This is a genomic window from Desulforapulum autotrophicum HRM2 (genome assembly GCF_000020365.1).
Taxonomy (GTDB): domain Bacteria; phylum Desulfobacterota; class Desulfobacteria; order Desulfobacterales; family Desulfobacteraceae; genus Desulforapulum; species Desulforapulum autotrophicum.
The window spans coordinates 2594369-2652039 of record NC_012108.1 but is presented as its reverse complement, the minus strand read 5'-3'; the positions used below and the strand labels follow the sequence as shown (position 1 = coordinate 2652039).

Genomic DNA, 57671 nt, shown 5'->3' with positions numbered 1-57671 from the left:
ACAGGGTCGCCATGGCCCTGGCCGTGTTAAAGTCATCATCCATGGCAGCTTCAAAGCTGGCCCACTCTTTGCCTGGCTCTACCCCGTTGACCGTGGCCCCTGCACCCTGGGCCCGCTCAACAAATGCATAAAGCCTGTCAAGGCCCGAGATCACCTCATCCATGGAGGTGTCATTGTAGTCAATGGGACTTCTGTAGTGCTTGGACAGAAGAAACATGCGCATCACTTCTGGGTGGTAATCCTTGAGCACATCCTTGATCATGGTGAAATTGCCAAGGGATTTGGACATCTTTTCGTTGTTGATGTCCACAAAGCCGTTGTGAATCCAGTATCGCACAAAAGTCTTGCCAAAGGCCGCCTCGGACTGGGCAATCTCGTTCTCATGGTGGGGAAAAATCAGATCCTTTCCACCACCGTGGATGTCAAAACTCTCTCCAAGGTATTTGTAGCTCATGGCCGAGCACTCAATGTGCCAGCCGGGCCTGCCGTCCCCCCAGGGGCTGGGCCAGGAGGGTTCACCAGGTTTTACCGGTTTCCACAGGGTGAAATCCTTGGGGTCGCGTTTTTTATCATCCACGGCAATTCTGGATCCGGGCATCATGTCGTCAGGGTTCCTGCCCGACAGTTTACCGTATTCGTCAAAGGACTGGATAGAAAAAAAGACATCGCTTCCCGGCACATGGTATGCCTTGCCCTTGTCAATGAGACGCTGGATAAAATCGATGATATCCTGGATATGCTCGGTGGCCTTGGGCTCAATGGTGGGCCGCAACACGTTAAGGGCGTCCATCTCATTGTGGAACTCTTTGATGTAGCGTTCACTGATCTCCTTTGGATCCTGGCCCAGTTCATTGGCCCGGTTGATGATCTTGTCATCCACATCGGTGAAGTTTCTGACGTAGCACACATCATAGCCTGAATGCCTGAGCCACCGGAACACCACGTCAAAAACCACCACGGAACGGGCATGGCCGATGTGGCTCGTGTCATAGACAGTGGGTCCGCATACGTACATCTTGACCTTGTTTTTTTCCAGGGGAATAAAGGTCTCTTTAGTTCTGGTCTGGGTATTATAAATTCGTAGGCTCATATTTTTTTCCTGATCATTTTGTAATTATATGTGTGAAGAACAACCGTGTGTGGGCCATCATACTCGCGGCTGTGCCGCTATTTCTGTGATTAAGACAACGGTGTGGGCACCAATGCCCTCCCCCCTTCCTGCAAACCCCAACCCTTCGGTTGTGGTTGCCTTTACGTTCACACGGTCGGGCGCAAGGTCAAGGGCTGCTGCCATGGTTCGTTCCATGGCCGACCGATGGGGCGCAAGTCTGGGACGCTCGGCCAATACGGTACAGTCAATATTTGAAACAACAAATCCTTTGGCTGCCAGGAGCTCCCTGCAGCGGGCCAGGAGAACCAGGCTTGATATGTCCTTGAATTTCGGGTCTGAATCAGGAAAGTGCTGGCCAATATCCCCAAGGCCTGCAGCACCCAGCAGGGCGTCACACACCGAGTGAACCAGCACATCTGCATCTGAATGTCCGAGAAGTCCCAACCCATGGTCAATGGCCACGCCTCCCAATACGAGTTTTCTGCCTGCAACCAGCCGGTGCACGTCATATCCTGAACCGATTCTCAATACGCCTCCCATACGTCAGTAAATAATCTTATCTATATGGCCCATTTTCAATAAAAAGTCAAAGAATCGAACGAGGACGCAAAGCAATTCGGATTATGGATTTAAACTGTGTGGATCAGTCGGTGTCCGTTTACTGAACATTAAGAAACAAAGGGGATTAGATTTTCGGACAAGGAGCACACGGATCATAATACGGAAAACCTGACCCCGTTTCGTCGTTCAACCACCGCCTCGGCAGCACTGGCAAGTCGAAACAAAAGGGTCTCCTGCCAGGGGGATGCCATGGCATGAATCCCCAGGGGAAGACCGTTATTATCATAGCCCCCTGGGAAAGTAATGGCAGGAAATCCGGTAAGGTTTGCCGGAAACACGTAGCGCATGGATCCAAGCTCATTGGAGATCGCAGACCAGCCGGCTGTTTCAAATCCCTGGGGAATCCGGGGAACCACGGTGGCCGAACCCGGAGATACAATGGCATCAACGGTTTTAAAAACAGTATTGAAAATTTTTATGGCCCGTGTTCGCATGCGCTGGGCATTGACATAATCTGTAGCCCTGAGCAGTCGTGCCAGGGAGAGGTTGATCCTCACCCCTGCCCCCATTTTTTTGAGATGCTTTTTGTAGGCCGACATGGCAGCTGCCATTTCAGAGAGGATCAGGATGGAATGGGCCACCCGCATGGCGTCAAGCTCGGCAATTTCAATCGCTTTGACCCTGGCACCGGCCCCCTTGAACTGTTCAACCATATGATCGCAGCTATTGCTGCACGGACCGTCACTATGGTGGTTCCAATCGTTGAACACGCCGATGCGAAGACCAGTAAGGTCGGCATTGTCCCACCCCTGAACCGTCACCTGGGGTTGAACAAGGGACCTTTTATCCCTGGGGTCCCGGCCTGCCACCACTGAATATGCAAGCACCAAATCCGCCACCGTGTCTGCAATGGGACCGGCATGGCCCACGCTCCAGCACAGGGGGGCGGCCCCATGCTCGCTTACCCGGCCAAAGGTGGGCTTGAGGCCAAGAACCCCGCAATACCCTGCAGGCACCCGGATACTGCCGCCACCGTCGGCACCGATTGCCACGGGCACAAGGCCTAGGGCCACTGCTGCTGCCGGTCCGCTTGAACTGCCGCCCGCATCATGGTCAAGATGATAGGGGTTGCGAACCGCGCCAAAGTGGACGTTGAGCCCGTTGGGATTAATGCCGATCTCGTGCATATTGGCCTTGCCCACCAGCAGTGCCCCCTGGCTTCGAAGTCGGGCCACCACAGTGGCGTCTTCAATGGCAGGTTTTTTTCCCAAAAACGAGGTGCCAACGGTTGTGGGATAGGGAACCTGATCAAATTCATCCTTTACGGCAACGGGCACACCGTCAAAGAGACCCAGGGAGGTTCCATGGTCGATTCGCTGTTTTGAGGCCTGGGCCTGGACCATGAGATCCTTTCTGTCCATGGCGATGAAAATATTCATGCTTTGGGGCTCAGCGTTGTTTTTATCAACGGCATTGACAATTTTTGACGCCACCTCTACGGGATCGCTCTCCCCCCTTTGATAGGCGTGAACATAGGCCATTACCCCGGAACGAGTACAGGGGAAATCAGCCTTGAGGGAGGATGTAAACTCGGCAATCGGATCAATTATCCCACCCACAAAATCAAGGGGCTGGTCCTCAAACCCATGAATGGGTGTGAAACTTGGATCTTCATCAAAGGCAAGGGTTCTGAACCTTGTGATCCCTGCATCCCTTAACAGCCGGGGTGCAAGTAGGCTTTGGAGCAGTGGATTTCCAAGCATTCCTGCTGAAAGTTTAAGTCCCAGGCCTGTAAGTTCTGGAAAAGAAGGGGTCTTAAGGTCATAAACCGACATGATCACCTGCCTTTGAGTCAAAGGTTGTTTTGATGGAATGGACAAATGTTGTTCAAAGGTATAAGAAACCATCAGGAAAGGTCAAGCAAAGTTTGGACAGACCTGGGGGATGCGAGGCCTATTTGTCAACCAGGACAGGGGTGCCAGATTGCCCTGTTGCCATCGTTCATGGATCATCGTTTTTAAAGCCGGGGAGAAACCATTGAAAAAAAGCAGCAATGTCTTTTCAACGCAGTTCTGGACAGACCAGTGGCGCAGGATCGACAAACACGATTCATTTGACGTTCACAAGGGGTTTTCAACGCCTGAATTCTGGGATCGGGCGTCCATAGCCTATGACAGGGGAGACAATGAAGTCGCATCCAGAAGGATAGACAAAACCCTAACGATGTTTGAAAACAAAGGCCTTCTGATGGACAAGATGGAGATCCTTGACATCGGATGCGGAACAGGCCTTCTGGCAACGGCCCTGGCAGACCGGGGAGCAAGGGTGACCGCCATTGATTTCTCCCGGGGTATGCTTGACCGGTGCCGGGAAAATATTCCTAAAGCCCTTGAAGGCAGGATCAAACTGGTGTGCATGGACTGGGACAGGGCCGATATCAAAGCCCTGGGGTGGCACCGGCATTTTGATCTGACCCTCGCCTTTATGTCGCCTGCCATTGCAACACCCGAGGCCCTCAACCGCATGATGGCCACATCAAAAAACGCCTGCGCCATCAGGGGATGGGCTGCAAGACGCACCCACCCCATCCTGGATGAACTATGGCTGAGAATTATGGGAACGCCCCTGGATGACAAGCCCCAGACCCTGATGATAAAATTCAACCTCCTGGTGGCCATGGGTTTTCTGCCTGAGCTTTCATGGGACGCCATCTCCTGGGAGCAGACCGTCACCATTGACGAAGAACTTGAGACCCGGCTTGCCTTTTTCCAGAAGGTGTCTGATCAGCCCGAAACTGTACTCAGACAGACCATCCGTTCCTATCTGGATTCCCTGGCCCACGGCAACACCATAAAAAAGGATCAGACCGGTACAACCGGCACCCTTGTCTGGAAACTTTTTCCTAAAGGAGCTGTTTGATCCTGTCCCAGGCCTTGTCCGGAACCTGGGCACCCACCACCTGGCAAACCTCATACCCACAGGCGGATCCGATCTTACCGCTTTGTTCAAGGGAATATCCGTGGGCAACCCCGTAGAGAAAACCCGAGGCCCATAGATCCCCTGCGCCCGTTGTATCCACTGCCTCTTTGCCCTTCTGGGGGTCAATCCGGATCTTCCGGCCATTTGCCGCCACATGGGAACCGCGTTTACCGACTTTGAGAACAGAGATATCAACATTCTTTGACAGGGCCTTGAGGGCGGCAGACTCGTCCGTAAAACCGGTATAGGCTTTTGCCTCGTCTTCATTGGCAATGAGGATATCAACGTAGTCAGCTATGATATCGGCAAGAATAGGCCTTGACGCTTCGACCACCTCAAAGCTTGCAAGGTCAAGGGCGATCTTTGCCCCGGCAGCCTTTGCGCTCTTCAGGGATGCCAGCATCAGATCAGGGTTGAACAGCAGATACCCTTCGATCACGGCAATGGCCGTGTCCGTGAACAGCTCGGGCAGCACCTTTAATGGGTCCATCTCAACCGAGGCCCCAAGGTGGGTGAACATGGACCGCTGGGCATCCGGGGTAATGACAGAAAGCACCCGGCCGGTTGTGCTGGTCGAAACATTAAACAACGGTTCAACATTGAACCGCCTCAGGGCCGCCTCATACTGGTCCCCATAGGCATCGGTTCCCCGCATGCCGATGAACCGGGCCTCGCCCCCAAGTTTAGCCGTTCCCACAATGGTGTTGCATGCAGCGCCGCCGGGAACTACCACCGGTTTTTCAGTGCTTCTTCCAAGAATTTCTTCCTGGTCATGGTGCTCAACCAGGGTCATACCCCCCTTTTCCTTGCCAAGGGCCTCAAGGAATCCATCTGTTTCATTGATCAAAAGATCCACCAGGGCACTGCCGATCCCCGTAATTCGTGTGCTGCTGTCCACCATCATCTCTCCTTGATTTTATTGAAAAAAATCCCACCCAGGGGTTATTTTCTTTTTATTATACATATCAAATGTGTTATAGGTGATAGCTTAATTTGAAATGATTATCAATCAAATAAGGAGTTGAACCATGACAGAACCCATATCCACGCTGTTTACATCCGAGTCTGTAACCGAGGGGCACCCCGACAAGGTGGCCGACGCCATATCAGACAGTATCCTTGATGCCATCATGGCTGAAGATAAAAACTGCAGGGTTGCCTGCGAGACCCTGGTAACCACCGGCCTTGCCATGATTGCAGGCGAGATCACCACAGACTGCTATGTGGACATTCCGGAAATCGTTCGCCAGACCATCAAAGAGATTGGCTACCACTCTTCCACCATGGGGTTTGACTGGCAGACCTGCTCGGTGGTCACAAGCATTGACCACCAGTCCCCGGACATTGCCCAGGGAGTGAATGAGGGTGCGGGCAAAGAGCAGGGGGCTGGAGACCAGGGCCTGATGTTCGGCTTTGCAACCGACGAGACCCCTGAACTCATGCCCATGCCTGTAAGTTACGCCCATAAACTGACCCAGCGACTCGCAAGGGTGAGAAAAAATGGGTCCCTGGATTTTCTGAGACCCGACGGAAAATCCCAGGTAACCATCGAGTATGTGAACGGGCATCCCAAACGGGTGGACACCATCGTGGTCTCGGCCCAGCACAAGCCAGATATTACCCATGAGGCCCTCAAGGACGCCATCATCACTGAGGTGATCCGAAAGGTGATCCCGGCCGAGATGATGGACGGAGACACAAAATTTTTCATCAACCCCACCGGTAAGTTTGTCATTGGCGGCCCCATGGGAGATTGCGGCCTCACTGGCAGAAAGATCATTGTTGACACCTACGGCGGACAGGGAAGCCACGGCGGCGGCTGTTTCTCAGGCAAGGATCCCTCCAAGGTGGATAGAAGTGCTTCATACATGGGACGTTACATTGCCAAAAACCTCGTTGCCGCAGGCCTTGCCAATAAATGTGAAATCCAGATGGCCTATGCCATTGGCGTGGCAGAACCAGTCTCCCTTCTTGTGGACTTCATGGGAACCGGCAACATCTCGGAAAAAAGGGCCGTTGAAATTGTTCGGGAGGTTTTTGAACTCAAACCTGCAGGGATTATCCGGACCCTGGATCTGAAGCGCCCCATCTACAGAAAAACAGCTGCCTACGGCCATTTCGGAAGAAATGATCCCGATTTCACCTGGGAAAGAACCGACAAGGTAGAAGAGATCAGAGAACGAGCAGGCTTATAACGCCTGTTTAACTTTAAGGAGTATATACATGACAGCAAACCCAACCAGGGTAATGCCCCTGGACCCAAATCTTAACTATAAGGTCAAAGACATTGCCCTTGCCATGGATGGCCACAAGGACATGCAGCTCTCGGAAAAAGAGATGCCCGGGCTGATGGCCCTCAGGAAAAAATACGGACAGGAAAAACCCCTCAAGGGGTTCAAGATCATGGGAAGTCTCCACATGACCATACAGACGGCCATGCTCATTGACACCCTTTACGAATTGGGTGCAGACCTGAGATGGGCCACCTGTAACATCTTCTCCACCCAGGACCATGCAGCGGCTGCCATTGCCGACAAGGGATCTGCGGCTGTTTTTGCCTGGAAGGGTGAATCCCTTGAAGATTTCTGGTGGTGCACGGAGCAGGCCCTGACCTGGCCAGACGGAACCGGTCCTGATCTGATCGTGGACGACGGCGGTGACGCCACCCTATATGTCCACCAGGGTTTCAGGGTGGAAGCGACCCCTTCCCTTTTGGACAATATTTCAGGCAGTGCAGACGAGATTGCCCTGATGAACCGGCTTAAACAGGGTTATAAAGAGAACCCCACTAAGTGGACCGGGATTGCCAAAAAAATTCGGGGGGTTTCAGAAGAGACCACCACCGGGGTTCACAGACTCTATCACCTTGCGACCAAAAAAGAGCTGCTTTTTCCGGCCATCAACGTGAACGATTCAGTGACCAAATCAAAGTTTGACAACCTCTACGGCTGCAGGGAATCCCTGGCAGACGGCATCAAGCGAGCCACAGATGTGATGCTGGCCGGTAAGGTGGTTGTGGTTGCAGGTTATGGCGATGTGGGCAAGGGTTGCGCCGCCTCAATGAAGGGATACGGTGCCAGGATTATCATCACCGAAATCGACCCCATCTGCGCCCTCCAGGCTGCAATGGAAGGGTTCCAGGTCATGACCATGGAAGAGGCTGCCCCCCAGGGAGACATCTTTGTAACCGCCACGGGTAACTACCAGGTCATCCGGGCCGAGCACATGGAAAAGATGAGAAACGAGGCCATCCTCTGCAACATCGGCCACTTTGACAACGAGATTGAGATGGCTTTTTTTGAGAAAAACCCGGCCAACACCAAGACCGTTATCAAACCCCAGGTGGACAAGTGGACCCTAGCGTCTGGTAAATCCATCATCGTTTTAGCCGAAGGACGGCTTGTGAACCTTGGATGTGCAACCGGCCACCCAAGCTTTGTCATGAGCAACAGCTTCACCAACCAGACCCTGGCCCAGATCAAGCTTGCCAAGGAAGACCTTGAAAACAAGGTGTACATCCTGCCCAAGGAACTCGACGAGGAGGTGGCCCGCCTTCACCTGGACATCCTCGGGGTTAAGGTGACAAAGCTCTCCCAGGAGCAGGCTGACTACATTGGCGTGCCAGTGAACGGGCCGTTCAAACCGGATCACTACCGGTACTAAACGGCATGGCAACAACAAAGCATGAAACTTGAATGTTCGACAGCAGAGGCGACCGGGGGGAGGTTTTGCCCGTAGCGGATTAAACGGCAGCGGTCAGCATGGACGCTGAAGGAGCTGCCGTTTCCCTCGGAGCAGCCCAGGACAGGCTGCGAGACTGAGCGGAGGACAATACCTTCCTTCGGTTGCCGGAATGATACGAGTTTCATTTTATTTCGTTTAGGGGGACAGATTTACATCTGTCCCCCTAAATGTGTTTATGGGGTCGGTTGCCGAGCTTGTGCATGTGCTCATGCTGGTGGACGCTGACCTCGTCATCCGTTAGTATTTTACCGTTTTCCATTGAAAAAACCCGGTCTGTCACGGAAGTAAGAAAGTTGAACTCATGGGAAATAACCACATGGGCAATATCAAGGCTGTTTAAAATTTTGACAAGGGTCGCTTTGACCTGGTTGTCAAGGCCGGCAGTGGGTTCATCAAGAAGCAGCACCCGGGGTTCCATGGCAAGCACCGCAGCAAGTGCCACCAGGCGCTTCTGACCGCCGGAAAGCCTGTGGGTAATAGCTGTTTCAAGGTCGGCAATCCCAAGGTCGGAAAGTATCTTTTGTGCCCTTAGCCGGGCCTTGTCCGGTGAAAGCCCGAGGTTAAGGGGGCCAAAGGCCACATCGTCCACCACCGTGGGACAGAACAGCTGGTCATCAGCATCCTGGAACAGGAGCCCGATCTTTGAACGGACCGCCTGGAATTCGTGTTCAGTTGATACCTGCCTGCCAAAGATTTCAATCGTTCCCGCATCAGGACGGCAGAGTCCCATGATCGTATGAAACAGGGTCGTTTTTCCACTGCCGTTGGGTGCTATCAGGCCGATGCGATCCCTGGCGTAGACCTCAAGATCAAGGGCGTCAAGAATTCTGACTGTTGAACCGGGATAGGAAAATGAAATCTTTTCAAGCTTGATGACGGGTTTCTTTATAATTTCCACAGATTTATTTCCACATGGTTTCCATCACAACGAGGGCCAGGGTCGCCACTGAAACACCCGCCATGAAAAATGGGTTGAGCCTGTTTTCAACCGGGGTGTCAAGGGTAAGAAATTTACCGCTGAAGCCCCGGCAAAGCATGGCCTTATGGACCCGTTCGGCCCGTAAGGACGCCCGGACAAAGAGCATGCCCGCAATATAGGCGTAGGTTTTGTAGGAATGAAGGTTTGTCCCTGGGATAAATCCCCGTAGTCGTGCGGCACGGACAAGCCGCAGATACTCCCCATGGATTACGCTAATGTAGCGGTAGGTCATGAGCAACAGAAACACCATTTTGTCAGGAATTTTGAGCCGGTGAAGTGCCTGTCCCAGGGTTGCAACGGTCATGGTCGCCAGCAATGCAATAAACACCAGCAGAATGGCGACAGACTTGATGGAAATCCTGAGGCAAAGTGCCAGGCCTGGACGGGTGATGGTGAGGGGGCCAAGATGGGCAAAGGCCTCCCCCTCAAACGTGAATGGCAGAATAACCCAGATCATCAGGACAAAGAGAAGCATGGGTTTGAGACGCTTAACGACCGCTTTGGGTTCCAGGGAGGCCAGCCATACCAGGGTCAGGGCGAAGAAGAAATAGAGTCCAAGCACGCCAAATCCGTTGGAAAGGGCCAGGGCAAAGGAAACCACAAAGGCTGATATCACCCTGACACAGGGATCGAGCCTGTGGATAAAAGAATCACCCAGGGCAAGTTCCTCGTCAATCATCCTTTCTCCTTTTTGTTCGCCGCCGGATTAACCGGCCATGGACCTTTGACCCCAAAAAAGCCAGAGCAAAAATAATACCGATCCCTGCAAAAATCCGGACAAAGGACGGGCCCTGTTCAAGTTCCTCCTTCTTGGCCATGGCCCGGGCATGATTTTTTTCTGAATCACCTGGGTCCATGGCTACTTGGATTTCCTTTAAGGCCAACGTCCAGGAGGCCTGGTGGCCCATGGAGGCATCAAGCTTTACAACCAGGTCAGAACTGACGCCAGACGGAATCGTAAAGGAAAAGTTTCCCTGGTCGTCTGTGATTCCGGTTGTTATGACGGTCCCAGCCTTGTCTTCCACCTTGATTTTGCCCTTGTTCACCCTGCGATCACCAAAGCTGCTTTCGGTATAAACCTTCCCCTTTTCGGCCCAGGCAAATACATACACCTTGTGGGCAAGGGCCAGGTTACTCCAGCCCAGTACAAGCAGAAGAACCAACAGGCAGATCGGCCCGATTCCCCGGAAAAAAAAGGTTTCAGACCGGTTTTTTAAAGTTTTACGATTCAAGTAACCCTCCTTTTTTGGGGCAGAATTTCAGGGTAAACCCTTTGCAGAAAGGTCACTATGAATCCTGTAATTACCCCTTCAATGATCATCACCGGAAGATTGGCCGTAATGATAAGCAGGGAAACCTCGAAAAAACTCTTTTCCGTAAAATAAAGGGCCAGGCCCAGCAACAGGCAGGATAAGAGCACGGACCCTGCGCCTGCAAGAAAAGAGGCAACAATCACCGTCCGTTTTCCCCTGTTTAGAAATGGAGAAAACAGGTAATAGCAAACAATGGCAGGGGTTGCCATGATCACGGCGTTACACCCAAGGGCTGTGATGCCGCCATACTGGAAAAAAACAGCCTGGAGAAAAAGGGCCACAACAATGGCGGGAAAGGCGGCCCATCCCAACAGCAGACCTACAACACCGTTAAGGATAAGGTGAACACTCGAAGGTCCCAGATTGACATGGATAAGGGAGGCCACAAAAAAGGCCGATGCAAGAATTGCCACATGGACGATTTTGTCATAGTCGATTTTTTTCAATCCCACTGCAGTCCCGGCAAAAGCAAGAACCCCGCCCGCAATGAGCAATTGACCAGATAAAACGCCCTCTGAAATATGCATTCTACTCCCCTGCCTGCCATTTTTGAAATTCAACCCACAACACGGCCCCCAGTTCTATATCCTTTTTTTCGCCATTATGCACCTTCTTTTTGTCTGAGGTGTTGAGTGCGGCAAACCCCCACCACCCGTCTGCGGGAACGCTATAGGCAAACACCCCGTTTGAATCAGCCTTGATCGTCTGGGTCACCATGTAGTCGGACGGGGCTTTGGCTTTCCCGGTCCGGTTGTAGTACTCGACTTCGACTTCAGCATGGGGAACGATCTTGCCGTCGAGGAGCACCACACCCTGGAATAAATTTCCGCCATAAAGCCCGTAAGGTTTAGACATGGGTACAATTTCAGTTTTAAGACCCACCGGTTCATCCCAGCCGTCCTCGCCGCCAAAGGCTGCAACAACCGTTTTTGTGTAGTGAACGATAAAGCAATCCTCGGACGGCTCCCAATAGGGCTCAGGGATCATGCAAAAAACATAGGCGCCGGGGCGTTTGATATTGTAGCTGGCGGTAAACGCTTCATGGTCCATGACCTTTGCAGGCATGAGGGTCGGCAGAAGGTCCTCTTTTTGACCATCCTTGACAACAAAAAAAGATGCTGGCTTTACAAGGGTCATCCCGTTTAATTCAAACGGATGGGAAAAGGACAAATCAAGGGTGACGGATTTGTCTTCCCCCTGCATCACCATGCTGTCCGATGGAATGACCATGCCAAAATGGGCAAATGCGCTACCTGCCATTGCCAACAGGCAAAAACTTGTTAATAGTTCAATTTTTTTAAACCCAGCGAGTTTTGCAAAAAAAGATCCCATTTTTCCTCCATACATAAAAAATAAAAAAACCACAAAGGATTGCGGGCCAAAGACAGATGACCGTTACATTGCAACCTTCGTGGTTTAAGTTAAAAGCAAATACAAATTGTTGTTTTACGCATCCGTTTCAGGCAGTGGCCTGGCCAAGCTTCTGCCTGGAATTGGGTTTATCCTTATACGCTCGTTAAGCGGGTGTCAATCATTTTTTATACCATACTCCAGCCTCGTTTTTCAGGTATTCTCCTTTCTGGGCCTGGCCTGCAATCTGGAGCGCCCTTCTTTTTCCCACGGTTTGAACATCAACACCCTGCTGGGCTGAAATGGCTGAATATACCGCCTTTCGGTCCTTGTTCTCGTCTGCAACCACATCCTTATTAGCGTGGTTGGCCGTGACAAACTCAAGAAACCCATCGGCATTTTCCCCAATTACCCCCTGGATCTTCATTTCAACAATCACGGGCAGGCGCTGCTTCATCCGATCTTTGATCTCGTTTGCAAAACCTGCCTGGGCAGCGACCAACAGGACCAGCAACATAAGAATTGCAAAAAAAGCTGTTTTTCTTGTCTTCATCTTTTCCCCCTGCTATTTTTTTATCTGACTCTCGGTTTTATCAATATCATCAAAAAAATTGTCCAAGGCCCTGTCCACCTTAACATTGACGTCAATGGTTATATGGATGGGCTTAATCTCCACCGGCGCCAGCTGCACCTCATGGCTTGTGCTGCACCCGGATGCCAGAAGAGATGCCATGACCATGGCCAGTATGGTTATTTGAATCTTCATCTGCGCGTTCTCCTTTGATTGTTGCCTCTTAAAATAGTTGTCACAGCCACACTGAAAAGTAAATACCCAGGATGTTTTTGCAGTCATCCCAATGATGGAAAAAAACGAACAGGAGACAAATGGGATAGCACCCTATTTTTTACCCCTGGGTCTGCCCTGTTTGGACGATTTTCCTGGGCGGAATTTAGATTCGGTTTTTTGGCCAGGTTTTTGGCTTGGTTTTGCCCCGATTTTCGAGCCGGGTTTGGATCGGATTTTTAAACCGGGTTTGCTGCTCTTCTTGGAGGCGTTTCTTTTACTGACAATCTCTTTTAAACCTTTGTCTGCCCGTTGTTCACTTATCGGGCTGTCCGGGCGCAGCAGAACAAAACTTGGAACCGCACTGTCCACGGTATACCCTTTGACTGTTTCCACGGGGATCTTTTGCTCAAGAAGGCTCTCAACAGATTTCAGAAAAACTTTTTCCTCCTTGGAGACCAGTGAGACGGCAACGCCCTGGATCCCGGCACGGCCTGTACGGCCGATACGATGCACATAATCTTCGGCAACAGACGGCATATCGTAATTGACCACATGGGGCAGGCCTGTGATATCAAGTCCCCTTGCCGCCACATCCGTTGCCACAAGGATGCGGATTTCACCGTTCTTGAACTCCTGGAGGGTGCGGGTTCTAAAGGACTGGCTCTTGTTGCCATGGAGGGCCGCGGCGGAAATTTTAACCTGGGCAAGCCGTTCAGCAAGCTTGTTTGCCCCGTGCTTTGTGCGGGTAAAGACCAGGACCTGACGCCAGTCGCTCCGGGTGATTAAATGAATGAGAAGTTCGCGCTTGTTGGATTTTTCCACCAGGTGAACCTTCTGGACGATGGATTCCGCAACCGTGGTGTTGGGCGTCACCTCAATCTGTTCGGGAGTCTTAAGCATTTTGTCGGCAAGATCCCTGATCTGCCGGGTATAGGTGGCGGAAAAAAGCATGGTTCTACGATCCTGGGGAACCAGTTCAAGGATCTGGGAGATTTCATCACTAAACCCGAGATCCAGCATTCTGTCAGCCTCATCAAACACCAGAAACTCTATTTTTGAGAGCTTTACATCCCGATTAAAGGCGGCAAGATCGAGCAGTCTGCCAGGGGTTGCCACAAGGATATCAACCCCCCTTTTAAGCCGGTCAATCTGGGGGTTGACATTAACACCCCCATAAACCACGGTACAACGAAGGGAGACCCGCCGGGCATAGGCCTTGATGCTTTCACCCACCTGGAGGGCAAGTTCCCTTGTGGGGGTGAGCACCAGGGCACGGGGATGGCGCCTGTGGGCCTTGCCCCGTGCCAGTATCTCAACGATGGGAAGGGCAAAGGCATCTGTTTTTCCGGTTCCGGTCTGGGCCCTGGCCAGGATGTCTTGTCCGTTTAAAATCGCCGGAATAACCCGGATCTGAATGGGGGTAGGCTCAATGTAACCCTTTGTTTTAACCGCTTTGATCAGTTCAGCCCTGAGGCCAAGTTCTTCAAATGACATGTGGTATCCTGATTGTGAAAGCAGACCTGCACAACTGGTCTGTATATAACCGGCATGGCCGGAGCAAGATATGGCTCTTGGCCACAACGACCGATGAAATGCCTCTGTTAGCAATGCTTTTGTAACATTTCATAAAAAATAAAAATTAAACAATGAGTATACCACGGTTTTGGGTCTCTAAACCAATTATTTCTTATGGCTGCCAACTTTCCTGTTTTTTTTAACGGCTGTATTCATTTTTAAGTTGCCACAATCACCTCGGCCCGTCTATACATATACATTAAAAATGCCCCTGATTGAGATTACCCCCTCAACTTTCATACCCATGGGTATTGGGTATAAGGATGCTAACCATGTTTTCCATATCTGAAATCATCGCCCTTGCCGTCGAGATTGAGAAAAATGCAGAAGAGACCTATCGAAGGGCCATGGACCAATCCAGGAACCCGGAGGTAAAGGCCTTGCTCCTTTGGATGGCCAACGAGGAAAAAGACCATGCCACCTGGTTTAACACCCTTAAGGACGAGATTGACAAGCATCAAGATTTGCCGTCGGATAAAACCATGGAAATGGATGGTGATTTTATTGGAGACCTCATGGAAAAACAGTCCTTTTTCCTTGGAGACACAGACCTTACCATCATTAAAGACAAGAACAAACTCAATGAAATATTTATTGAATTTGAAAATGACACGATCTTGTTTTATGAGATGATTAAAACCTTTATCACCCATGCCCCGACCATTAAACACCTGGAAAAAATAATCGAAGAGGAAAACACCCACATCAAACAGCTGGACAAGATTTCTCACCTGGATTGACCCTGAAAATTCCCTGTTGTCACCCTCAAATGGTTCTGGTAGAATACCGCCCCATGAAAACACAAATCCCCATAAAAACACAAAAACTGATCCTTGCCTCACAATCCCCCCGGAGAAAGTACCTGCTTGAACAGGCAGGAATTTCCTTTGATATCTTTCCCGCAGACATTAAAGAAGAAATAATAGATGGGGAAAAACCAGAATCCTATGTCAGGCGTCTGTCAAGGGAAAAGGCTGAATTCATCGCAGACAGTCACCCCATGGAGTGGATACTCGGCGCTGACACCGTTGTTGTCATAGACGACAGCCTCCTTGAAAAACCCAGCTCAAAAACCCAGGCCGTTGCCATGCTTAAGCGACTGAGCAACCGAACCCATACCGTATACACGGGGTTCACCCTCTGCTGTCTAAATGAAGATATTACCATTACCAGAACCGTGGCAACACAGGTGACGTTCAAACGGCTCACCGACCTCGAAATCGGATGGTATGCAAACACAAACGAGCCATTTGACAAGGCGGGGGCCTATGCCATCCAGGGGCTTGGTACCTTTCTGGTAAAAAGCATCAACGGCTCCTATACCAATGTTGTCGGTCTTCCCGTATGTGAGGTGATCGAAATTCTTCTGGCCCAGGGGGTCATTACCCTGTCTGAAATGGGAAATAACAATGAATGAAATAACAAATAGACTCAAGGCTATCCGCAACGCAATCAAAGATGCTGCCCAATCGGCCGGCCGTAACCCAGATGAGATTCTCCTTGTGGGTGTCAGCAAACGTCAGAGTGCCGCAAAAGCCATGGCAGCAGTCCATGCAGGCGTCACCATTCTCGGGGAAAACTATATCCAGGAAGCCGTGGAGAAAATAGAAACCCTGAAGGACCTGGAAGCTTCCTGGCACTTCATCGGCCACCTCCAGACCAACAAGGCACGTTTTGCCGTACAGCACTTTGACTTGATCCATACGGTGGACTCAATAAAGCTTGCCCGGGAAATCGACAAACAGGCGCAAAAGATCAAAAAAATCCAGAAGATCCTGATTCAAATCAACATCAGTCAGGAATCTTCCAAATCCGGTGCCCGGGCAGACGATGCCCTGGCCCTTGTTCGAGGGGTATCACTGTTGAAAAACGTTGCCATAACCGGATTAATGGGCATGCCCCCGTTTTTTGACGATCCAGAACAGGCCCGGCCGTTTTTCAGGGAATTAGCCCAGATACGATCAAAAATAGAAGATGCAAAAATCCCCAATGTCCTTATGGATCATCTGTCCATGGGAATGAGCGGTGACTTCAAGGCTGCGATTGAAGAGGGATCCACCATGGTGAGAATCGGAACAGCTATTTTCGGGGCGAGATCGTGAAGGTTCTCCTGCACTGTTGCTGTGGTCCCTGCACCATCTACCCCCTTGAACAGCTGAAACAAGAGGGCATGACAGTGATGGGGTTCTTCTATCGCCACAACATCCATCCGTTTACCGAATGTATGCGACGCCAGGAGACCCTGGAAGCCTATGCCGAATCCCAGGATCTGAAAGTGATTATCCAGCAGGGGTATGCCCTTGAACGTTTCCTGAGGGCCGTTGCCTTCCGTGAGTCAGACCGGTGCCGGTTCTGCTACCATGACCGCCTCAGGGCAACGGCAAAAATCGCCAAAAAGGGAAAATTTGACGGTTTTACCACCACCCTGCTCTACAGCAAGTTCCAGAACCACAGACTTATCTGTGAAACCGCAGAGGCCGTTGCAAAGGAAGAGGGAATTTCCTTTGTCTACCGGGACTTCCGGGAGGGCTGGAAGCAGGGAATAGAACAGTCCAAGCAGCTTGGAATGTACCGCCAGCAGTACTGTGGCTGTATCTACAGTGAGAGGGATCGTTTCTTCAACGACTGAGATTCTCCATATACCATTCAGCTGCAAGGTCAAGGCCCTGGGCCACTGAAAATTGAGGATCATACCCGAGCAGATTTTTTGCCCGTGAAATATCGGCAAGGGAATGGCGCACGTCCCCTGGTCTGAAATCCCTGTACACCGGCTGAACCCCGGCTATGTTCGGATATCGTTCCATCACCCTGTCCCGGATCATGGAAAAGAGCTGGTTCAGGGTGGTACGTTCGCCAAAGGCAACGTTATAGACCCGGTTTACAGCATCTTCGTCCGGGGCAAGGGCGGCAAGGAGGTTTGCCTGGACCGTGTTGTCAATATAACAAAAATCCCGGCTGGTCTCTCCGTCCCCGTTGATGAAGACCTCTTCTTCCTTGATCAAAGATGCAAACCAGAGGGGAATGACCGCTGCATAGGCCCCCCTGGGGTCCTGGCGTCGTCCAAATACATTGAAATACCTGAGCCCAACGGTTTTGAACCCGTAGGTTGAGGCAAACACATCGGCATAAAGCTCGTTCACGTATTTGGTAACGGCATAGGGAGAAAGGGGTTTGCCGATCTCATCTTCCCGTTTGGGAAGTCCAGGATGATCCCCGTAGGTTGAGCTGGAGGCGGCATAGACAAACCGCCTTACCTTGGCGTTTCGTGCCGCCACAAGCATGTTCAGAAAACCGGTGATATTGTTGGCGTTTGTGGTTAGGGGATCTTCCACAGACCTGGGAACAGAGCCCAGGGCTGCCTGGTGGAGGACATAATCCTGGTTAACACAGGCAGATTCACAGGTTGAAGGGTCACAGATATCACCTTTGATAAACGAGAATCGCTGCCACTGCCCGGGGGTGACCGTTGCCTCAACCGCATCAAGGTTATGCTGAAACCCTGTTGAAAAATTATCCAGACCCGTGACCTGCTGGTCAAGTTTCAAAAGGGTCTCCACAAGGTTTGAGCCGATAAAACCTGCGGCTCCGGTGACAAGCCATTGGCCCTTGACGGAGTTCAATTGTTGTTTGATTTGTTCAATTTGCATGGATTTTCCTGTAAATGGGGAAATATTTAAAATATTTCCCCTAATGAATCAAAGCCGCCAGAAATTGACATTGCTTTTTCTTACCTCGTTCATATCCACCATGGATTTAACGTCAATGAGGCAGCCGTCAACCCCAAGGGTTTGGGTGAAATCGGACAATTTTTTAAGCCTGTAGGCCCTGTGGGGAACGGCAATGATCAACGCGCCAAGGTCGGCAAGCTCCTCCCAGGCGCATAGCCGTATATTGTAATAGGCCATGGCTTCGTCCGGGTCTGCCATGGGTTCATGCACCAGCACCTCTGCCCCATAGGATTCAAGTTCCTGGACGATATCAACCACCCTTGTGTTCCTCAAATCAGGGCAATCCTCCTTAAAGGTGAGCCCGAGTACCCCGACCTTACCGCCCTTGATCTTTCTGCCGGCATTGATCATCATCTTTATGGTTTTTTCGACAACAAATCTTCCCATGTTATCGTTGATTCTTCGGCCTGCCAGAATCACCTCTGGATGATACCCCTCGGACTGTGCCTTAAAGGTCAGGTAATAGGGGTCAACACCAATGCAGTGGCCACCCACAAGCCCCGGTGAAAAGGGAAGAAAATTCCATTTGGAACCGGCCGCTTCAAGAACATTTTTTGTATCAATGTTGAGACGATCGAAAATAAGCGCAAGCTCATTCATCAGGGCGATGTTTAAATCCCGCTGGGTGTTTTCAATCACCTTGGCAGCCTCGGCTTCTTTGATGGTCATGGTTCTATGCACCCCGGCATGGATAATGGACTCGTAGAGAGAGGCGACCTGCTCCAGGGTAGCCTGATCATCGCCAGACACCACCTTGGTGATTCGTGTAAGGGTGTGCTCCTTGTCGCCGGGATTGATTCGTTCTGGCGAATAGCCCACATGGAAATCTTTTTTCCAGGTGTACCCGGACTCCCTTTCCAGGATGGGAACACAGATTTCTTCTGTCACCCCCGGATAAACCGTTGATTCATAAATGACAACGGCCCCTTTTTTCATGTATCGTCCCGCTGTCACGGACGAACTCTCCACAGGGCTGAGATCCGGCCGCCTTGCCTTGTCTATGGGGGTGGGAACGGCAACGATAATAAAGTCGGCATCCTTGATCATGGCAGGGTCGGAGGTTGCCGTAAAATAAACGGCTCGTTTAAATTCCTCAACAGAGACTTCACCCGTGGGGTCTTTCATGCGACTGCAGTTTTCCACAATTCGCTGTTTCAAGTCAAGACCGACCGTGGTGTACCTGGTGCCAAAATGGATGGCCAGGGGCAGCCCCACATACCCGAGACCAATCACTGCAATTTTCACATTACTATCTGTCATTGGAGATCCTTTGAATAATATCAGCAATTCTTTCCGAGGCCCTGCCGTCCCAAAACCGGGGACGCTGGCCAATTTTCCAGTCATTGTTCATGATCCGTTCAAATGAGTCAAGAATCTTTTGTCTGGACACCCCCATGAGGGCGTTGGTTCCCTCGGTAACGGTGATAGGCCGCTCGGTGTTTTCCCGAATGGTCAGGCAGGGGATGCCCAGGGCGGTGGTCTCCTCCTGGAGTCCGCCGCTATCGGTAAGGACCATCCTTGCATCCTTCCAGAGATTTAAAAACGCCATATAGGAGAGCGGATCCACAAGCCGTATGTTTTCCGACGGTACAATATTCCACGATTCCATGTTCTTTCTTGTTCGTGGATGGATGGGAAAAATCAATGGAAGGGTTTCAGCCACAGTTGAAAGGGTTTCCATGATCGACACAAGGGTTGCTTGATCATCCACGTTGGACGGGCGATGCAGGGTTACTACTCCGTAGGCCGGATGTTCCTGTTTAAATTCATTTCCAATAAAACCTTCCCTGCCCATGATTTCCAACTTTTCAAGCTGGTAGAAGAGGTTGTCGATCATCACATGACCGACAAAATGAATGGTGTTTTTATCCTTGCCCTCGTTGAGCAAATTTTCCAAGCCCTTGTCTTCAGTCACAAAGAAAATATCTGAAATGGCATCCGTCACCATGCGGTTGATCTCTTCGGGCATCCCAAGATCAAAGCTTCTCAATCCGGCCTCCACATGGGCCACCTGGATGTTCATCTTTTTGGCAACAATGGAACAGGCAAGGGTGGAATTTACATCGCCGACCACGATGACAAGGTCTGGTCTTTCCTGGGTGCAGATTTCTTCAAAACCGATCATAATTTTAGCAGTCTGCTGGGCATGGGACCCCCCACCCGCACCCAGATGATAATCGGGTTTGCGGATGCCAAGTTCCTGAAAAAAAACATCACTCATATTGTGATCATAATGCTGACCTGTATGGACAATCTTGTAATCAAGGTCATGGTGCGGGTCAAAGGCCCTTGCCATGGGAGCAATTTTCATAAAATTGGGTCTGGCACCTGCAATTAAAAATATTTTCATGGACACTCTCTCTAAGGTTTGAATTGGCTGTTCAGGATTGATTATGACTCTTTTTTCTTGATGCCCCGGATCATGTTCACCATGATCTTGTCGGCCCGGTTAAGCCGGCCGGCCAGAACTTCAAACAGATGCTTTGCCACTTCAGGGTATTTTTCGATGATCTCAAGGAGCTTATCCCCTGGAAAACGCTTGATCACTGACCTTCCCTTGGACACAATGGATGCGGACCTGGGTTCGCCTGTGATGGCTGCCATCTCTCCAAAATATTCGTTGGGCTGGGTGATCTCGGCAATTTTCTTGCCGCCTTTGACCACATGGACAGCCCCCTGCACAAGCTTGAAAAAATCAATATCCGTGTTTCCCTCCCGGATGATGACATCCTTGTCCTCGTATCGTTCCACATCGGGATTGACAAGATAGGCCGGCAGAGCTTCTTTGGTAATGGTGGTTTTCTTTAAAACCTCCTCAAGGGAGGTCTCCCCCTGGCGAACTTTGACAAGTCCCGCATCCCGCAGGGTTTTCATTCCCTCCTGAATGGCAAGCTTTCTCAATTGATCCTCAGGAACCGCCGCATTGATGGCTTTTGACACCTCATCGGTCACCTCCATAAGCTCATAAAGGCCAACCCTGCCTTTATACCCTGTTCCATTACAATTGGCGCACCCCTTGGGCCCATAAAATTTCAGATCAGGAATCTCGGCCTTGGAAAAACCGTAAAGTTCAAGGTCGGTTGGGTCATAACCCGTAACAACCTGCTTGCACTGGGGGCAGAGCCGCCGGGCAAGACGCTGGGAAAGGACCATGGAAACTGACGAGGCAAGCATATAGGGCGGTATACCAATATCCACGAGCCGGCCGATGGTCGACGGACAATCGTTGGTATGGAGGGTAGAAAACACAAGATGGCCCGTCATGGCCGCCTTGATGGCAATCTCGGCGGTGTTTATATCCCGAATCTCTCCAACCATTATGATATCAGGATCCTGGCGCAGAAAGGATTTCAAGGCCGCAGCAAAGGTCATTCCCACATCGTCCTTAACCGGCACCTGGTTGATTCCCCTGAAATTAAACTCAACGGGGTCCTCGGCCGTCAGGATTTTGGTGTCCTCCCTGTTGAGTCGGTTAAGGATCGAATAAAGGGTAGTGGTTTTCCCGCTGCCGGTGGGGCCGGTTACAAGCAACAGCCCATAGGGTTGGGAAATGCAGCGTTTGATCCCTTCAAAGGTATCAGCCTCAAACCCAAGCTTTGAAAGATCCACGTTCAGGGCGCTCTGGTCAAGGATACGCATGACCACGCTTTCACCAAAAAGGGTGGGAAGGGTGGAAACCCGGAAATCAACAGACTTGTTTTTGGCAAATCTGAGCTTGATTCTGCCGTCCTGGGGCACCCTTCGTTCGGCAATGTCGAGCTCGGCCAGGATTTTGAGTCTTGAAATAACGGCATTTTTAATGGTCAAAGGAAGATTCATGGCCTTGTAAAGGGAGCCGTCCAGCCGGTATCTTACCTGGAGGGAACGTTCAAAGGGCTCAATGTGAATATCACTCACACCGTCGTTGATGGCCTTGATCAATATACCGTTGACCAACTTTATGATGGGTGCATCCGATGCCCTGAACTCATCGTAATCACTGACATTGTCATCGGGCTCGATCTCAAGCTCACCTGCAGCCTCGGACACAAGGGATCCAAAATCTTCCACCGAGGTGACCGGCTCATCATCCTCTTTTTCATCGTCAAAATGGATGAATTCCCGGTACTGCTCTTCACTGATTTTATAAAAATCCCGGTAGGCCTGGATTACATCGTTTTCCGTTGATACTGAAATCTTCAGGGTTTTACCCACCTCCTGCTGAAGCTCCTCAACAGCTGTGGTGTCTGTGGGTTCGGTCATGGTGACTACAAGCTCTTCCCCTTTCATGCCCAGGGGAAAAACCATGTATCGTTTGGCAATGTCAAAGGGCAAAAGTTTTAAAATCTTCGGATCCGGCTTGATATCCGCGAGCCTCACCACGGGGTAATTATAAATCCGACCAAGCACATTGATGATGGTCTCAGGATCGATAAAACCCATGGTCAGAAGAACGCTCGAAAGTCTTGTCCCGGTTTTTTTATGCTGGGAAAGGGCACTCTGGAACTGGTTGCTGGTGATCTGCCCCTCTTTTGAAAGAAGTTCACCAATGCGGACCTTACCGGCCCCTGACTGATCCTTGATCGTTTTGGTCAAGGCCGTTGACCTGGAAGGTTGGCCTGTGCTTTTCATGGTTTACAAGGCTCCCGGGGCATCAAAGCCCTGTCGATTTCTAACCTCTGTTGTCATAAATCTTTTTCCCACCCCCATAGACCAGAAGAAACCCAAGCACGTAAAAACAGAATTTGACGACGCCCGGTGCCTGGGCAAACAGGGTAATGGTTTCAACCTTTGGCATCACCTGTGGAATCCTGTAAAATACGCCCAACCCGGCCATGACAAGAAGGGCTCCCCATACCAGTTGAATTTTTCGTCGTTCCATCCTATCTTCACCTTTATAATTCATTGAGTTGTTCGTCAAACCGTCTAAGCTGTTCATCAAGCTCATCTGAATACTTTTCCAGGGTGTCAAACAATTCGTCAATCCGGGTCTGATGCTCACCAATGGCACAGGAAATCCGGGCTATGTTTTTGCCGTCCTTGAGATCCACCGCAGACTGGATCTCAGCGTTCAGCCCTTCAAGGATTGTCTCATGTTCCTCAATTTCATCCTCTATTTTCTGAACCTTTTTCTTGAGGGGCCCCACCTGCCTGGAACGCTCTGCAATGATGTCACTCCTGACCTTGCGCAGTTCTTTTTTTGATATTTTTATTTCATTGAGTGTCTTTTCCGGCAGGTCCTGGGCTGCAACCGCTTCCTCGTCCCACCCCTCTTTGTCAAGGAACTCCCCATAGTTGCCCTCAAACAGGGTAATGGTGTCGTTTTTAAACACAATCAACCGATTGGCAAGGGCGTGGAGGAACATCTCATTATGGGTCACCAGAACCACTGCACCTTCAAAGTTATCCAGGGCCACCACAAGGGAATCACAGGACTCCATATCAAGGTGGTTGGTGGGCTCGTCCAGAAGAACAAGATTCAGCGGTTTTGCAAGGAGCTTACCCAGCATCACCCGACTCTTTTCTCCGCCGGACAGAACTGAAATGCGTTTCAGTGCATTATCTCCTTCAAACATGATGGCACCGCAGATATTTCTTGCCTGCTGCCGGTCAAGATCCGGATGGGACAGGAGGATCTCTTCCTCCACGGTGGATGTTGGATTAAGGCTCTGCACGTTGGTCTGCTCAAAATATCCCATTTCAACCCCGGGATTATAGGTAACCCGGCCTGAATCAGGGGTAAGCTTCTGGGCAAGAAGTTTTAAAAGAGTGGTCTTCCCCTTGCCGTTTTTTCCAATAATGGCGACCCGGTCTCCCGGAGCCAGGGTAAAATTAAAATCCCGGATCAACGGCAGGTCAGGATCATGGGCAAAGCACAGATCGTCCACCTGGATGACCTGTTTTCCGGCAAAGGCAAGATTGCGAAAGGAAAAAGCCAGGGATTCCATGCGGCTCAGGCTTTCACGTTTTTCCATCTTGGAAAGGGCCTTGATTCTTGACTGAACCATGCCGGCAAGCCTTGCCTTGGCCCTGAACCTTGTGATGAAAAGCTCCATTTCCCTGCGTCGTTTTTCATCGTTGAGCCTTGTCTTTTCATAGATCTCTTCGTCCTGGACAATCTGCTCATAGTACTTGTCTGTTGTGCCAGCAATCTTTCGGATGACCCTGCGATGGATGCCTGCAATATGGGTGACCACGGAATCCATGAAACTTCGATCATGGGTGACAAGGAGAATCTCCCTTGGCCAGGACCGGAGAAAGCCTGCGATCCAGCGGATGGAGGTGATGTCAAGATAGTTGGTGGGCTCGTCCAGGATCAGAAGATCAGGTTCTGAAACCAGCACCTTGGCAAGGGTGAGCCTCACCTGGAAACCGCCTGAAAAATCTCCAGGATGCTGCTGCATATCTTCGGGCGAAAATCCCAGGCCGGCAAGAATCTTTTCCGCCTTCCAGCTGTGATCCCGCTCATTTTCATTGAGTCCCTGCATGCATTCAGCAAGAACCGTTGGCTGTGAAAAGTCGATGTGCTGGGTCAGGTATCCCAGCCGGTAGTCCCCTGGGATACGAATGGCACCGGTTTCAGGTTCTTCCCGGCCGGTAATCATCCTGAGCAATGTTGTTTTACCATGGCCGTTTCTTCCCACGAGGCCGATCTTTTCTCCCGGGTTTATCTGCAACCCTGTGTCGGAAAAAAGCTCCTGGCCGCCAAAGCCCTTTGATATTGATTCAATGTTTATCATAATCCAGGTATAATACCACTAAGATCTAAAATTTTAAACCATAATTGATTGATTATGGTATATAGCAGTATGAAATTAAATCAACCTATCATCCATAACTATAATTTGGGGAGAATAATGAGCATATATATCTATGGCTTTGGTGACGGTAAGGCAGACGGAGACGCTTCAAAAAAGGACCTTTTAGGGGGCAAGGGGGCAAACCTTGCTGAAATGGCAAAGCTTGGCCTTCCTGTACCTGCCGGGTTTACAATTTCAACCGAGTGCTGTACCGATTATTTCAAATCAGGCAAACAACTGCCCCAGTCCCTTTATGCTGAAATCGATACTGCCATGGCAAAAATCGAACGCTCCATGAAAATGAAATTTGGAGATCCAGATAATCCGTTACTGGTTTCCTGCCGTTCCGGCGCAAGAAGTTCCATGCCTGGCATGATGGAGACTGTTTTAAACGTGGGGCTCTGCTCAACCACCATCCCGGGACTGATCAAAAATACGGGCAATGAGTGGTTTGTCTATGATGCCTACCGCAGGCTAATCATGATGTATTCAGATGTTGTCATGGAAAAGGCCGAAGGTATCGAACCCAGGGACGGTATGGGCATCCGGATTCACCTTGAAATCATCATGAACGAGCTCAAGAATGATCTCAACTATGAAACAGACACGGACATCAGCGCCCTGGAGATGAAGACCCTGTGTGAACGGTTCAAACGAAAAATCAAAGAAACCCTTGGATCGGAATTTCCAGACAACCCCAGGGATCAACTCATGGGATCTATTGGAGCCGTTTTTAAAAGCTGGAACGGTAAAAGAGCCCTTTCCTACCGACGCATCGAGCATATCCCCGACGATTGGGGCACGGCCGTCAATGTCCAGAGCATGGTATTTGGCAACATGGGCGACAAGTCCGCAACCGGGGTTGCATTTAGCCGGGATCCTGCCACCGGGGACAACAACTTCTATGGCGAATGGTTGCCCAACGCCCAGGGTGAAGACGTGGTGGCAGGCATCAGAACCCCCAACCCCCTGAACAATACGACAAAATCCTCCCACAACCGCCATCTTCCCTCCCTTGAGGAAGCCATGCCTGGGATTTACCAGGAACTTGCACAGATCAGAACCACGCTTGAGCACCACTACTCTGATATGCAGGACATAGAGTTCACAATCCAGCAGGGCACCCTTTACATGCTCCAGTGCCGGGTAGGTAAACGAACGGGAACGGCCGCACTCAACATGGCCATGGATATGTTTGACGAAGGTATAATCGATGAGATCACCATGGTCACGCGGCTCAACCCCAAACAGCTCGATGAGATGCTCCACCCTGTTGTGGATCCCGAGGCTGAAAAAAAGACAACCCCCCTTGCAGAAGGACTTCCGGCAGGTCCTGGCGGTGCCATCGGCCAGATTGTATTCACCTCCGAAGATGCAGTCCGGTGGGCAAGGACCGGAAAAAAAGTGCTCCTTGTCCGGGATGAAACCAACCCCGAAGATATCGAGGGTATGCGGGCAGCCGTAGGCATTCTCACTGCAAGGGGCGGCATGACAAGCCATGCGGCCCTTGTGGCAAGGGGCTGGGGCAAATGCTGCATCGTCGGTGCCGCAGCCTTTAAAATCAACCCTGAACAACGCAAACTCGTTATCGGTTCAAAGGTTTTTAACGAGGGAGATGTACTGACCCTGAACGGCACAAGGGGCCTTGTGTATGAGGGAGAACTGATGATGAAAAAGGCAACGGAGAACTCCAGGTTCAAGGCGTTCATGAATGTTGCCGACCGCTACCGGCGCTTAAAGGTAAGAACCAATGCCGACACCCCGGAAGATGCGGCCCGGGCCCTGGAGTTTGGCGCCGAAGGCATCGGGCTGTTCAGGACTGAGCATATGTTCTATGGGGCAGACTCAGCAAGGCCCTTGTTTCTGTTGAGAAAAATGATCCTCAGTAAATCCATTGATGAACGCCGGCGGGCACTTGACGAACTGTTTCCCTTTGTCAAACAAGAGATTCAGGCCACCCTTGCGGTCATGGACGAAAAACCCGTCACCCTGCGTCTGCTCGACCCTCCCCTCCACGAGTTTGTGCCCCAGTCCCTGGAGAATCAGGAAGAGCTGTCCCGGGAACTCTGCATTGACATTGACGAGATCAAGAAACGAAGCCTTGACTTGACCGAGTCAAATCCCATGATGGGTCACAGGGGCGTCAGACTCGGTATCACATATCCTGAAATCAGTGCCATGCAGATCAGGGCGATCTTTGAAGCTTCGGCCGAGCTGATCATTCAGGGGAAAAATCCCCTCCCGGAAATCATGGTCCCGGTAACCTGCAATGAAAAAGAACTCCTGTTCGTGAAAAATATTTCAGAAAAGGTGTACCAGGAGACCTTGGAAAAATACAAGATTACAGCCATACCCCACCAATTTGGCACCATGATCGAAATTCCCAGGGCAGCACTTAAGGCGGACCGCATGGCAGAGCATGCCGAGTTCTTTTCATTCGGCACCAATGATCTCACCCAGATGACCTTCGGGTTCAGCCGGGACGATATTGGATCGTTTATGAACGACTACATTGACAACGCCATACTAGACGCCGATCCCTTTGAAACCCTGGACCAGGATGCCGTTGGACGACTCATTGAAATTTCCGTTGCCCTTGGCCAAAAGACCCGGCCGGACATCAAGCTTGGCATCTGCGGGGAGCACGGGGGAGATCCCGCCTCTGTTGAATTCTGCCACAGGGCCGGACTCACCTATGTCAGCTGTTCGCCCTACCGGGTTCCCATTGCAAGGCTTGCTGCAGCCCAGGCCGCCATCAAAGAGGCTTAGAACTACTTTTAGGTTGAACAGAAACAGGATTAAATTTTGGTTCATCTACAAGGCGCATTAAAAGCTCAATAGCAGGTTTATTGGGCCTTTGAAGTTTTACTGTAGATGGGCCAAAAGGCAAACAATTTCGTTCAAGTTATAAAATTTGCGGTCCTTAACAGGACAGCTTGCCGCATCAAAAATCCTACCTGTAATGATCCCACTTAACCGTTATAATGGGTCTTTATCCATTCAAGGTATTCACCCGATTGAATCCTTCTGACCCAGTCCAGGTGATCCAGATACCAGGCAACACTTTTTTCCATACCCGTTTCAAAGGACTCTTCAGGTCTCCAGCCAAGTTCGTTTTTGAGCTTTGTACAGTCAATGGCATACCTGAAGTCATGGCCAGGTCTGTCCTTGATAAAACAAACCAGATCCCTTGACGATCCGCGGGCATGTTCAGCCAGCCCTGTTCTGTCAACCAAGTCACAGATACGATAAACAATCTGCCGGTTCTCAACCTCGCATTCCCCGCCCACATTGTAGGTTTCTCCTGATCTCCCCCGTTCCATGATCATCCAAATGGCACGGCAGTGGTCCCGAACATAGAGCCAGTCCCTGATATTACTGCCGTCTCCGTATATGGGCAGCGGTTTTCCCCCAAGGGCGTTGAGGATCATCAATGGAATGAGCTTTTCCGGAAACTGGAACGGGCCATAGTTGTTCGAACAGTTTGAAATGGTCACGTCAAGGCCATAGGTATGGCAATAGGCCCTGACCAGGTGGTCGGATGCCGCCTTAGAGGCAGAATAGGGGCTTGAAGGGGCATAAGATGTGGTTTCAACAAAGTAACCTGACTTGCCCAGGCTGCCATACACCTCATCCGTGCTGACGTGGTGAAACCTGGAAAATCCTTGTTGAACCCTGGAGGCTTCAAGCAGGGTAAAGGTTCCCTTGATATTGGTATCCACAAACACCTCGGGAGAGGCAATGGAACGGTCCACGTGGGATTCGGCGGCAAAATGACATACCGTGTCAACGGCATACCGTTCAAAAACCTGCTGAATGCCCTGGGCATCACAGATATCCAGTTTTTCAAAGATATAACGATCCGGATATTTGACAGCAACGTCTTCAAGGCTTGCAGGATTGCCAGCATAGGTCAGTTTGTCAACATTGATGACCCTGCCGGAAAAATCGGTATCCCCAAGAAGATAGCGGATAAAATTTGAACCGATGAAGCCACAGCCCCCGGTTACAAGAACGTTTTTCATTTGGAAATCACCTCTATTTCAACCCTTCTGTTCATCATTCTCCCCTGTGCAGTGTCATTGGTTGCAATGGGATTCTCACTTCCCATTCCCTGGGTTTTAATCTGGTCTAACCTGGCCCCCCTGCCAAGGAGGAAACTTTTCACAATGTTTGCCCTGAATTCTGATAATTTTATATTGTAGGTCTGATTCCCATTGGCATCGGTGTAGCCCTTGACAGAAACTTTTGCCCCGGGATGGGCCACAAGCGATCCGGCAAATTTTGTCAAGTCTTTCAGTGCCTGATCCGTGAAATCATTGTTGTTATAGCCAAAACGCACCACCACTTTTCTTTCCAGGGGCTGTAACTGTGTCGAAGGTGTGAATCCCGGTTCGGACAAATTTGACAAAGGGGGAATGAGAAATTGTTCGACCGTGGGTTCTGGAGAAGTTCTGGCGAAAAGATCAGTTGCTTGTTCAAGAGAGGGATCCGTCTGAGCATGGGCAACGGGTTCATCTTCTCCTTGAGAAGCTAAGTCAAAATTTAGGATATCGTTATCCTGGACAATTGGCTGGGGAACAGGCCGGGTGATGGAAGTGGCATCAAGTTCTGTGGCGGGTTGAGCTATGGAGTGGTCTATAGCCCCAGCCTTGGTACCAGTCAGATAATGATTTCCACGGACAAAAAAGATTTGAATTTGATCAGAAAAGAGCATGGCCCCGGCTAGAACAAGAAGCCCGATAAAAATAAAAACAAGGTAGGCCCAGGACCTGCCTTTTTGTCTTTCTTTCAGGAAATTTGCACCTGTCTGGTGATTCTCTGATGCGTTTGCCTGGGATTGAACAATGCCCCCCGGTGCAACCGGGGAGGGGTGTTTCTTTGGCACAGGGATATCGAGTTCGCGGGCACACTCAATGATGATGCGCTCATCGATAAGACGATGATCCTGGACATACCCCGTTAAGAGAGCATGGTCGCACAATACGTTAATCCGCCGGGGAAACCCCTGGGATTGTGCATAAATCTCCCGGATAGCCCCGGGTGTAAACAGGGCCTCTTCTGTACCTGCAACCTTAAGCCTGAATTCAATATATCCTGCAGTTTCCTCAAGCCCCAGGGCCTCAATATTGTAATTAAGGGTCAGGCGCTGCCTGACGGCCCTGTTAATGGGTTTTGCAAGGATTTCATTAAATTCATTCTGACCCACAAAAAAAATATTCAACAGCTTTGTTTCCGCAAGCTCCACATTGGACAACAGGCGAACCTCCTCAAGGAGGTCCTGGGTCAAAAGCTGGGCTTCGTCAATGATGAGGAGCACCTTCTTGTCCGCGTCGTGGGCTGTGTGGAGGAACCGGGTCAGCCAGAAAAGAAACTCACCTTTGGATTTAACCATACTTTGAGCGCCAAATCCGCTTGCAACAAAGTTGTAAAAATCAATCTTTTCAAGGTTGGGATCAGGGACAGCAGTACAGATTACATCATCGCCAAGGGAGCCGATGAGGGTGTTAATCAGAGTGGTTTTGCCCGTACCCACATCTCCTGTTAACAAGAGAAACCCTTTATTGTCCAGAATTCCGTAGCGTAATGTTGCAAGGGCCTCTTTATGCTTTTCCCCAAGCCACAAAAAAGCCGGATCCGAACTGATCTGAAACGGTTTTAATTTTAAATTATAAAAAGACCGATACATTTTATCCTTTTAAAGATTATGGAGGAATTCCATGTCCCTGTCCTGGCTGTTTTTTGTTCCAACCACGAGTATTTCACACCTGTTATGTTCATTTGTTCGAAAATAAAGCCTGCCGTTATAACCGAAAAGAACCTCAAAAGAAGGGGTTTTGTTTTTTTTACCGGCAAAAACCTTTCGCTTTACAATGACCTTTGTCATATCCTCATTGAGTTGGTGGATGAGTTCTTCCGCCTTTAACTGCATGTCATCACTGAGTTCAAAAATGCTGGTTAATGCCCTTCGGGTGAAGTCCAGGTTTTTATACAGCACGGCAAATCGTTTTTTAGATAACTCAAAGGAATGACGCTTTGACGAGGTTCCTTTTCTACGCTCCTGTTTATCAACTTTTTCCCTTAATTCAGAAATTTCCAGCTCTTTTTCACGTTGAAGCTTGGTATTTTCCTGAAGTTTTTTTTCCAGGGAAACAATCTCATCAAACATATCGTCTTCGGTAATGCTGGCTTTTTTTTGCTCCTCCTGGCGCGAAGCTGTCAAGAATTTCAGACTTTCAACCAGTTCACGCCTCTCTTTTTCAAGGTCCTTAAGAATCTGTTTAAACGCTTTTTCATCAGCCTTGAGCTTTTCCATCTGAAGACCCTTTTCCCAATCGTCAGACAGGGCTTTTGCCGTTCCCCTTTTATAGAAAAGATAAAAAAACAACAAAGAAAAGACAATCAGGGTTCCCAGAATAAGATTCGCCCCCAACGTGCCGTGGTCTATCCGGACGGTGATCTTTACGTTTAATCCCTTGTCCAGGAGTTCATAGTTTTGCCTGGCAACCACAGCAGCATCCCAGGTATACCGTCCCCCATTGTCCCCGATTTCAGGAGGCTCAAACAGTGGAAAAAGGACCACACCCCCTTTGCCCGTCACTAGGATATCCACATCAAAATCAAAAAAATTGATTAAAAAATCTTTAGCCAGCAGGGTGTGAATATTTTGCCCCACAGCATCTTGAATTCGAATCGTTCCATCCAGCAAAACGCTGGAGTCGCCAACCAGACGATTTTCAACCTTTTGCTGGTATACCGGCCCCAGAAACGACTCAAGCCCTCCCAGAACAGCCGTATATAAAAGCGGCGTAAACAGGATACAAAACAATGCTGTTTTCAGGGGGAAATATTTCATGCTAATGCTCAGCCACCTTGCCCAGAAAATCCCTGAGTCGTGGATTCTTGGGGCTTGAAAAAAATTCCCTGGGCGAGTTTTCTTCCTGGATCACACCCTGGTCGATGAAGATCACCCGATCGGCCACATCCCTTGCAAACCCCATCTCATGGGTTACCACAACCATGGTCATGCCTTCTGCGGCAAGTTTTTTCATTACTTCCAGAACCTCACCCACAAGCTCAGGATCAAGGGCTGAAGTGGGCTCGTCAAAGAGGATCACCTTGGGTTTCAGGGAAAGGGCCCTTGCGATGGCCACCCGCTGTTTCTGACCCCCAGAGAGCTGCTCTGGATAATTTTTTGCCTTGTCCGCCAGGCCCACCTTTTCGAGCAGGGAAAGACCCAGGGATTCGGCATTGTTACGAGCAATTTTTCTAACCTTGAGGGGGCCCAGGATCACGTTGTCCAGAACAGTCATGTGGGGAAAAAGGTTAAACTGCTGGAAGACCATTCCCGCTTCGGTCCGGACATGGTTAATGTCCGTTGAAGGATCCATGATATCCTTTCCATCAACAATGATGCGGCCGGAAGTGGGGGTTTCAAGTCGGTTGATGCAGCGAAGTACCGTTGACTTTCCAGACCCTGAAGGTCCAATGATACACACCACTTCACCTGATTTAATCGTCAGATCAATCCCCTTGATAACCTCAAGCTTAGCATAGCTTTTATGAAGATTTTCAATTTTAATCATTTCCATCTGCTTGTCTTTTCCGGCTGATTACCGTTTTGTTTTCATTTCAAGGTGGTGTTCGAGTATGCGAAGCCCCCGGGCAATGGAAAGGGTCATGGCAAGATAAACCACGGCCACGGAAAGATAGACTTCAAAGGCTTTGAAGCTGACCGCAACGATCTCCTGACCGGTCCTTAAAAGCTCACCAACGCCAATGACCATCAAAAGGGAGGTATCTTTGAGGCTGATAATGAACTGGTTGCCAAGGGGGGGAATCATGCGTTTGAATGCCTGGGGCCAGATGATGTAGGCCATGGTCTGGGAACGGGTGAGTCCGATGGATCGCCCGGCTTCCGTCTGTCCAGGATCTATGGACTGCACCGATCCCCGGACAATCTCGGCGATATAGGCCCCGGAATTAACGGCAATGATAATGATGCCTGCCGTTATGGGAGGGATTCTCAGTCCCATGGCCATGGGCACGCCATAGTATAGAAACATGGCCTGGACCAGCATGGGAGTTCCCCGGATGGATTCAATGTAGACAATGGCCAGTATTCTTGGAACGGCGTGGCGGGCAAGCTTGAGCAATCCGAACAAGGCTCCGAGGAAAAAACCCGCTCCAAGCCCCCCAAGGGCGATGATGATGGTAAACTTCAATCCCCGCATGAGCATGGGAATGGTCTCAAAAAAAACAGGCCAGTCAAAGTGAAAGCCCATGTTGACTCCTTGTTAAACAGATCTGGGCAGAAGAGGCATCATCCATCTGAAAGGTCCCTCCACTGCCCATGATTGTTATAAATCTATTTGGGCTCGGTGTTAAACCACTTGAGATAGAGCGTACGATAGTCACCATTATCTTTGAGTTTTTTAAGGGATTTGTTAACCTTGTCCACAAGGGGACTGCCTTTAGGAAAACCAATGCCATAGGATTGTCCCATGTAAAGGGGACCCACCACCTTTACCCTGTCCTTGCCCACCTCTCGCACATAATTGGCAATGACGGGAGAATCAAACATCACAGCATCTGCACCGCCCATCATAAGCTCCATGAACATGGCGTCATTGTTGGGATAGAGTTTGATCTCCTTTGCCTTTGCGTTTTTCTTTAAAAAATCGTCGCTGGTGGTGCCGAGTTTAGTGGCAACAACTTTGCCCTCAAGGTCCTCAACTTTTGTAATGTCTGTCCGGTCAGCCTTGACCAGGAGCAAAAGTCCTGCGTTGTAATAGGGATCGGAGAAATCCACCACCTTGGCCCGTTCCGGTTTGATGGTGATTCCTGCAATACCGGCATCAAGCTGTCCAGACTGCAACCCGGGAATAATACCGTTGAAATCCATGGGCTGAAGGTCATACTCAATCCCCATGTCCTGGGCAATAGCGTTCCACAGTTCCACGTCAAAACCCGTGTGGTGACCCGTTTTAGGGTCTTTGAATTCAAAGGGAGGAAAATTAGTGTCCGTTGCCACGGTAATATTCTTGGCAAAGCCGGTGGCTGCAAAGCAGCAGATCATCATCAGGGTGAGAACAAAAGCCGTCTGTTTTTTCATGGAAACCTCCTGGGTGTAAAATATAAAGTAATGCTCCCTCCCACCGATCAGGGCAAGGGGTTTAAGGGAGAGTAAATCTCTATTTTTAGTATGATCCCCTACCCCTGTCAAGATTTTAAACAGGCCGCCATGAAACAGGTTATATCAGCCGGCAACGGCAGAGCTTACCCGTTCCACTTGCAGTCTCCCTGATCAAACACTCTCAATGGTGTCCACGATAAAGGGGGTACACCGAATTGACACACTCTTTTTTTTTACCCAGATCCGGGTCATGGCTACGGAATCCCCGTCAATATTGGTTATATTGGCCAACTCTTCGGCAAAGCCGATATCCTTTATTTTGAATTCATAATAAAAGGTGTTGGCAGTAAACGGATCAGCAACCAGTATGATTTTATCCTTCTCAAAGGGGTGCTTTCGGGGAGAACCGGAAAAGGGAATGTGGTTGTGCCGGTCTATCTCTTTGGGTCTTGAATAATAGGTTTGAATTTCAAATTTTCCCTTTACATCCAGAAGCGTATTGATGGGCATATTCTTTCTCCTTTAGTAAAATCAAAACAAGAAAAGGGGGTTACTCAAAAATTTTTTCATCAACGGCATGGGCCTCGGCTGCATCTTCATCCATATTGCGAATTTTTCCACTCTTTTTCTTTAGCCAGTACTCCTTGTACCATTCATTGGCAATGATCATGGACATGACCTCGTTGGTCCCAGTCCAGATGGAGGCCAGACGAAGATCCCTAAAAATCCGCTCCACAGGGTAGATATTGGTGTATCCGATACCGCCCATGACCTGCATGGCATTGTGAACTGCCTTTTGACAGGATTCGGTGACGAATTTCTTAGACTGGGAGACCAGCCTGCGAATCTTTTTTTCATAGATTTTTCCATCAACGGCCCGGGCCGTGGTATAGATCATGGCCCGGGCGGCATCCAGCAGGGTGACTGCCTCAGCCACCTGGAAAGAGACACCCTGGAACGCTGCCACAGGCTTGCCAAAGGCCTTTCTCTTTGAGGTGTAACCGGTTGCCACATCCACGGCCGGTGCTGCAGCACCAATGGTCATGGCAGCCGTACCCAGGCGCTCCGGGATCATCATGGTGTTGAAGATTTTAACGCCCTGGTTGAGTTCTCCAACAAGGTTATACCTGGGTACCTTTACATCCTTGAAAACCATGCGGGCAGCCCCGCCCCCCCGGCAACCCATGAGTCCGTACAGGTATTGGGTTTCAACGCCCTCTTGTCTGTCCACGATAAAGCAGGAAATACCGTTACGGGGCTCAACATCAGTATCAGTCCTGGCATAAACCAAAAAATAGTCTGCACCCTCCCCTCCCACAATGAATCGTTTCTGACCGTTGAGAAGAAAGTGGTCTCCCATGTCCCGGGCCGTGGTGGTGGTACCGAAAAAATCCGACCCTCCCCTGGGTTCGGTCAGGCATTCGGCGGCAAAGATTTCACCCTTGAGCAACGGTTTGACATATCGTTCCTTCTGGTCGTCCGTACCGTGGAGAATGATGGCGTCACACACAAGTTCGGCCCCCACCCCAAAGGTGCAGGCAAAAATGTACCCCAACACGCCAATCTCTTCCATGACCATGCAGGTGGAGACCCAGTCCATGCCCCTGCCTCCCCATTTTTCAGGATAACGGCACCCCATGAGATTCAGCCTTCCCGCCTCCTGCAAAAATTCCCTGGGGAATTGGATCTTGTCAGCATCCATGTCCAGGATCATTTTTCTGGGGATGGATTTCACAAAGTCACGGGCCTGATCCCGCAGTGTTATCTGTTCATTGTTTAAAAGGTAGTCAAACATGGCTATCGTCCTTTTCCTTTTCAGTAAAGTACCAGTTATCAGAGGAGAACACACAACTAATAGCACTTCAACTTTCACACAATCAACTAAAAATTGCAAACTCCATCCAGGGGGACGCCACCAGATCATGACAATTTGGATTCTTCGTGAAACTGAAAATAATTTCTTGGACAAGGGGAATTATTTTAAAAAAATGGTGATAGGGGTAGAAATTTGAAACCATAAGATGATATATGGAACCCAGGTCAGGGGAAGACAATGAATTTTTAAAACCTTGCGGCGGCAGACACTTCTGCTGTCACTGTTTGATATGCATACGGGGTAATGAAATGGGCAACTCGTTAAGGGAGCAGCTTCTCAAGGCAGGACTTGTGGACAAAAAGCAGGTCAATAAGGCCAAGCATGATAAGCGCATCACCAGCCAGAAGACTAAGGGGCAAAAAACTAAAGGTCAAAAAACAAGGCAAGCAGCCCCTGTGGAAGACAGCGTCACCCGGGAAGAACGATTGGCCTATGAAGAGCGAAACCGTGAGCTAAACCGCCTGCGTAATGAAGAAAAAAAGAGGCGCGAAACCATGGCTCAGATAAAACAGCTGATCAAGACCAACCGGATAACCCTGAAAGAGCGTGATGACGACGCACCCTTTTACTTTGTCGTGGGAAAGAAAGTAAAAAAAATGTTTCTTTCCGAAAAAATTTCCAACGATCTCACCCATGGCCGAATGGCCATTGCCAACCTTGACGGCAGATTCGAGATCATACCCGAGAGTGCCGCCCGTCAGATAGCCGACCGGGATCGAAAGCCCCTGGTGTTTTTTAATGACGCCCCACCCCAGGACCCCGACCCCCAATCGGAACCATTGGATCTTTGAAAAAATAACCCCGTAACTGATTTATCAGACGCTTCCCGGACTTATTCCTAATTTTTTTTCAAGTTTTGCAATTGCCAGGGTCGTCTTGATAAGGGTGTCCGGCGTAAGGCTCATGGTCTGAATGCCACACTCAACCACAAACTCGGCAAATTCCGGGTAATCGCTGGGCGCCTGGCCACAGATACCAATGTACTTGCCTCGTTTGTTGGCAATTTCAATCACGCTCTTGACCATTTTCTTGACCGCAGGGTTGCGCTCATCATAGATGTTGGAGACAAGTTCACTGTCCCGGTCAACGCCCAGAATCAACTGGGTCAGATCGTTGGTGCCGATGGAAAACCCGTCAAACACATCCAGGAACTCATCGGCCAGGATCACATTTGCCGGAATTTCACACATGCCGATCACCTCAAGCCCGTCCTTGCCCTGTTTGAGACCATAGTCAGCCATGACATTGATTACTTTCTTTGCCTCGTCAACGGTCCTGGGAAATGGAATCATCACCTGGAGGTTGTCGAACCCCATTTCTTCACGGACTTTTTTTATGCCAAGACATTCAAGGCCAAAGGCCTCCCTGTAGTTGGGATCATAATATCGTGACGCACCGCGCCAGCCGATCATGGGGTTTTTTTCAACCGGTTCAAACTGTCGTCCACCAATGAGGTTCGCATATTCATTGGATTTAAAATCAGACAGGCGAAGGATCACTTTCTTGGGATAAAAAGCTGCCGCGATCATGCCGGCACCTTCGGCAAGTTTATCAATGAAAAACTGTCGTTTGTCCGTATACCCGTGGGTGATGGTTTCAATTTTTTCCCTGATTGCACTGTCCTCAACCTGATCAAAGTAGAGCAATGCCTTGGGATGAATTTTGATATAGCTGCTGATGATAAATTCTTCCCTTGCCAGGCCAACGCCGTCATTGGGAATAAAGCTTTGATTGAACGCCTGCTCCGGGGATGCAATGTTCATCATTATTTTTGTCTTTGTTTTCGGGATAGATGCAAGGTCTGTCTTCAGGATCTCGAACCTGAGTTCGCCGTCATAGACATAGCCCACATCCCCCTTGCTGCATACCACAGTGACCGCCTGACCGGGAACGAGTTGCTGGGTGGCATCGTGGCACCCGACCACGCAGGGAATATTGAGTTCCCGGGAGATGATGGCTGCATGGCAGGTTCTGCCCCCCCGGTTGGTCACAATGGCGGATGCGATTTTCATAATGGGCTCCCAGTCCGGGTCCGTCATGTCAGTAACCAGCACCTCGCCTGGATTGAACCTGCTGATGTCATGGACATCCTTGATTACATGTACCTTTCCCGCACCGATGAGTTCGCCTACGCTCTGGCCCGTGGCCAGCACCCTGCCCTCTTGTTTTAATACATATTGTTGAAGGGTATTCTGATCTTTCTGGGAGTGGACTGTTTCAGGTCTTGCCTGAACAATGAACAGTTCACCAGTCTTGCCGTCCTTGGCCCATTCCATGTCCATGGGTTTCAGAAAACCCGCTTTTTCAGAGTAGTGGTCTTCAATAATGCAGGCCCAGCGGGCAAGGGATAAAACCTCGTCATCGGTGATGCTCAATTTCATTCGCTCGTTGAGATCCACCATGACGTTCTTGACCAGATTTTTACTGCCGTCAGTTGAATAGATCATCTTGATTTTTTTTTCTCCGACCTTTCGATAGATGATCGGTTTTTTTCCCAGTTTCAAGGTCGGTTTAAACACGTAAAATTCATCAGGATTAACGGCACCCTGGACCACGTTTTCCCCCAGGCCATAGGCGCTGGTGATGAAAACGGCATCCTTGAATCCAGATTCAGTATCAATTGAGAACATCACGCCCGAAGAGGCCATGTCCGATCGAACCATTTTCTGAATGCCAATGGAGAGGCCAATGGAATAATGGTCATAATGTTTATCCTGTCGATAGGAAATGGCCCGGTTCGTAAAAAGAGAGGCAAAACACCGCCTGCAGGCATCCAGAAGTTGATCGTGGCCGCAGATATTGAGGTAGGTTTCCTGCTGACCGGCAAAGGATGCGTCCGGAAGGTCTTCGGCCGTTGCAGACGATCGAACCGCAACATCGGTATCTTCACCATACTGATTGCACAGGATGTCGTAGGCATCGGTGATGGCGGTTTCAAGTTCCAGGGGAAGGACGGCCTTGAGGATCATCTCCCTTACTTTTTTTCCGCGAAAGGCCAGATCGTCCATATCATAGGTGTTCAACCCATCCAGGGTCTGCCGGATCTGATCCTTGATTCCTGCCTTGCCGAGGAAATAGTGATAGGCATGGGCTGTGACGGCAAATCCATTGGGTAATTTCACACCCTTGGGTGTCAGATACTGGTACATCTCGCCAAGACTTGCATTTTTCCCGCCGACAAGGGGAACATCCGCGATTTCTAATTGGTCAAACCACAGGACAAATGGTTCTTTTTTATCCATGATTCATCTCCTCTTCCACCTTCATAGGTTGGGATTTTTCAGTCATCCCTTTCCTTAAATTCTATAGATATGAATTAACTTTTTGTAAAGGATATTAAAAAAAATTCTCGAACAACGATTTTACGATTTTGGTGATTTTTTCCATGCACGATTAAAAAGGTGGAAAGATGAAGCCATATAATAGTATATAATTTAACGAACTAACAACGCCCAAGTTCAAGGAGGCCCCATGGAAAAACTGGAGACTCGAAGAACCTTTTTAAAGAAAAGTGCCGCCCTGTCAACCGCTGCCGCAGGTACCATGATGTTTTCCGGCATTGACGCCCTTTGGGGGGCAATGAATCCCCAACTGCCCCCAGACCTTGTGGCCGTAAAAAACGGCGAACCCGCAGCCATGTTCGATGCGGCCATTGGCCTTGCCGGCGGCATCAGGCGCTTTGTAAAGCCCAACCAGACCGTTGTGATTAAACCCAATATCGGGTGGAACCGACCACCTGAATCCGGTGCCAACACCAATCCAGAACTGATTCAACGCATTGTGGCCCATTGTGTGGACGCTGGGGCCAAAAAGGTCCATGTATTTGATCATAGCGTCGAGAACGGTCGACGCTGCTATGTGGCCAGCGGGATTGAATCAGCCGCGAAATCAGCCGGAGCCGTCATTGTCCCGGGGGATCATGAACGATATTTCCAGGCCATCGACATTCCCAACGGTACCACCCTCACATCCACCCGGGTCCATGAGCTTGTCCTGGCATCAGACGTATATATCAATGTGCCTGTGCTCAAACACCACAGTTCATCGGGCCTGAGTCTTGCCATGAAAAACCAGATGGGTGTGGTTTGGAACCGGGGGACCTACCATTGGAAGGGACTGCACCAATGTATTGCAGACTTCTGCCATGCAAGAAAACCTGATCTCAACGTCATGGACGGCTACAGAATCACCCTGCGCAACGGTCCGAGCCGGGCCGGCAGGGATGATGTGGTGATCCGTAAAACCCTTTTACTGTCAACGGATATCGTTGCCATTGATGCTGCCGGTGCCCGGATTTTTGGTCTGGAACCCGAAAAAATAAATCACATCCTGTATGCCCACAGGGCAGGTATCGGAACCATGGATCTTTCGACCCTTAATATCCAGAAGATCGACCTCAAGGGATGAGGATCAAACGCGGAACTGTCCGGGCCTTTACCGCTGCCCTTACCCTGGTCTTGTTTTTGTTGTTCTTCATGAATCATGATCCGGGTATAACAAAATGGGTGGGAAAAACCCTGGGTCGGATTCAATTTTTCCCTGCCCTCACACGGGCCTTGTCCGGCGGCATTTCCGGGATTATCGTGCTTTCGTTCCTTGTCCTTGTCAGTCTTGCCTTTGGCAGGATCTACTGCGCCGTGATCTGCCCCCTTGGCATTTTCCAGGACCTGGTACGCTTTCTTGCCCGCAGGAGCGGCAGAAAACGATCAGCCATGCAGGGCAGAACCAGTAACGGTTATCCCTTTTTATGGTATGGGGTTCTGATCCTGACCCTCCTTGTGCTGATCCCAGGATCGCTTATCATGGTTAACCTGTTTGATCCGTTGTCGATCTTTGGCAGGTTCTGCACCCTTTTACTTGTGCCCGCAGGCGCTTCCATCAACAATCTCATGGTGGCCGTAACCGAAACCTTTCGCCCCTACCTCCTCTCACCGTCCCCGTCCCATACCCTTTCCTGGCCCCTCTTCATGCTGGCCTATGTCTGGCTGATCCTGGTGACTACCATGGCCTTTTTCCACGGCAGACTTTACTGCAATACCCTTTGCCCTGTGGGCGCTTTTTTCAGCCTCTTCTCCAGGAAAGCTTTGTTTCGGTTCTCCATTGACAAAACGCGGTGTAATGGTTGTGCAAAGTGCCAACGGGTCTGCCGGGCGGCCTGCATCCATCCGTCCCTGGGCGAGATTGACGGATCAAGGTGCGTGGCCTGCTTTGACTGCATGGACGTCTGTCCTGAACAGGCAATCCAATACCTGCCCCATGCACCGACCTCTGGAACCGCAACCCGGGCAGCCCTGCCCCACAGACGACATTTCCTGACCCTGGTTGCAGCAGGTGGCCTGGCCCTGTTGTTGCGAAAGCCAGCCACTGCAATCGTCAGACAGACCGTTGCCACCCCATTGCCCGTAATTCCACCTGGCGCCCTGGGCATTGACCATTTTTCGGCCACCTGCACGGCCTGTCTTGCCTGCGTTGCAGTCTGCCCTGAACGGGTGATTCTGCCGGGAATCAACAACTTTGGCCTGGCTGGAATTATTCAGCCAGGCCTTGATTTCAACCGCAGCCGCTGCGCATACACCTGCAACGCCTGCACCCAGGTCTGTCCATCGGGTGCCATTGTCCCCCTCGCCCTTGGTGTAAAACAGCGGACCCGCATCGGTCATGTGGTGTTTGAAAAGAACCAATGCCTGGTCTACACCCACAAACGTGACTGCGGGGCGTGTGCAGAGGTGTGCCCCACCCATGCGGTTTATACGATCAAGGAGAACAACGTCCACCATCCAAGACTTGCCCCGGACGCCTGCATTGGATGCGGCGCCTGCCAGCAGGTATGCCCGGTCTTGCCCAAGGCCATCCATGTGGTGGCCCTGGCGGCCCACGAACAATCGGGTCCCCCGTTTTTTCAAAAACAGACAGGGGATTTGCCAGAAAAGGTCATGGGTGAAAACGACGCGTTTCCGTTTTAACCCAAAAGTTTTAGGTTAAACACGGGCAGTTCTCATGAGCAGTTCTGGTTGAGTTTAAAGGATTCATTGAAGATTTCCAGCAGTTTTATATTCTGTTTGGCCATCATGACACAATTTCCGCTGATGGCATAAAAAAGGATGCTCAGCCGTGTTTTTGAAGAATCATCCCGGATTCGTCCAATCTGGTTTTCGTTATAGTCATCCACCAGTTCCTTGAGATAATAATACTGCTCCACCACCCCCTGGCAGTCTGCAATGCGTTTGTCCCGAAACGCGATCTCCACCAGCAGAAAAATGTTGAGAAATACTTTTTTGATCTCTTTGAGTTCCAGGATCTGCTCGTCCAGCAAACCGGTGTGGCGATTGCTGACGTGCATGCTGGACCGGATAATCGTATCCCTGAGACCGTCCGTGAGTTTTTGAAGCCTTCGGATGATCTGATAGTAATTGTAGGACACTCCCTTGTCTTCTTTGGTCAGAAGTCGCAGCACTTTGAAGATATTTGCGACAATGATATTCGCACTGTCCTGGAAATACTTGATCCGCATCCGTTCATGCCTGAGCGCATACAGATCTTCGGCAAAGAGTGCGTCAAAGGCCACATCAAAGGATTCCCTGATTCCTTTGAGCAGAAATGCCAGGTGATCAAAAGTCTGGGAAACCGAATCCTGGAAATCCTTCACATTGTGCAGGGTATAGATGGTCATCTCCTGCTTGTCCTTTTCCTGTCCTTTATGCTTCTGGTGATTTTTCCAGATCAGGAAACCAGAAGAGGCAAAAAGAAGGAAAAATCCCGGAATTTTCAGATAGTAGAGAATATTGGCAAAGATAAAGGCAACGATAAAGGCGATGAAGGCTGTCATGAACCATCCGCTGATCACGGTCAGGACACCGGTCACCCGGTACACGGCACTTTCCCGGCCCCATGCCCGGTCTGAAAAGCTGCTTCCCATGGCGACCATGAAGGTCACATAGGTGGTGGACAGGGGTAGTTTCAAGGATGTGGCAAACGAAACCACGGCGCTTGCCACCATGAGGTTGACTGAAGCGCGAACCAGATCAAACGAGGGTTGTTCTGCCCTTGAGGTTCTCTGGTTTACCTGCATTGGAACAAAGCGACGATCGATCATTTGCCTGATCGGTGCAGGCGTGAAGTTGCTTAATGTGCCAAACACGGAATCAAACATATTTACGATTCTCCTGGAGAGCCAGACAGATTCGAATTTTTCCGTGCCTTCATCCTGCTTGCCCAGGCCGATCTCTGTTTCAGTGACCGTTCGGGCCTTTTTGGACAGCCACAGGGTGGACACCATGATCGTACCGGCCGCAAGCATGATATGGGTCTGGGAATGGACCTTGTGAGCCAGGGCACCCATGGTGACGGTCAGGGGATTGCCAGCTGCCAGGGCCGTCTGAAAGGCGTTGAGCCCGGCAAGGGGAACGCCTATGAAATTGACCAGGTCATTGGCGGCAAATGCCATGGCAAGGGCAAAGGTTCCCACGAGAACAATGGGTTTTAAAATGTTGACCTTGAAAAAAACGATCAGGACCTGGAACGCCACGGCAGACACGGTAAAGATGGCTGCCATGATAACCGCAGAATGCCCCTTTATCCAGGCCACGGCCTGGGCATCCATGAAAGTAGCTCCTTTGGCTCCTTTGACCAGAATGAAAAAGGTGATGGCGGTCATGGCCATGCCCCCCCAGAGCGCTCCATATTTCTTTAATCTCTCCTGGTAATCAAAGGTGAAAAGCAGGCGGGACAGAAACTGCATTACAGCACCAGAGAAAAAAGCGATCACAATGGATAAAAGGATGCCACCCACAATGGCCATGGCCTTGGCCGTGTTGATATAATCCCATAACACCATGGTGGTGTCGGTTGAAGAGATGATTTTTATGGTGGACAGGGCAACTGCAGCACCGAGGAGTTCAAACACGATGGAGACCGTGGTCGATGTGGGCAGGCCATGGGTGTTGAAAAGGTCGAGCAACAGGATATCCGTGATCATGACAGCCAGAAAGATCGTTAACAGTTCGGGCATGGTAAAAAACTGAGGATGGAAAATTCCCTTTCTTGCCACCTCCATCATACCCCCTGAAAAGGTAACCCCGGCAAGTATGCCAAGGCTTGCAATGATCATGATCACAAAAAACGGTGCCGCCTTGGAACCGATGGATGAATTCAAAAAATTAACAGCATCATTTGTGACGCCAACCACCAGGTCAAGCATGGCAAACAATATCAGCAGGGCCACAATCAAATAATAAAATTCAAGTCCCATAATATTTCCCCTTTAACATTGAACCAACAATATGAACAAGCCGCCCCAGGGCGGATATGGTTCTATTCCTTATCTTTTTTTCCCCTTGAATCAAGCATCAAGGTCACGGGTCCCGAGTTTGTGAGGCTCACCTCCATCACGGTACGAAACCGGCCGGTTGCCGTGGGGATGCCAAGGCAGCGGCAGGTTTCGACAAAGTGATCGTAAAGGATTTCAGCCCGGTCCGGCGGGGCTGCCTTGACAAACGAGGGGCGTCTTCCCCTGGAGCAGTCTGCCATGAGGGTGAACTGGGAGACCACAAGGATTTCGCCGTTGATCTCCATGAGCGACAGGTTCATCCTTCCCCGGGCATCCTCAAAGATCCTGAGACCGGCAATCTTGGCGCACAGTTTTTCCGCATCCGTTGCGGTATCGTCTTGTCCTACTCCCAGAAGCACGACAATTCCTGCGCCTATGGTACCAGTTATTTTATCATCAACCCGGACTTCGGCCCGGCTCACCCGCTGAATCACTGCCTTCATGCGTCCTCTTTCCCCCGCTTTCGATTTGCGTACATGATTACCTTTCTTAAGCCACTCGTGGTTTTTGCCCGCATCCATTTTCTTTCAAACCTGGGATCCATGACAATCTGGGCGATTGCCGACAAAGCCCGAAGATGAAAATTTCGTTGATCCTTTGATCCCACAAGTACAAAGGCCGCATGGACCAGGGGCTGGGATTTTACGAATTCAATCCCCCGTCTGGACCGGGCAAGCAGGATGGAAAATTTTTCCCGGCCCTCAATGATAATATGGGGAACGGCAAGGCCTGGCGCCAGAACTGTTGTAACCTGTTCTTCCCTTTTGATCAACATCTGCTTTAAACTTTGAGCAGAAACGTTTAACGAAGGGGCCATGGCCCTGGCAACCGCCTGGAAAAACGCCTCCTGGTCCATGGGTTCCTTGATATCCAGAACCGTGCTTTGTTCAACAACACGGTCAAACCGGTCTTTCTGGGCGGAAGGTTTACGGGCAATGATTTCCTTTACTTCCGCCTTGACAGGGTTTTGGGTCAACTCAGTTGCAGCAGCCTTTTCAACCATTTGAACCAGGGCCTCCTTGCGATTGACATCAAATCGCAGGACAACCTCCGCCAGGGAGGTTACAGACCCGACCAGGGTTACAAGATCTCCTGCCTCAAGGCGTGTGTAATCGTGGGGGATGAACAATACCCCACGTCTTCGAACCGACATGATAACGGTGTCAAATGGCAGGCGCAAATCCCGGAGCGCCAGGCCAAAAAGGTCCGGGTTGCGAAGGACAACGTCCATAATTTTCCGATCCGTGTCCATGCCCATGAAAAGGGATGCCGCGGCAGGAGATCGCACAAAATGGTCCAGAAGATTTACAATGGCCGTTGACGGATCCACAATCAAAACATCCAGGCGCTGAAAACGATGAAAATTGTTCCGGTCGCCCAATCTGGCAATGATCGTCTGGGTGCCGAAATGTTCGTAGGCGATTTCACAGATGGTATAATTTTCTTCATCTGTCAGCATGGCCACAATGGCTCCCACCCGATGACAATTATTTCGTTCAAGCTCGGCAAGGGTCAACCCCCCAAGCCTTACCACCTGAATATCCGGGTTTTTATCAATGGTGTTGTTCTTATCTTCAACTGCTGTTACAGGGGCCATAATTTTCACCTGCCACCCCTTGGCTGACAGGGACATGGCCAGGGCAACGGCCTGGCCGTCGGTGCCGAAAATTATTGCATCCCTTGCGTCCTCAAACACCTCTGCCATGGCCTTTGGACGATCTTCGTTCATCAGTTTAATGGCGGCTTTAAAGGCAATGGGGCCAATGATCTGATTTAATATGATGACAGAAATCATGATGGTGGCAAAGGCGTCGCCCCAGCCGGGAAATTCAACAACCACCGCCTTTGCAAGCCCAAGACCCACCCCTGCCTGGGTAATGAAGGCCATGCCGCTGACCAGGTTGTTCTTCAACGGATTCTTTGCAAAAGATCCGCCCATGAACGAACCGGCAAAAATGGCAATTCCCCGTGCAAAAAAAAGCGCCACGGCAATGGGCCAGGTTGAAACCAGGACATCCAGTGACAGGGATGCACCGGTCAGGGTGAAGAAGGCAATATAAATAGGCGGACCAACGTCCAAAAGAATTTTTGAAAATTCGTTTTTGAACCGTGAATGGTTTGACACAAGAAATCCCGCCACCATGCAGGTGAGCAAAGGTTCAAGGAGCACGTCAAGACCCAGGGCGTCATGGACAAACCTGCGAAACGCAAAGGTCAACCAGAAGACCAGATACCCCGTGGTCAAGATAAAAACAGCCTTTACGGCCTTTTGAACCGGAAGTTTCATCACAGCCACAAGCGACTGAAAGACAAGGTATCCCATAACAATGGAGGCCCCTATTTCCGCAACCAGAAGAAGGACAAAGCCGAATCTGAGATCCACCCCGGAGAACAGCGCGTCTGCAACAGAAGTATTGGCGGCAAACAGAACGATGACCACCACATCCATGATAATGGTCACCCCAAGAACGGTCTGGGTAAACGCCCCCCTGGCCCTTAATTCGTTGACAACGGCAATGGCCGACGAGGGAGAGCGCGCAACCATGATGGCACCGGCAAGAACCGAGACTCCGATCCTTGCCGCCATGGGCATGGATGCCATGAATGGGATCCAGTCGGCAAGGAAAAAAGTGGTCAGGCTAGTCAGGAGAAAGGTAGTTCCAACAAGGCAAATGGTCATCCATGCAATGGTTTTAACCCTGTTTTTCAGCTCTTTCAGGTAGAGCTCGCCGCCTGCAGCAAAGGCAATGTATCCCAGGGAGAACTCATCCACAAACCGCAGGTTCACACACGCTTGACTGGAAATAATGTCAAGCACATGGGGACCTGCCACAATACCGGTGAACAAAAATCCACTGATCAGGGGCAGCCCGGTTTTAACCAGTTGCTGTCCGATCTGTTTTGATGCTGCGGCAACGATGGCAAAGCATGCCCCGAAGATAAGAATATCCAACTACACCTTTTCCCGTACGCTGGCCACCTTGTCGGCCATGGTCTGATCCCGGTCAATCCGGGTACCAGCCTTGATGGTGGTGGTTATCCTGGGCGCGCCCATTTCATGAATTCGTTCATGGCAGGTTTTTACCACACCGAATACCTGGTCCCACTCCCCCTCAATGTTGGTACCATAGGCATGGAGCTCTGATTTTAGCCCGGCCTGATTGATGATTTCATGGCAGGCGGCAACATATTTGGAAACTGAGACCCCCACTCCCAGGGGCACCACACAAAGATCGATGATTACCTTCATTTTTAGCTCCTTTGTTTTTTATGAAACTATCCGACAACGACCTTGTTTCTCCCGGTCTCCTTAGCCTGGTACAATGCCTTGTCTGCCTTTGCAATGAGGACCTCCCGGTTTTTAACATTTTTTTCATACCCGCTGACACCAGCACTCACAGTAAGGGCAAGACCTGGAAACCGATTGACCAGGAGTACTCCCAGGTGCTCTATTTCCCTGCGGATTCTTTCAGCATAGACAATGGCCTGTGATAATCCGGTATTGGTGAGGACGACGATAAATTCCTCACCGCCGTACCGACCCACATGGTCAAAGGGTCTGGAAAGTTTTTTTAATGTGTTGGCGATCAGTTTAAGGATGGAATCACCTGACTGGTGCCCGAAATTATCGTTGAATTTTTTAAAAAAATCCACATCGATCATCACCAGGGAAAGGTCGTTTTTCCCTTCCACAGCCCCCCGGAAGGCTTTTTCCAAAAGCCCATCAATGGCAATTCGGTTCAAAAGACCGGTAAGACCATCCCTGAGTGATGCCTTTTTTGCGTCTTTATAGGCCCCTGCATTTTCCATGGCCATGCCAAGCTCATTGGCAACAATGGCAATTGCGGAAAACACATCCGGGAGGATGGGTTTTTTTGAAACAATATTGTCCATGCCAAGGATCCCGAGCACCCTGTTGTGACTGTAAAAAGGAACGATAACCATTTCATCTATTTTAAATTGTTCAAGGGTCCTTCTTTCATCCATTGTCCTGCCCCGGATAATCACAGGTTCCTGACTTCTCAGGCAGTGAATAAATCCGCCTGCGCCCCTGTGAAGGGGGATTTCAATTGATCTAAGGTTCATTTTCGTACCGGATGTGTCCAGAGACTCAACCACCTTGAGGCATCTGGTGCGTTTAACAACACACATCACATAAAGCCGGTTGAACTTGAAATCCTTGTAAATGGCCTCTAGTGTTCCCTTGATGATTTCCCGGGGGTCAAGGCTCTTGTGGGGGGCAGTGAGGCTCTGTCTAATTTGTGACATATCAACTGTGTTTTCAGCTGTGTTGGAATGCCCATGATCCTGATAATAGTACCGTGTATTGATGCTGCAAAGCTTGAGATTTGCAAGGAGCAGATTTGCCCGTAACTGGCTTGGAGAAGGAAAAACAAAATTGTAGAATTTTGATATATTTCTCATTTCCCTGTCCATGCGACCTATGACTTTTATCACATCAATCCCATCAAGATCGATGTTTTCTTCAACTTCAGGCTGAAGCAGGGGCGGTCGGACAATATCCACAGACCCCATACCCTGGGTCCAGGACAGAAAATTGGCAAGGGAAACAATGGCGATCAGCTGGGATTCTTCCCGGGAAAGGTCCAGGTGTGCATACCGTTGATGGTGATATTTTATTGTCAGTAACAGGGTTCGAGGCAGATTCCATTGGGACGCGCAATAGGCACCCAGATCGTCATGTCCCATACCCATGAGTTCCCTCTCATCCGTGATCATGGGGTTGGTGGATTTTGCCAGCGTAGCGATGAAGTCTCCATAATTGACGCACCCCTGGAGATCGAAAAAAATCTTTCCGAAATCGTGCAAAAGCCCACAGGCATAGGCCTCTCCCGGATTAACCGACTGGGTTTGCTCGGCAATAGCCATGGCCAGGGTGGCCACGCTAAGACAGTGCCGCCAGAAAAAGAGCCGGTCAAACTGTTTTTGTCGTCCGGATTTAACTATTTTTTCAAAAACAGTGATGCCCAGGGCAAGCCGTTTCACCCCATCAACCCCAAGGTAAACAACGGCTTCAGAAAGATTGGTTACCGGGTGTGTCAAACCATACATGGCAGAATTGACAAGGCCAAGAACCCGGGCTGAGAGACCCGGATCCGTATGGACAACCTGGGAGAGCGCTTCCATGGAGGCATTCTCGTTGCTGAAAATTTCCAACAGCCTGGCCAGCACAGGTGAAAGAGTAGGAATTTCTTTAAAATCAAGGGTTAACACCCGTTTAACATCTGATTCAAGGGGCAGTCTGGGTCCGCTATCCATCATAATGACCTTATTATCAAAGAGTCCAGTGCTGGAAATGCTATTTCCCTTTCACCTAAACTTTAGGTTTCAGGCGATCGGAAAGTCCGGCAAAGGGATTATCAACAAAATCATTCTCTGAATCCGATGTATCGCCGGCCGTTACGGTATCATAGGCATCTGCCACCTCCCCCCGGGAGTGTTCATTGTCATGGCAGTAAATGCACAACAACTCCCAGTTACTGCCGTCAGGAGGGTTGTTGTCATGATTATGGTCCTTGTGGTGAACGGTCAGTTCCCGCAGTCGCTTGCCCTCAAATTCCCGGCCGCAATGGGCGCAGATCCAGGGAAAAAGTTTGAGTGCCCGCTCTCGATATGTATTCTCCCGCTCCTGCTGGAGTTTGTTTGCCTGTGTAACGTTCGCATAGGTCCTCGTATTTTTATTTAAGGCCATGGGGGCCTGTCTCCTTTTGTTATGGGGTGAAACAAATTGTTTAAATTGATAGCACAAGATCATTCAGTTTTAAAGGGTTGATTTTTTAACCCCAGGCCTGATAGAGTTGTTTTACATTCATGATCCTTTCACTGCCCTTTAATTTAAATCGAGGAGATAAACAATGGAAGCAATCCTGCAAAAGGTATGGGAACTTACAACCATTTATGGAATCAAGGCCATCGTTGCACTGCTGATTCTATTTTTTGGACGGATTATTGCGAAACTACTCACAAACGTTGTTAAACGTATCATGGGCCGAAGTAAAATTGATCCCACCATCATCAACTTCACAGGAAGCCTCACCTATATTGCCCTGCTGGTCTTTGTCATTATTGCAGCTCTGGGGCAACTCGGCATCCAGACAACTTCATTCATAGCCGTAGTTGGTGCCGCAGGTCTTGCCATCGGCCTTGCCCTCCAGGGATCGCTGTCTAATTTTGCAGCAGGTTTTTTGATGATCATCTTTCGTCCGTTCACCATTGGCGATTTCATCGAAGGCGGCGGTGTTGCCGGAACGGTTGAGGAAATATCCATTTTCACCACCATCCTGAAAACCCCGGACAATAAAACCGTTATCATTCCAAACGCCAAGCTCACCGAGGGCAATATCGTAAACTGGACGGTCAAGGGAACCCGCAGGGTGGACCTGGTCATGGGAATCGGCTATGACGATGACATTGACAAGGCCAAACAGATCATGGCGGATGTTCTGGCCCAGGAAGATCGTATATTAAAAGATCCAGCTCCCCAGATCGCCCTGACCGAACTTGCCGACAGCAGTGTCAATTTTGTGGTCAGGCCCTGGGTAAACGCTGCAGACTACTGGAATGTCTACTGTGCCCTGACGGAAAACATCAAAAAGGCCTTTGATGCCAATGGCATCAGCATCCCATATCCCCAAAGGGATGTTCATTTGTACGAGCATAAATAAGAATCAAGGCGGCTGCTGATATGGAAATCATTCTGGTTTCGCTCATCCTTGTGGTCACCCTGGCCCTGTTGATATCTGAAAAGCTGTCCGTTGACAAAACCGCCATCGGCATCATGGTGGTTCTTGCCCTGACAAGGATACTGACACCCAGGGAGGCCGTGGCAGGCCTTGCAAACCCTGCCGTGGTAACTGTGGGTGCCATGTTTCTTCTAAGCCGGGGGCTGATTCGAACCGGGGCCATCGGGTTTGTAACCACCCTGGTTCTCAAGCTTTCAAAGGGAAACAGAACCCACGCCCATATCCTTATACTTTTAACCGTTGCCATAGCCTCTGCCTTTATCAACAATACCCCGGTTGTTGTGCTGTTTATCCCCATTGTCATGGGGTTGAGTTGCGAGTATGATTTTTCCCCATCAAAGCTGCTCATCCCCCTCTCCTATGTGTCAATCCTTGCAGGAACCTGCACCCTGATCGGAACCTCCACAAATATTATTGTGAGCGATCTTTCAGCGGCCCAGGGATTTGAACCCCTTACCATGTTTGAGCTGGGAACCATTGGGCTGCCCATTGCCATTCTGGGCATGATTTTCCTGTTTTTTGTCTCTCCAAAACTATTGCCCGGCCGAACCGCGCCCGTGTGTGAACTCAACCAGGGCGAAGAAAAAAGATACCTGGCAGAGCTCATGGTTCCTGCCGAAAGTGACCTCATCGGCAATCGAACCATTGTTGAATACGCCGACGAGAATCTGGGATTGAACGTGATTGAGCTTTTTCGCAACAATCGAATCGTTGATCCGTCAAGGACATCCATAACTCTCAGGCAAGGGGATATTCTTCTGGTCAAAGCCTCGGCTGAAGCCCTGGTGTCGTGTCTGAAAAATCAAATTCTCGCCCTTGCCCATGGCGAAGAAGATATCACCTTTGGCGGTGAACTCAAGGAGGATCTGATTGTTGAACTGGTTGTGCCGCCCTTGTCAGCCATTCTGGGAGATCGCCTGGTCTCATCTGAACTTCAAAACGATCCAGACATTCGAGTGCTTGCCCTTAGAAGCCGCCGCAGCCACTATTCTGAACAGAAAATGCAAAAGGTGAAACTTAAAATCGGCGACATTCTCCTGGTGCGTTGTCCAAGACACAAGGTGGCAAATCTTCGAACCAGCCCGGATTTCATCATGATCGAAGATATTCACCATGCCATGATTGACAGGGAAAAGGCGGGCATTGCCATCAGCATATTCGCAGGTGTTGTGCTCTGCGCAACCTTTGGGCTGGCAGACATCATGGTCTGTGCCCTGACTGGTGTGTTTCTAATGACCCTCACCCGTTGCTTTACACTCAAAGACGCCTACCGATCCCTTGAAGCCGAGGTGCTGCTTTTAATCGTGGGCACCCTTGCCCTTGGCCTTGCCATGCAGAAAACAGGGGCAACCCAGTTGTATGCGGATTCCTTCCTGGGACTGTTCACGGGAATGAGCCCCCACTCGGTGCTCGTCGGTATTATCATCCTCTCCAGCGTCTGTACCCATATTTTAAGCAACAATGCCACGGCTGTTCTGTTGCTGCCCATTGCCGTGTCCACGGCTGTCTCCCTTGGCGTAAATCCCAAACCATTCATCATTGGCATCTGTTTTGGCGCAAGCGCCTGCTTTGCCACGCCCATCGGGTATCAGACCAATCTTCTGGTGTATGGCCCAGGCGGATACCGGTTTTCCGACTATCTGAAACTGGGCTTGCCGTTAAATCTTCTGGTCATGGTCTGTGCCTCTATCCTGATTCCCATGGTCTGGCCCCTGTGACAGACACCTGATCATCAGCAGTTCTAATTTTGGTTTTAATGTTTATAATGTTTATGCGGCAGTCGGTATTCCCTTGCTGAACCGAAAAAGTCGGGGGATTTTCGAACAAGGCAAACCCAAACTGCAAAAACTCGGTCGTACCTCCCTCAGACAATTTGCAGTTTGTTGGGTTTGCCCTGCCCGAAAATCTGATCCCCTTTGTTTCTCAATGTTCAGCAAAGGAATACCGACCGCCGTCACACAGACTGATACCTAAAATTAGAATTGCTGCCTGATCATGGGCCATATTGACAACCCGCTTCAAGCCCTGTAGAATTTATTATAGATTATATGAACACATTCATTCAGGGGGTTGAAATGGACACAAACCATCAACAGAACCTGTTTAAAGCCATGGAAAATCCCAGGTTTTATCCCCACCCGACAGGCCCGGTAACGATCGAGGAAACTCACATCTCCCGGGTATTTTTAACCGGCGATTTTGTATACAAAGTCAAAAAGAGCTTGGACCTGGGATTTCTTGATTTCTCGACCCTGGAAAAACGCCATTTTTTCTGTGAAAAAGAGGTGAGCTTAAACCGCAGGCTGACCCGTGATATCTATCTGGGGGTGGTTCCCATCACCCTTGACCATGGGCGTTACAGCCTTGGAAAAACAGGGAGCATCGTTGAATATGCCGTTAAAATGCGTCAACTGGATGAGTCCTGGTCATTGCAACAGAGAATAAAAACCCAGACACAGAAAAATTCAGCCGATATCAGATCAGATGTGATCGCCCTTGGCGAAAAACTTGGGCAATTTTATCTTACAGCCCCCACGGGAAAAGGCGATGACATGGGGGATGACGGGTGGAAAAACATTTTCCATGCCTGCAACGAAAACTTCAACCAGACCCAGGGCTTTACAAAAAACCTGCTGGATGAAAAAACCTGGAAAATGGTCAGGGATGAAACACTTGCCTTCCTGAAGGCTCGCAAACCCTGTTTCATGGCCCGGCTCAAATCAGGCAAGGTCAAAGATTGCCACGGGGATCTGCGCTGCGGACACATTTACTTCACCGACAGGAACATTCAAATTATTGACTGCATTGAATTCAACGACAGCCTGCGCCACATCGACATTATCAACGACCTTGCCTTTTTACTGATGGACCTTGACTTTTGTGACCAACAAGTCCTTGGAGATCTTCTCTTAGACCGTTATCTTGAGCAAACAGGGGATCTTCAGGCATTTATGCTCCTTGATTTTTACAAGTGTTACCGGGCCTTTGTGCGGTGCAAGGTAAACGCCATTTTCCTTGCATCCACACAGCCGACCCCCGGGGAAAAGGAAAAAAAGAAATCAGAGGCCCTCAAATATCTTGATCTTGCCCGGGACTATGCCCTGAGGTTTTCACATCCTGGGATATTTGTTATCCACGGTCTGCCGGCCACGGGCAAAAGTACCATGGCAAAAGCCCTGGGGTGCGCCCTTGAAGTTGAACCCATACGGTCGGATATTGTGCGCAAACAGATGTTTGGCATTTCACCCCATGACGTTGGCGCCAGACAATTTAAGGAAAAAATTTACACCCCGTCGGCAAGCGACCTGACCTATGAACGACTCATTGATCTTGCGCAGCAAAAGTTAGAAGCGGGCACTTCGGTAATTCTCGATGCAACCTTCAGCATGGAGCAATACCGGAAAAACCTTGTCCATCTTGCAAAGAGAAAGGGAATATCCCCGGTATTCATTGAGTGCCGCACCCATGACGACATCATAAAAAAACGGCTGTTGGAACGGGAGCATTCTTCGTCTGTCTCAGATGCCAGGATCGACCATTTTAAACCGTTGAAAAATGCGTATCAACCCCTTACCAGCAATAATGATGTCAGACAGATCACCATTGACACCACCGCTGGCCCTGATCAATGTATCCGAGAATTATTGATCAAAGCCTTTGGCAAAGAACAGAGAAAATAAGACTCACTCTTTGTGTTTTTGTGGTGCATTCAACCGCGCCGATTTATCCTGGGCAAAGGTTTCCAGGTCTTGCTTTTTACCAGCAGAGGGTCCATGTTTGCTTTTATTGTACTGGAGCTTCAGGGCCGTCATGGCTCCCTTGTCCTTGATCACATGGAAAAATAATTTACGCTGGTTCATATGAAAAAAACGATGTCCAAACCGCTCAAGGGCAGTGGGATCAATATCAAACCCAAGCCCGGGAAGCACAGATGGCCGTATGAATCCATGGTCGTGGACAAAGGGTTTTTTTAACAATCCGTCCCGTTTTTCCTCGGTCCATGATGGTGGATTCAAGGGGTATTCAAGGGGCTTTTTTCTACTGAAACCGCTTGCCAGAAGTACCTGGAGATTCACGGCAAAACCGATACCATTTGTCCAGGTATGGGGGGAAAAGCCAAGGCCATGTTCCCTGCAGCAGGCGGCAACATCCAAGGTCTGTCGGATTCCACCAGTCATGATGCTGTCGGGCTGGAAAATATCGTAGCATTTTCGTTCGATCATCATCCGCAACTCAGGGTATCCATTGGTCTGGATCTCTCCGCCGCTGATGGGCACCCGGCTGTATTGTGTCAAGCGGCTTAACTCCCCATAATCGTCCATGGGAAGGGGTTCTTCAATCCATGCAACCCCTAAGTCATAGCAGGCGTCTGCGAAATACTTTGCCCTGTCAAGATCCCACAACGGAGCGTCTTTAATGATCGTAACCCGCCAGCCCTGGTTGGCATCCACACCGATTTTTATTTTATTGCCAAGGGTTTTTGCAACGGCTTCAACCTGCCTGACATCCTCTTTTGGATCAAAATCATGGACCCGTAGTTTTATGGTCCTGAATCCCTCTTCATACCGTTGTTCCGCCTCTTCAATGCATTTTTCAGGCGTTTTGACCTCCCCTGTTGAGGCATAGAGCTCAACGGTTTCGGTCTTACAGCCAAAAAGCTCATAAACGGTCTTGTCCTTTATTTTTCCCTGGATGTCCCAGAATGCAGGTTCGATCCAGTTTGCCCGAACCCCCAGGTAGGCGACTTCCCTGAGTCGCTGGACGAGTAGATCCATGTCAAAAACATCCACACCCATGAGGTAGGGGGCAATCAGGTCCCCAAGTCCCCTTCTTTCGTTTGAGATGGCCGGGCCTGCAGAATACCCTTTAACGCCACTCCTGGTGGTAATGCAGATCAGGTCAAAACGATTGTCCGTTGAAGGGTAGCCCGGTATCCAGCTTGGATAGAAAGTTTTTTTCAACGGGATGCGCACATGGTACAGTTCTATCTGGCTTATCGTGGTCATAATCTGATCCAACTCCTATTAGAAACTTTATGTTACTACCCTTTTTGACTTCATAATACCCCAGGCACTTGAACCGTGATGAACCGGTCAGGCTTGTCAATTTAATCGAACTACATTCTCCACCATTTTTTAAAAAATTTCAAATCCAATCAACATATCTCAACAATTCATTACTATAATTGCGTTGAAAATCACTTTGAAAATTTAGAGCATGGGGTGAATAGTTTCTGACGGCTGTTTTATAGATGACGACAGTTTCCGAATGGCACCAGCATTCATGTTTGAAGACCTGGAAGAGGCCTTTCAGGGTGAATTATGCCCAAAATAATCAGAAATATTGATAATTTTCGATCTTTTTAAAGATAGTCCAGACTATTTCCATCTCCCACTTAATGCCTATATTTTATTCCAGGAATGTTTTGACTCAACCCGGCACTGGCACAACATGTTGTGCCAGTGCCGGGTTGAGTGCATATTTCAACTCTTAAATAATTTTTCATACTTTTCTTGACTAAAAGCATCTTCCTATCTGTCGGCCGCTTTCCGGAAAGTACTCAATCAAAACAAGAACCAGTAGCAGAATAAAGGCCGTTGACAACTTGGTTCTTTAAGTTTCATAAAGACCTGTTATCACAAATATCCCCTGGGATTCAAAAGCAATTTATAATTAGCACGATATTATAAGTGTCGCAAAAGAAATCTCTTTAAATTTATTGTTGTCTATTATACCAATTAGAAAAACATTCAACTGACTGCCGGAAAACATCTGCTCAGAGCAAGCAGAAGTATCAGCACCCTGGCAAATGTATTTTAACCCGGATTCAGCCTTAGGAGCTGAATCACTATCTCGTCAGGGGACGATCCATGTGCGGTATTGTTGGTATTTTGAACAGAAATAATCAACCGGTTGATTTTCATATTTTGCAACGAATGTCCGATAAACAGCGGCACAGAGGTCCGGATGACCAGAGCCTTGTTGGATTTTCTTTTGCAAAAAAAGACACCATCCGGTTGAATCATAAAGAGAAATCGCATAAAAGATCAGGCTTCCATGGCGGACTTGGGTTTAACAGGCTTTCGATTCTGGATCTGTCAATGAATGGCCGTCAACCTATGATTTCGAATAACCGCCAAGTGATCATTGCCTATAATGGAGAGGCGTATAATGCATTTACATTTAAGAAATTTCTTGTCGAAAAAGGAATCTGCTTTAAGAGTTCAACAGACACAGAGATTCTTCTGTATCTCTATCAAGAGTACGGTATAAAAAAATTACTGGAATTGATCAACGGGATGTTTGCACTTTGTATTGTCGATTTGATGATTGGAAAAATTTTTCTTGCCCGTGATCATGCCGGGATCAAACCCTTATATTGGTACACTAACGGCAATACAATTCTTTTTGCATCTGAGATTAAAGCCTTTTACAAACATCCTGACTTTATTGCTGAGCTCAACAATGAACATGTTGATGAATATGCGATATTGGGCTACACTGCCCATGATCGAACACTTTTAAAGAACGTGTACCAAATTCCGCCAGCCCATTTCATGACATTCAGCATGACGGACCAAAAGATTACCCGGTACTGGGAACCAGATCTTTCCGTGAAAGAAACAGGTAATCTGTATGCTGACCCCGACGAGCTTGAGTCTA

49 protein-coding genes (2 of these 49 running past the window's edge) are annotated in these 57671 nt (G+C 49.6%); 15 read left to right on the top strand and 34 right to left on the bottom strand.

Features of this window, described 5'->3' with window-relative positions; translation table 11 throughout:
- The 3 genes from cysS to HRM2_RS11560 form a co-directional block, all read right to left on the bottom strand.
- Nucleotides 1-1090 carry the 5' portion of a cysteine--tRNA ligase gene (gene cysS / locus HRM2_RS11570; RefSeq protein WP_015904193.1) on the bottom strand. It extends 344 nt beyond the left edge of the window, so the window shows 1090 of its 1434 coding nt (coding positions 1-1090); it begins with the start codon at nt 1088-1090; its stop codon lies off the left edge, out of view.
- 57 nt (nt 1091-1147) lie between these two features.
- Nucleotides 1148-1639 carry a 2-C-methyl-D-erythritol 2,4-cyclodiphosphate synthase gene (gene ispF / locus HRM2_RS11565; RefSeq protein ID WP_041273224.1) on the bottom strand — a complete coding sequence of 164 codons (492 nt, stop codon included), beginning with the start codon at nt 1637-1639 and terminating at the stop codon, nt 1148-1150.
- Between the two features lie 185 nt (nt 1640-1824).
- Nucleotides 1825-3507: an amidase gene (locus HRM2_RS11560; RefSeq protein ID WP_041273223.1), complete on the bottom strand. Its 1683-nt coding sequence runs from the start codon at nt 3505-3507 to the stop codon at nt 1825-1827.
- Nucleotides 3508-3616: 109 nt separating this feature from the next.
- On the opposite strand from HRM2_RS11560, the gene HRM2_RS11555 reads away from it, so the two are divergent.
- The gene (locus HRM2_RS11555) at nt 3617-4591 is read left to right on the top strand and encodes a class I SAM-dependent methyltransferase (RefSeq protein ID WP_015904190.1); all 975 of its coding nucleotides are present in this window, start codon (nt 3617-3619) and stop codon (nt 4589-4591) included.
- Here HRM2_RS11555 and HRM2_RS11550 read toward each other — a convergent pair.
- The gene (locus HRM2_RS11550) at nt 4575-5555 is read right to left on the bottom strand and encodes an adenosine kinase (protein WP_049770439.1); all 981 of its coding nucleotides are present in this window, start codon (nt 5553-5555) and stop codon (nt 4575-4577) included. The genes HRM2_RS11555 and HRM2_RS11550 overlap by 17 nt on opposite strands.
- Nucleotides 5556-5679: 124 nt before the next feature.
- Between HRM2_RS11550 and metK the strand changes: the two genes are divergently transcribed.
- Both metK and ahcY read left to right on the top strand, forming a co-directional pair.
- Complete coding sequence (gene metK / locus HRM2_RS11545) at nt 5680-6846, top strand: methionine adenosyltransferase (protein WP_015904188.1); 1167 nt, start codon at nt 5680-5682, stop codon at nt 6844-6846.
- 28 nt (nt 6847-6874) lie between these two features.
- Complete coding sequence (gene ahcY, locus HRM2_RS11540) at nt 6875-8314, top strand: adenosylhomocysteinase (RefSeq protein WP_015904187.1); 1440 nt, start codon at nt 6875-6877, stop codon at nt 8312-8314.
- 244 nt (nt 8315-8558) lie between these two features.
- Here the strand turns inward: ahcY and HRM2_RS11535 are convergent, their stop codons facing one another.
- The 8 genes from HRM2_RS11535 to HRM2_RS11500 form a co-directional block, all read right to left on the bottom strand.
- Nucleotides 8559-9293: an energy-coupling factor ABC transporter ATP-binding protein gene (locus tag HRM2_RS11535; RefSeq protein WP_015904186.1), complete on the bottom strand. Its 735-nt coding sequence runs from the start codon at nt 9291-9293 to the stop codon at nt 8559-8561.
- A 4-nt stretch (nt 9294-9297) separates the two neighbouring features.
- Complete coding sequence (gene cbiQ, locus HRM2_RS11530; protein WP_015904185.1) at nt 9298-10053, bottom strand: cobalt ECF transporter T component CbiQ; 756 nt, start codon at nt 10051-10053, stop codon at nt 9298-9300.
- Nucleotides 10046-10606 (bottom strand): hypothetical protein, encoded by a 561-nt coding sequence (locus tag HRM2_RS25200; RefSeq protein ID WP_015904184.1) that lies wholly within the window; start codon nt 10604-10606, stop codon nt 10046-10048. Before HRM2_RS25200 ends, cbiQ begins: the two co-directional genes overlap by 8 nt.
- Nucleotides 10603-11214 (bottom strand): cobalt transporter CbiM, encoded by a 612-nt coding sequence (cbiM, locus tag HRM2_RS11520; protein ID WP_015904183.1) that lies wholly within the window; start codon nt 11212-11214, stop codon nt 10603-10605. Before cbiM ends, HRM2_RS25200 begins: the two co-directional genes overlap by 4 nt.
- Before the next feature lies 1 nt (nt 11215).
- Nucleotides 11216-12019: a DUF4198 domain-containing protein gene (locus tag HRM2_RS11515; RefSeq protein ID WP_015904182.1), complete on the bottom strand. Its 804-nt coding sequence runs from the start codon at nt 12017-12019 to the stop codon at nt 11216-11218.
- 199 nt (nt 12020-12218) lie between these two features.
- Nucleotides 12219-12590 carry a YdbL family protein gene (locus tag HRM2_RS11510; RefSeq protein WP_015904181.1) on the bottom strand — a complete coding sequence of 124 codons (372 nt, stop codon included), beginning with the start codon at nt 12588-12590 and terminating at the stop codon, nt 12219-12221.
- A gap of 12 nt (nt 12591-12602) precedes the next feature.
- Nucleotides 12603-12803, bottom strand: a complete 201-nt coding sequence (locus HRM2_RS11505; protein ID WP_041273222.1) for a YnbE family lipoprotein — start codon at nt 12801-12803, stop codon at nt 12603-12605.
- Between the two features lie 132 nt (nt 12804-12935).
- Nucleotides 12936-14318, bottom strand: a complete 1383-nt coding sequence (locus HRM2_RS11500; RefSeq protein ID WP_015904179.1) for a DEAD/DEAH box helicase — start codon at nt 14316-14318, stop codon at nt 12936-12938.
- Between the two features lie 353 nt (nt 14319-14671).
- On the opposite strand from HRM2_RS11500, the gene HRM2_RS11495 reads away from it, so the two are divergent.
- From HRM2_RS11495 to HRM2_RS11480, 4 genes are read left to right on the top strand one after another with little or no spacing between them, the layout of a single operon-like run.
- Entirely contained in the window at nt 14672-15139 is a 468-nt protein-coding gene (locus HRM2_RS11495) for a ferritin-like domain-containing protein (RefSeq protein ID WP_041273221.1), read from the top strand.
- Between the two features lie 53 nt (nt 15140-15192).
- Nucleotides 15193-15816, top strand: coding sequence for a Maf family protein (locus tag HRM2_RS11490; RefSeq protein WP_041273899.1), 624 nt, complete (start codon nt 15193-15195; stop codon nt 15814-15816).
- Nucleotides 15809-16501, top strand: coding sequence for a YggS family pyridoxal phosphate-dependent enzyme (locus HRM2_RS11485; protein WP_015904176.1), 693 nt, complete (start codon nt 15809-15811; stop codon nt 16499-16501). Before HRM2_RS11490 ends, HRM2_RS11485 begins: the two co-directional genes overlap by 8 nt.
- Complete coding sequence (locus tag HRM2_RS11480; protein WP_015904175.1) at nt 16498-17028, top strand: epoxyqueuosine reductase QueH; 531 nt, start codon at nt 16498-16500, stop codon at nt 17026-17028. Before HRM2_RS11485 ends, HRM2_RS11480 begins: the two co-directional genes overlap by 4 nt.
- On the opposite strand, the gene HRM2_RS11475 is transcribed toward HRM2_RS11480, so the two are convergent.
- The 6 genes from HRM2_RS11475 to HRM2_RS11450 are packed head-to-tail and all read right to left on the bottom strand — an operon-like array spanning nt 17018 to nt 24846.
- Nucleotides 17018-18046 (bottom strand): SDR family oxidoreductase, encoded by a 1029-nt coding sequence (locus HRM2_RS11475; RefSeq protein ID WP_015904174.1) that lies wholly within the window; start codon nt 18044-18046, stop codon nt 17018-17020. The two genes, HRM2_RS11480 and HRM2_RS11475, sit on opposite strands and share 11 nt — an antisense overlap.
- Nucleotides 18047-18094: 48 nt before the next feature.
- Nucleotides 18095-19387 (bottom strand): nucleotide sugar dehydrogenase, encoded by a 1293-nt coding sequence (locus tag HRM2_RS11470; RefSeq protein WP_015904173.1) that lies wholly within the window; start codon nt 19385-19387, stop codon nt 18095-18097.
- On the bottom strand, nt 19377-20477 hold the full coding sequence (wecB, locus tag HRM2_RS11465) for a non-hydrolyzing UDP-N-acetylglucosamine 2-epimerase (protein WP_015904172.1): 1101 nt from the start codon (nt 20475-20477) through the stop codon (nt 19377-19379). The genes HRM2_RS11470 and wecB overlap by 11 nt, the downstream gene beginning before the upstream one ends.
- A 41-nt stretch (nt 20478-20518) precedes the next feature.
- Entirely contained in the window at nt 20519-22738 is a 2220-nt protein-coding gene (gene pilB / locus HRM2_RS11460; RefSeq protein ID WP_015904171.1) for a type IV-A pilus assembly ATPase PilB, read from the bottom strand.
- Between the two features lie 40 nt (nt 22739-22778).
- On the bottom strand, nt 22779-22988 hold the full coding sequence (locus HRM2_RS11455) for a hypothetical protein (RefSeq protein WP_041273220.1): 210 nt from the start codon (nt 22986-22988) through the stop codon (nt 22779-22781).
- Between the two features lie 13 nt (nt 22989-23001).
- On the bottom strand, nt 23002-24846 hold the full coding sequence (locus tag HRM2_RS11450; protein WP_015904169.1) for an ABC-F family ATP-binding cassette domain-containing protein: 1845 nt from the start codon (nt 24844-24846) through the stop codon (nt 23002-23004).
- Nucleotides 24847-24963: 117 nt separating this feature from the next.
- On the opposite strand from HRM2_RS11450, the gene ppdK reads away from it, so the two are divergent.
- Nucleotides 24964-27675 (top strand): pyruvate, phosphate dikinase, encoded by a 2712-nt coding sequence (ppdK, locus tag HRM2_RS11445; RefSeq protein WP_015904168.1) that lies wholly within the window; start codon nt 24964-24966, stop codon nt 27673-27675.
- A 203-nt stretch (nt 27676-27878) separates the two neighbouring features.
- Here ppdK and rfbB read toward each other — a convergent pair whose 3' ends face one another.
- The 8 genes from rfbB to HRM2_RS11405 all read right to left on the bottom strand — a co-directional run bounded on the left by rfbB (nt 27879) and on the right by HRM2_RS11405 (nt 35837).
- Entirely contained in the window at nt 27879-28931 is a 1053-nt protein-coding gene (gene rfbB, locus HRM2_RS11440; protein ID WP_015904167.1) for a dTDP-glucose 4,6-dehydratase, read from the bottom strand.
- Entirely contained in the window at nt 28928-30595 is a 1668-nt protein-coding gene (locus HRM2_RS11435; RefSeq protein WP_015904166.1) for an AAA family ATPase, read from the bottom strand. Before HRM2_RS11435 ends, rfbB begins: the two co-directional genes overlap by 4 nt.
- Before the next feature lie 9 nt (nt 30596-30604).
- Nucleotides 30605-31762 (bottom strand): hypothetical protein, encoded by a 1158-nt coding sequence (locus HRM2_RS11430; protein WP_015904165.1) that lies wholly within the window; start codon nt 31760-31762, stop codon nt 30605-30607.
- A gap of 1 nt (nt 31763) precedes the next feature.
- Nucleotides 31764-32492, bottom strand: a complete 729-nt coding sequence (locus tag HRM2_RS11425; RefSeq protein WP_041273898.1) for an amino acid ABC transporter ATP-binding protein — start codon at nt 32490-32492, stop codon at nt 31764-31766.
- A 27-nt stretch (nt 32493-32519) separates the two neighbouring features.
- On the bottom strand, nt 32520-33191 hold the full coding sequence (locus HRM2_RS11420; protein ID WP_015904163.1) for an amino acid ABC transporter permease: 672 nt from the start codon (nt 33189-33191) through the stop codon (nt 32520-32522).
- An 83-nt stretch (nt 33192-33274) separates the two neighbouring features.
- Nucleotides 33275-34021, bottom strand: coding sequence for a glutamine ABC transporter substrate-binding protein (locus HRM2_RS11415; RefSeq protein WP_015904162.1), 747 nt, complete (start codon nt 34019-34021; stop codon nt 33275-33277).
- Nucleotides 34022-34213: 192 nt separating this feature from the next.
- Nucleotides 34214-34552, bottom strand: coding sequence for a hypothetical protein (locus tag HRM2_RS11410; RefSeq protein ID WP_015904161.1), 339 nt, complete (start codon nt 34550-34552; stop codon nt 34214-34216).
- 40 nt (nt 34553-34592) lie between these two features.
- A complete protein-coding gene (locus HRM2_RS11405; RefSeq protein ID WP_015904160.1) occupies nt 34593-35837 on the bottom strand; it encodes an acyl-CoA dehydrogenase family protein in 1245 nt (414 codons plus the stop codon).
- Between the two features lie 329 nt (nt 35838-36166).
- On the opposite strand from HRM2_RS11405, the gene HRM2_RS11395 reads away from it, so the two are divergent.
- Nucleotides 36167-36709 (top strand): DUF2058 domain-containing protein, encoded by a 543-nt coding sequence (locus tag HRM2_RS11395; protein WP_015904159.1) that lies wholly within the window; start codon nt 36167-36169, stop codon nt 36707-36709.
- A gap of 24 nt (nt 36710-36733) precedes the next feature.
- Here HRM2_RS11395 and ppsA read toward each other — a convergent pair whose 3' ends face one another.
- The gene (gene ppsA / locus HRM2_RS11390) at nt 36734-39160 is read right to left on the bottom strand and encodes a phosphoenolpyruvate synthase (RefSeq protein ID WP_015904158.1); all 2427 of its coding nucleotides are present in this window, start codon (nt 39158-39160) and stop codon (nt 36734-36736) included.
- A 229-nt stretch (nt 39161-39389) separates the two neighbouring features.
- On the opposite strand from ppsA, the gene HRM2_RS11385 reads away from it, so the two are divergent.
- On the top strand, nt 39390-40325 hold the full coding sequence (locus HRM2_RS11385; protein WP_015904157.1) for a DUF362 domain-containing protein: 936 nt from the start codon (nt 39390-39392) through the stop codon (nt 40323-40325).
- A complete protein-coding gene (locus HRM2_RS11380; RefSeq protein WP_015904156.1) occupies nt 40322-41881 on the top strand; it encodes a 4Fe-4S binding protein in 1560 nt (519 codons plus the stop codon). Before HRM2_RS11385 ends, HRM2_RS11380 begins: the two co-directional genes overlap by 4 nt.
- A 32-nt stretch (nt 41882-41913) precedes the next feature.
- Here HRM2_RS11380 and HRM2_RS11375 read toward each other — a convergent pair whose 3' ends face one another.
- The 6 genes from HRM2_RS11375 to HRM2_RS11350 form a co-directional block, all read right to left on the bottom strand.
- Nucleotides 41914-44166, bottom strand: coding sequence for an inorganic phosphate transporter (locus HRM2_RS11375; protein WP_015904155.1), 2253 nt, complete (start codon nt 44164-44166; stop codon nt 41914-41916).
- A gap of 62 nt (nt 44167-44228) precedes the next feature.
- Nucleotides 44229-44687 (bottom strand): D-aminoacyl-tRNA deacylase, encoded by a 459-nt coding sequence (dtd, locus tag HRM2_RS11370; protein WP_041273218.1) that lies wholly within the window; start codon nt 44685-44687, stop codon nt 44229-44231.
- A complete protein-coding gene (locus tag HRM2_RS11365; RefSeq protein ID WP_015904153.1) occupies nt 44684-47197 on the bottom strand; it encodes a cation:proton antiporter domain-containing protein in 2514 nt (837 codons plus the stop codon). The genes dtd and HRM2_RS11365 overlap by 4 nt, the downstream gene beginning before the upstream one ends.
- Nucleotides 47198-47494, bottom strand: a complete 297-nt coding sequence (locus tag HRM2_RS11360; protein ID WP_015904152.1) for an MTH1187 family thiamine-binding protein — start codon at nt 47492-47494, stop codon at nt 47198-47200. It lies immediately after the preceding gene.
- A 26-nt stretch (nt 47495-47520) separates the two neighbouring features.
- Nucleotides 47521-49527 (bottom strand): HDOD domain-containing protein, encoded by a 2007-nt coding sequence (locus HRM2_RS11355; protein WP_015904151.1) that lies wholly within the window; start codon nt 49525-49527, stop codon nt 47521-47523.
- A 52-nt stretch (nt 49528-49579) separates the two neighbouring features.
- A complete protein-coding gene (locus HRM2_RS11350; protein ID WP_015904150.1) occupies nt 49580-49957 on the bottom strand; it encodes a YajD family HNH nuclease in 378 nt (125 codons plus the stop codon).
- Between the two features lie 163 nt (nt 49958-50120).
- Between HRM2_RS11350 and HRM2_RS11345 the strand changes: the two genes are divergently transcribed.
- From HRM2_RS11345 to HRM2_RS11335, 3 genes are all read left to right on the top strand, one after another.
- The gene (locus HRM2_RS11345) at nt 50121-50930 is read left to right on the top strand and encodes a mechanosensitive ion channel family protein (RefSeq protein ID WP_015904149.1); all 810 of its coding nucleotides are present in this window, start codon (nt 50121-50123) and stop codon (nt 50928-50930) included.
- Nucleotides 50931-50950: 20 nt separating this feature from the next.
- Complete coding sequence (locus HRM2_RS11340) at nt 50951-52726, top strand: SLC13 family permease (RefSeq protein ID WP_015904148.1); 1776 nt, start codon at nt 50951-50953, stop codon at nt 52724-52726.
- Between the two features lie 357 nt (nt 52727-53083).
- Nucleotides 53084-54688, top strand: a complete 1605-nt coding sequence (locus tag HRM2_RS11335) for a bifunctional aminoglycoside phosphotransferase/ATP-binding protein (protein WP_015904147.1) — start codon at nt 53084-53086, stop codon at nt 54686-54688.
- A gap of 3 nt (nt 54689-54691) precedes the next feature.
- On the opposite strand, the gene HRM2_RS11330 is transcribed toward HRM2_RS11335, so the two are convergent.
- Nucleotides 54692-56014 (bottom strand): mandelate racemase/muconate lactonizing enzyme family protein, encoded by a 1323-nt coding sequence (locus HRM2_RS11330; RefSeq protein WP_015904146.1) that lies wholly within the window; start codon nt 56012-56014, stop codon nt 54692-54694.
- A gap of 864 nt (nt 56015-56878) precedes the next feature.
- Between HRM2_RS11330 and asnB the strand changes: the two genes are divergently transcribed.
- A protein-coding gene (gene asnB / locus HRM2_RS11325; protein ID WP_015904145.1) for an asparagine synthase (glutamine-hydrolyzing) crosses the window boundary here: on the top strand, nt 56879-57671 show its beginning. Its footprint extends 1136 nt past the window's final position; 793 of the gene's 1929 nt are visible here — the first part of the coding sequence; it begins with the start codon at nt 56879-56881; the stop codon falls past the right edge of the window.

Excerpts from the sequence above, each read along its gene's own strand:
- HRM2_RS11485 (WP_015904176.1), top strand. The coding sequence starts at position 15,809 with ATGAATGAAATAACAAATAGACTCAAGGCTATCCGCAACGCAATCAAA.
- HRM2_RS11470 (WP_015904173.1), bottom strand. The coding sequence starts at position 19,387 with ATGACAGATAGTAATGTGAAAATTGCAGTGATTGGTCTCGGGTATGTG.
- wecB (WP_015904172.1), bottom strand. The coding sequence starts at position 20,477 with ATGAAAATATTTTTAATTGCAGGTGCCAGACCCAATTTTATGAAAATT.
- HRM2_RS11375 (WP_015904155.1), bottom strand. The coding sequence starts at position 44,166 with ATGGGACTTGAATTTTATTATTTGATTGTGGCCCTGCTGATATTGTTT.
- HRM2_RS11345 (WP_015904149.1), top strand. The coding sequence starts at position 50,121 with ATGGAAGCAATCCTGCAAAAGGTATGGGAACTTACAACCATTTATGGA.
- HRM2_RS11560 (WP_041273223.1), bottom strand. The coding sequence starts at position 3,507 with ATGTCGGTTTATGACCTTAAGACCCCTTCTTTTCCAGAACTTACAGGC.
- HRM2_RS11410 (WP_015904161.1), bottom strand. The coding sequence starts at position 34,552 with ATGCCCATCAATACGCTTCTGGATGTAAAGGGAAAATTTGAAATTCAA.
- metK (WP_015904188.1), top strand. The coding sequence starts at position 5,680 with ATGACAGAACCCATATCCACGCTGTTTACATCCGAGTCTGTAACCGAG.
- HRM2_RS11355 (WP_015904151.1), bottom strand. The coding sequence starts at position 49,527 with ATGATGGATAGCGGACCCAGACTGCCCCTTGAATCAGATGTTAAACGG.
- HRM2_RS11500 (WP_015904179.1), bottom strand. The coding sequence starts at position 14,318 with ATGTCATTTGAAGAACTTGGCCTCAGGGCTGAACTGATCAAAGCGGTT.
- HRM2_RS11340 (WP_015904148.1), top strand. The coding sequence starts at position 50,951 with ATGGAAATCATTCTGGTTTCGCTCATCCTTGTGGTCACCCTGGCCCTG.
- dtd (WP_041273218.1), bottom strand. The coding sequence starts at position 44,687 with ATGAAGGCAGTGATTCAGCGGGTGAGCCGGGCCGAAGTCCGGGTTGAT.
- HRM2_RS11490 (WP_041273899.1), top strand. The coding sequence starts at position 15,193 with ATGAAAACACAAATCCCCATAAAAACACAAAAACTGATCCTTGCCTCA.
- rfbB (WP_015904167.1), bottom strand. The coding sequence starts at position 28,931 with ATGAAAAACGTTCTTGTAACCGGGGGCTGTGGCTTCATCGGTTCAAAT.
- cbiQ (WP_015904185.1), bottom strand. The coding sequence starts at position 10,053 with ATGATTGACGAGGAACTTGCCCTGGGTGATTCTTTTATCCACAGGCTC.
- ppdK (WP_015904168.1), top strand. The coding sequence starts at position 24,964 with ATGAGCATATATATCTATGGCTTTGGTGACGGTAAGGCAGACGGAGAC.
- HRM2_RS11360 (WP_015904152.1), bottom strand. The coding sequence starts at position 47,494 with ATGAAGGTAATCATCGATCTTTGTGTGGTGCCCCTGGGAGTGGGGGTC.
- ppsA (WP_015904158.1), bottom strand. The coding sequence starts at position 39,160 with ATGGATAAAAAAGAACCATTTGTCCTGTGGTTTGACCAATTAGAAATC.
- HRM2_RS11515 (WP_015904182.1), bottom strand. The coding sequence starts at position 12,019 with ATGGGATCTTTTTTTGCAAAACTCGCTGGGTTTAAAAAAATTGAACTA.
- HRM2_RS11435 (WP_015904166.1), bottom strand. The coding sequence starts at position 30,595 with ATGTATCGGTCTTTTTATAATTTAAAATTAAAACCGTTTCAGATCAGT.
- HRM2_RS11395 (WP_015904159.1), top strand. The coding sequence starts at position 36,167 with ATGGGCAACTCGTTAAGGGAGCAGCTTCTCAAGGCAGGACTTGTGGAC.
- HRM2_RS11495 (WP_041273221.1), top strand. The coding sequence starts at position 14,672 with ATGTTTTCCATATCTGAAATCATCGCCCTTGCCGTCGAGATTGAGAAA.
- HRM2_RS11475 (WP_015904174.1), bottom strand. The coding sequence starts at position 18,046 with ATGCAAATTGAACAAATCAAACAACAATTGAACTCCGTCAAGGGCCAA.
- HRM2_RS11415 (WP_015904162.1), bottom strand. The coding sequence starts at position 34,021 with ATGAAAAAACAGACGGCTTTTGTTCTCACCCTGATGATGATCTGCTGC.
- HRM2_RS11510 (WP_015904181.1), bottom strand. The coding sequence starts at position 12,590 with ATGAAGACAAGAAAAACAGCTTTTTTTGCAATTCTTATGTTGCTGGTC.
- HRM2_RS11350 (WP_015904150.1), bottom strand. The coding sequence starts at position 49,957 with ATGGCCTTAAATAAAAATACGAGGACCTATGCGAACGTTACACAGGCA.
- HRM2_RS11450 (WP_015904169.1), bottom strand. The coding sequence starts at position 24,846 with ATGATAAACATTGAATCAATATCAAAGGGCTTTGGCGGCCAGGAGCTT.
- HRM2_RS11405 (WP_015904160.1), bottom strand. The coding sequence starts at position 35,837 with ATGTTTGACTACCTTTTAAACAATGAACAGATAACACTGCGGGATCAG.
- HRM2_RS11455 (WP_041273220.1), bottom strand. The coding sequence starts at position 22,988 with ATGGAACGACGAAAAATTCAACTGGTATGGGGAGCCCTTCTTGTCATG.
- HRM2_RS11550 (WP_049770439.1), bottom strand. The coding sequence starts at position 5,555 with ATGATGGTGGACAGCAGCACACGAATTACGGGGATCGGCAGTGCCCTG.
- HRM2_RS11330 (WP_015904146.1), bottom strand. The coding sequence starts at position 56,014 with ATGACCACGATAAGCCAGATAGAACTGTACCATGTGCGCATCCCGTTG.
- cbiM (WP_015904183.1), bottom strand. The coding sequence starts at position 11,214 with ATGCATATTTCAGAGGGCGTTTTATCTGGTCAATTGCTCATTGCGGGC.
- HRM2_RS11425 (WP_041273898.1), bottom strand. The coding sequence starts at position 32,492 with ATGATTAAAATTGAAAATCTTCATAAAAGCTATGCTAAGCTTGAGGTT.
- HRM2_RS11555 (WP_015904190.1), top strand. The coding sequence starts at position 3,617 with ATGCGAGGCCTATTTGTCAACCAGGACAGGGGTGCCAGATTGCCCTGT.
- HRM2_RS11420 (WP_015904163.1), bottom strand. The coding sequence starts at position 33,191 with ATGGGCTTTCACTTTGACTGGCCTGTTTTTTTTGAGACCATTCCCATG.
- pilB (WP_015904171.1), bottom strand. The coding sequence starts at position 22,738 with ATGAAAAGCACAGGCCAACCTTCCAGGTCAACGGCCTTGACCAAAACG.
- HRM2_RS11385 (WP_015904157.1), top strand. The coding sequence starts at position 39,390 with ATGGAAAAACTGGAGACTCGAAGAACCTTTTTAAAGAAAAGTGCCGCC.
- HRM2_RS11380 (WP_015904156.1), top strand. The coding sequence starts at position 40,322 with ATGAGGATCAAACGCGGAACTGTCCGGGCCTTTACCGCTGCCCTTACC.
- HRM2_RS11335 (WP_015904147.1), top strand. The coding sequence starts at position 53,084 with ATGGACACAAACCATCAACAGAACCTGTTTAAAGCCATGGAAAATCCC.
- HRM2_RS11505 (WP_041273222.1), bottom strand. The coding sequence starts at position 12,803 with ATGAAGATTCAAATAACCATACTGGCCATGGTCATGGCATCTCTTCTG.
- HRM2_RS11430 (WP_015904165.1), bottom strand. The coding sequence starts at position 31,762 with ATGAAATATTTCCCCCTGAAAACAGCATTGTTTTGTATCCTGTTTACG.
- ahcY (WP_015904187.1), top strand. The coding sequence starts at position 6,875 with ATGACAGCAAACCCAACCAGGGTAATGCCCCTGGACCCAAATCTTAAC.